Below are 56,765 nucleotides of genomic sequence, written 5' to 3' on the forward strand. Positions count from 1 at the left end.
AGCTACGTCGCAGCCTACACAGAGCTGATTGGTGCACCATTGCTGGCAATTGGTTTTTTAGCCCGTCCTGCGGCTTTTGGGTTGTTTGGCACGATGTGTGTCGCGATGTATCATCACATTCTAGTTGCGGGTCTGAGTATTCCTTACCTTGAGCTGTCTGCGGTCTATGCAGCTTGTTTCCTGTTTTTCACAGTCAATGGACCTGGTTTATTTTCAACGGACGCTTTGATTCTGCACTGGCTGGACTCTAACGCTCTATCGGCAAAAGCTAAGCAAGTCATGCGTCTGGAGCGAGCTTTCAATTCAGTCGGTGCTGAGGCTGAAACTTTGAGAAAGCAGTAATAGGGTTAAGCTAGAAGTCTCTGATGGACGCTTTTAGACCATAGGAAGGCGGTTTTGCGCGACTTTGGAATGACAGAAAAGTTTAGGATGGACACTTAATCATGCGAATTGTGGCCATCCTCCAACCCGCTCTCACCACCCCTTAAGGTCGTCTGCATTAGGCTAAAAAACACTTCCGCCTCCGCCACCAAAATTGCGTCCCCTGACTCCAACCATCGCCGCATCTTATCCACACGAGCCGGAGAAGGATGAGTAACCTGCCCCCCCTTCTGCTCATACTGCTGCCAAAGCTCCAATTGAGCCGCACGTTGATACGCCTGCACCTGTTCCACTTCAGCCAATTTCTGCTTCACAAACTCAACCCCCGTCCCCTTCGCTTGAGTATTACTACTTATTGCCTGAACATTCACGTCTCTCGCACCGCTCAAATGCTTACCAGATGGCGTATTACTGGACTTGAGCGCTAATAAGCTTGGACACTTTGGCGCGTCCTCTTCGCGCTCAATGTTCAAACCTGGGGGGTGCGGGGGGGTATCGTTCGACTGAGTGGACTTCGAGTGAGCCTCAGCCGAACTCCTCACGCCGAAGTCCACAGGCATCAAGTATTCGGGATGCCATAAATCCTTATGTCTATAGAGCGTCGCCCCACCGATGCCACCTTCCGTTAAAGCTCTAAACCTCGCCGTCGCCCCAATCGATAGAGCATTCGACTCCAGCATGAGCGCGATCGCCCGGCTAATCCGCCCCCGTGCATCCTCTAACTGCTGCTCGTGCCAGCTTGGAGTCTCTGCTGGCTTAGAAGACCGATTCGGTTTAGCCCTCCGCCCCTTGTAAGGGAAATAGCGAGTCGTGGTTTCAACCGACTGTGCCCACTCTTCGACACGATGCCGGATCTCATGCTGATGCTGGCAATGGTCCCGATAGCCGGGCAGTGCTGTTGCAATCTCCACCATCTTCTCCACCAGCGCCTTACCCTCCAGGCAATGGCCATAGAGAATCTTGGCAAAGATATACGTTCTTAAAGCAATCCGTCCCAGAATGCGATTGGTTTGCCCCGTCCCACTCCAGCCCGGTTCAATCTCCGCATTCAGGTCATTCAAGAACTTGTCCACCTTGCCCGATAGACTAAAGCGCCGCCGCTTTGCCGCCTTCAGCACCTGTTTCAACGCTCTAGACGTGACCGGGTTGCGCCGTAGACAAAACTGCCACTGGTGAACAAACTCCGCTGGAGTGCTAAAGATTGTTTCCCAATCGTGATTGAGTAGATAAGAACCCAACTGAAGCGGCAGTCGATGCGCCGCATACAGCGTCGGCTTGCCATCGACAAATCCGCGATCATTGGGGAACAGTTCCAGCTGTCCCGGAGAGAACACAAAGCCCGCGTTCTCCAATAGCGCTTGCACCGCCCCCGCGAGTTCATACGACTTCTGCACCCGTTCAAACGGAAAGTAGAGATGCAGACCCCCACTGTAGGAACTGGTCACGGCGATGTAGCTTACCAGTCCCAGCACTTCAAGAGCCGCGACCAAACGCGCAATCGCAAACGGGTCACGCCGAGGATGGTAAAGACTGCCGCTGTCAATATCGAACAGCAAGTAATTGGTTTTCGGTCCAAAGCGCACCCCGTAGAGAGAGCTACCTTGAAGAACGAGACGATCTGAGAGCGGGTGACGGCTCTCGGTCTGCCACTCTGGCTTGGTGGTGGGCTGAGGATGCTCTGCCCAGATGTAGTCGTGGCGATGGGAAAACAGCGCAAGGAAGGCATCTTCCCCTTCCGCTACTGACTGAAATTGAGGACTTGGATGGGAACGTTTGGGTTGGAGTTTAGCTCCAAACCCCTTGAATGAGGGGATGAGAGGCAGAGTCATGGTCTGCCCTCCCAATAGTCACAAAATCTTCGATGCATGATGAACTCCCTATGTTGGAACAACAAGAGATAGGAAGCTATGCAAGAAGTTGAACAATTCGTCAAAGATGTTGCACCTTTTGACAAATTGCTACTAAAATTGGCATAGCAAAGCTGGATGACCTAACATTTGCTTTCGTCGGCGCAGTTAGAGTCTCCGAATCCTATCCAGAACTAAATCAAGTCTTTCACCCCTTCTGTTTGCCGCAGTGGGGGTTCTGACTTTTAAAGGGTTTTCTATGTCACGGGCTGACCTCCTGGGGTTTTCAAACGGGAAAACTGGTTGGCTCCGCTGCGGCTTTGGCTGTAGAGAGCATGTCTGATCTAACCGCAGATCTGGGAAAATGTCGCACTTTTCGAGAAACTTTTTGGCAAAACAGTGTTTTGGATGGCTTTACCCCTGCCTCTTCTACAACTGCTGGTGAATCGCCTCTAAAAACTCAGTCACCGCATCAGGCTGATTGGGGTATCGCATCATCAAGCGTTCCATCCAGGTCAATCAGTTTTAGCCCTGAAACATCTTCCAGAGAAGAATCGATTTCTTCAAGCTGCTCACAACTGACGTTGTGAATCACTATGGCTCGTTTCGGTTGGGGTGTTTGTAGGACTTGGGTGGTCATCAGCGATCGCTATCCTTACTTGCCCTTGCTATCAGGTTTTTTTGGTTGAATCTCCCCCCGCTCTTTAGCTGCCAATATTCCTACTTCAACCAGAAAAGCAGCTAAATTAGCCGCTGGTCTGCCTTGCTGATCTGACCAGTGTTCTAAGTCTTCATAGACCGAATCGGGCACGGTGATTGTAAAGCGCTTGCTCACTGGGGTCATACCAATTCTCCTACAAAACGATCCTACACGCTTCATCTGAGAAGACGCTAAAAACATCTTAATAGAATCTTTTCAGATTGCAATTAGATGCTAACATGCTTTTTAGAACTCGATAAGATTCTTGTGAGAATCGTATAAGAACATGAAAACGACTGAAACCACTTTGTTAAGGGAGTATAGCCGCGACGAACTCATTCTTATGCTTTCAACGGCTATAGCAGTCGAGGGGAAGGTTAGGACAATTGTCTGAAGGCATTATCGACCGCATCCCAAAGGTTCTGAAACTGATTCAACGTCTTGCGAAGGTAATGCTTGAGACGCGCCCAAAACTTTTCGATCTTGTTCAAGTCTGGAGAATAAGGCGGCAAAAATAGGAGTGTACAGCCGGCTTGCTCAATCAACTCGCGAATCAACGTTGATTTGTGAAAGCTGGCATTATCCATCACGACGACTTGCCCTGGCTTTAGTTGCCCCACCAGACACTGCTGCACCCAGGTCTCCACCAACGTGGTATCGCAGTAGCCTGTGAAGGTCAGCGGGGCCACCACTTGACGATTACACCAAGCAGCGATCATGCTAATGCGTTGGGTGCGGTGCCCTAACTTCAACGCTTCAAACTGCTCAGATTGAGCACACCAGCCATAGGCATAGTCTTCGGTGTCATCCACCCCTGCTTCGTCTACGTAAACGAGCTGCTCTGCTGAGTACGCTTGCAATTGAGCGAGGAAGGCTTGCCGCTGCGCTGCATCCCGCTCTTGATACCCATAACTCTTTTTTTGCGGGTGAAACCAATCCGCCTCAGCGCTTTGCTGATGGCATAGTCACTAATCGGTTCATGCCACTGTGCTGCCATCCCCTTCTGTGTCAAATGTCCATGCTCAGTTGCAAAAGCTCGAAACTGCTCTAAGTCAGCGATCTTGCCTTGAGGTCCCCGTTGGTAATCGCAAATGGCACTGAGTGACCCGCTTTCCTCCCGTCGTTTGAGCCATAAGTCGATGGTGTTACGGCTGAGGTTAAACAGGCGACTGATGTGACTTTTACGGTATCCACTGTCAATGGCATCGAGCACTTTTTGACGCAGGTCATCGCTGTAGGGACTAGGCATGGCCGGAGGGGAGAGTGAGTAAAGATGTCTCTATAATTATGTCTCAACTAAACCCTCGACTGCTATAGCCCTCTTGAATCACTTTCAGAAAAGCAAATTTAGTCAAAAATGCTGAAGCTTCTATACGGCTTGAGTCTTAGCATATGTAGCTTATTTCCGATATTTCAAAACATTTGACAATGAAGCGTATATACCAGACAGCAGTCGGTGAAAGACGTTCAGCGTTTTGCCTGGATTTTACTTTAACTAGAGTGACATATGAGGGATAGGAGAAAATTCAGCCGTCCCCCGCTGTCAGTTCCTACTTTTTATCGCTGGGTTGATCAGCTATCGATCAGTCCAAAACACCGATACAGCGAATTGGACGCGAGACGATTAATGCTTCTTTGCTGCCATTATTCGCAAGGTGGAAAAGCATCCAACCTACCTAATATCTAGCCAACCCTATTTAGGAAAATCGACCGATGAAACGCAATCAGATCAGGCAAATGCTTTCTAAGTCCGTAACTGACGCTCAGTTAAGACGGGCGATCTCTGCTCTAGAACTGCCTACTAACGACGATGCCAACTACACCGATGAACAAGCAAAAGTCATCATCAATCAGTTCAAATCTGGTGAAGTTGGCAAAAGCGATCGCCACGCCCAAACAGCCAACGCCGCCCATCAATCCACCGTGCAGGACAAAGCAACCTTAGCCGTTCGCACTCAGCAGCAGTTAGCAGGGATTCAATCATCCATCGATAAGATTGCCAGCGACAGAACCAACGCTATAGAGCAGGTGAGTGATACCCTTGCCTACCTTTACTCGCCTGCCACATTTCAAAGTGAAGTAATGGCTCTCACGGCTGAAAAGTTAGGGCTAAAGGATGCGGAATCAAAACAAGAACCAACAATCCGAACCCTAGATTCCCTCAGTGATTGCTTTTCACGATTTGCTGATTCGGTAGAGTACCCCGCGATCGCCGCCTCGTCTGCTCTCGGTTGCTTGCCGATGTAGTTTCGTACAAACCCCATGAAGCGACCCAAGATCAAACCACCGAAACCAGCGCCGCCGTCATCCCATGACCAGCTCCCTTTATTTGATCGCGTGACCACTTTGATTATCGAAACCGACGCAGACCCTGACTACGAAAGAGCCAAACAAATCTTTGCTGAGTTACTGGAGGAAAACTATGGATCTTGATTTCGCAGTAGCTCTAATGATTGCCGGGTGCATCGCGATCGCCCATCCCATCCAACCAGAACCATCGCCTAAATTCTGTAACTGTGCCGAATACGTCCATCGCAAAAATCCCCAAGTACCCGATCTGAGCGAGTACACCGGGGAATTTACAGACCACCTGATCGCCGCTGGCTACCAGCAAGTTTCCCAGCCGAAAGCTGGGGCGGTCGCTCGAATCCCACCCGGTACGTCAGGGATGACAGGCAATACCGGGCATGTTGCCATCATTCAATCAGTTGATTTTGATGGAGTGCCCCTCATCAACTCTGCCAACTCAGGCGGCAATCAATTCGATGCTGGATGCTCCAACGTCGCTATGGAGCGCGATGAACGCTATCTCAACCAAGCCGTTACCTACTGGGCAAAAAACTAAGAGAGAGCGATCTCGAAACTTTGGACGGCAACGCGATCGCCCCCTACAAAAAAGCAAACCCACACAAGGATTCACCCTATGAAACTACCATTTCGCTACCGTCGTCGCCATCAAGCTCCCCACAACCTTGCAAATGAAACGAAGCAAGTTGGAAGTTAGCAGACAACCATTGATCAGTTTTATTAAAGATGGAAAACCCATACTACAGATGGGTTGGACTTTTTTTGGACTGATCAATTCCAGAATCTTATACTACAAGCGTAATCTTGCGGGCTTTAAGGACTCCAAAGCCCTATCTCATCGTTGACTCATTGCTCGTTTCGCAACTATTCAAGCTCTATAGGGCTAGTAGTAAAACTGATGAGTCGCCTGACTGATTAGCAATTTTGGTGAGAATCGGTTTCATGCTGTTGGAGATCGTTCAATTAACTCTTTTACCCAGAGAGCAGGAGCATGAACACGAGAGCACCTGGCACGAGCATGAACATCAGCACAACGAAGATCACCAGCACGAACATCATCCCGGTATTCTAGTGATGGACTTTCACACGCATCCGCATCAACACAGAGCCATGCGTCACGCCCATCGCTACTCTGACTCCCACCATTTTCATGGACATTGTTAGTAGAGAGGAAATATACCGTGTTAGTGGTTGATCAGACTTATCGTTACCGAGAATTTGGTATAGGTTACGGACCGTGGGAAACGCTCTGCCGAGTTCGTATCTTTCAACCACACCCAGAGTCAACCGTTGTGATCGTTTCAGATAGCAGCCTTTTAACAGGCACCTCGGTTGCAAATTTTTCTCAGTCTCTCGCCACTCTAATCGTCAATCACTTCAGCTTAAATCCTTCTCTGGTTCTTTGGATTGAGCAGCCGTCAGACTAGACTTAAGCCGGAACCTTCACTGGCAAGCCTCAGTCAAAGTTCACCACATCACAGGGGATACTTTCGATACAGTCAGCCTGCGATCGAGTAATCTAATCGAGCGGTCTTCTCAGCGAAACCCCATAAAACATTAGATGACTTTATTGGTCAAGGACTCAAGTCGCCGCTTAACTGATCAATTTCCCAGTAAAGCAGGTTCTATGCTTAAACCATTCATCTGATCCACAGAGTTTACAAATACCGAACTATGTCCTCGATCGCCTTTGAAATTGTTCTGATTCTGCTGCTGACCATTGCCAACGGGATCTTCTCAGGCTCGGAGATTGCCGTGGTTTCTGCCCGCAAAGTCCGGTTGGAGCAGTTAGCCAACCGAGGCAATAAAAAAGCGCGGTTAGCACTCAAGTTAGCGAATTCCCCTAACGATTTTCTGTCTGCCGTTCAAATTGGGATTACACTGATCGGTATTCTCAGCGGCGCTTTGGGTGGTGCAACCCTATCCACGCGGTTAGGAGACTTCTTCAAGTCCATCACTTGGTTGGCTGCTTATAGCGAAACCCTGAGCCTCCTGGTTGTGGTGTCCATCATTACCTATCTGTCTCTGGTAATCGGTGAACTGTTGCCGAAACGGATTGCCTTAAACAATCCAGAACAAATCGCCTGCAATATTGCCGGACCGATGCGTTTGCTAGCAATCATCACGGCTCCGGTGGTCAAACTGCTCAGTGTTTCAACCGATAGTTTGCTAAAGCTGCTGGGGATTCAGGCATCTAACGAACCTGCCATTACAGAGGAAGAAATCAAGGTGCTGATTGAGCAAGGCACTCAGGCAGGTACGTTTGAGGAATCTGAGCAGGAAATGGTGTCGCGGGTCTTTCGGCTTGGAGATCGCTCTATTAAGTCACTCATGACTCCCCGCACTGCGATCGCGTGGTTAGATATTGCGGCTCCCTGGGAAGAGAATCAGCGCGAGATTCAGGAACAGCCTCACTCCCACTACCCAGTGGCGCGAGACAGCCTGGATGACTGTCTGGGCATTGTCCGCATGAAAGATATTTTGTCTACTTACATGGTGGGAGAACCCGCTGACTTACAGCGTCTGCTACAGCCGCCGCTTTATATTCCTGAAGGGTCGCGGGCGCTCAACGTCCTGGAGACCTTTCAAGAGACGGGAACACACGCTGCCCTCGTGATCGATGAATATGGTGGCATTGAAGGCATGGTGACCATCGATGATCTGATTGAGGCGATCGTGGGCGAGTTGCCGTCTGCCGAAGAGATTAATGAACCCCAAATTGTGCAGCGGGAAGACGGTTCCTGGTTCCTAGATGGCTTGTTATCGAGCGATGCGCTGAAGGATCTTTTAGAGCGGGAAACCTTACCCAACGAAGCAGAGGGGCACTACCACACCCTGGGCGGCTTTATCATTGCCATGCTGGGACGCATTCCAACATCAGGCAATCACTTTGATGCGGTGGGCTTCCGGTTTGAAGTCGTAGACATGGACGGGACGCGGGTCGATAAGGTTTTGATCACGCCGCTTGCTTCAGAGGCGGCAGCAGCCGTAAACCAGCTAGACTCAGACACTTGAAGCCGCAGCCGGCTCCTGATGATCGGTCTGGTCTTTTGTTTTTAGTGATCGCACCTTGGTGAGGTAGAGTAATTTCGATCGCGAGTCCCCTGAGGCACCAGCGTCATCACCGACATCAGCGTCAACTCCATCAGTTCAACATACGCTTCAAGATCAACCTGATTTGCCAGCAACATATCCCGGTACTGCTGCTTAATCTGGCTTAACTTTTGCATTGCAGTAGCTGGATCGGTTTGGAGCGTTGCCTGCCATTCGTCTAGCAGCAACAGGGTATCCATCACAAACTGCTTGCGCTGTTTTTCCAACAGGTTGCGGCATTGCTCGGCAAACGTTTGCGTTTTTTGTTGGAGTTGCTCATAAATATCGCTGGTAACGGCACCATCAATAAACCGCAGGCGATGCTCCTGGCGCAATTCTTCAATACCCCGCAAGGCTTGTTCAGGATCATCTGTCAGCAGCATTTGCAGTTCATTGATCCGGCTAGTCGTGGTGGTCACTAGCTTCTTCGATCGCGCCTTGCGCCACCGTTGAAACAGAAACCCAACAAGGCTGCTGGTGCCCACAATGAACACCCCCGCCTGGAGATCACTATTGTTTTCCCAGTAGCGAATGAGTGCTGCACGCGGATCGCCCTGCTCGAAGACCGCTTGTGACGCTGGGTGAATGTAGAACAACCCCTTTCGCAGCAAGGTTGCTTCCTCGCCATTTTGCAGGTCTGGATAGAACGGGGAGTAGGTGCGGGCGGTGTCAACAATCGCCCAGGTGACTAGCCCTACCGTTTGCTGGCTCACATCGGGACGCGTGACCAACACCGTTGCCGTCGAGAGGGTTGTCACATCGCGATCAGGGATCGGCGGACGGGCGGTATAGCTACCAAGGGGCAAGGTTGCAGGCTGGTAAGAACCAGGCGCTTGCGCCATCAGATGATTGATCAACTCAGGCTGGAGCGGCAGAATGGTGACATTGGGAGTCATCGCTAACTGCTGCCGCAGCCGTTGGCTAGCTCCAACACTGCCCACATAAATCAGCGCCTCTACCTGCCGCCGCTGCAATTTCTGGAAGGCTGCGTCAAACCCGGAGTCATCGGCTTGCAGCTTCAGCCCATTTGCCTGGATGAGTTGGTTGGCAGTGAAGCGAATACCGCTACCAGGGGCACCGATCGCCACCCGCTGACCCTGAAGATCGGCAAACGTTCGTAACCTAGAATCTCGGTGGGCGATCACATGCACACTTTCGTTAGACAAGAGGGCGACCGCCTGAATCTTGCCCTGCTCCATTGGTTTCTGAGCAATGTCTAATTGCACTAAAGCAAAGTCTACCTGGCGATCAACCAAACGCTGGAGGTTTTGTGCTGACCCTTTTGATTCAAGGTTTTGCACCGTTAAGTCAACAGTGGTAGTGGCAGATTGACGCACCTGTTCGCCCAACCGAGCGTAAAACCCGCCAGCAACGCCACTGGAAAGCGTGACCCTGTTTGGCTGTGTGCTACAGCTACTCAGCAGGAAAACCCCACAGCCACCGATGAGACTGGTGGCAACGAAGACAAGTGTTTTAGGACGATCGGCCAGCAGAGAAAATTGCCTCCGGACATTAGTTGATGAACGTTTTTCAAAGGACGCAGTAGCTTGCTGGAACATCAAATCCCCTGTCAGCCGCCATAATTAAGTGATTTCAAGACCAACACCCAGACCATCCATTACGCTTTGAGACCTCTCGTAAAGTCGCTCCTTCGTGCAAATAGTGGATGATTCGCTAGCTTTCCCTGGGCTATAATCCTGCTGGCCTAATCATCTCAGGTAAACGCTGGGTCATGATCCGGCTTTTGGCGATTGGGCATGAATGTATGAGTGTGGCAGCGCATAAGGTATAAGTTAACAGTCTTAAACAAGTGTGTGAGGAAACATTGTCGCACCAGCCTTTTAATTCCGGTCAAAAGAAAATATCTTCAGGCTCTGAGCGGTTACAGAAGTCTCACCAGGGCAGGCGATGGCTGTTGCTTGGGTTAGCCGGAGTGGCTTTGCTCTCCGCAACGGCTGGAGGCTGGTTAGCAATGGCGTTTTCCGCCGCCCCTCTGATGCAAGCAACGTTAGATGCAAAAGGAGCAACCCTTTTCGCCAAGGGAGGCGCTATTTCAGACAACCGAAAATTTGCCCTGCCGCAACTCACTCGTTCGGTAAATATTTTGGTTCTAGGAGTCAAAGTCCTCTCAACGGATGTTAAAAACCCTCCAGCTTATACAAAGAAACTAGGCTATCAGGCAACCATCAACTCTTTTGACGGACTGACCGATACGATGTTGTTGCTGCGGTTTGACCCGCAAACCCAAAAGCTGAATGTACTCTCAATCCCTCGTGATACCCGCACGCTCATTGAGGGCTTTGGTGTCACCAAAATTAACGAAGCGAATGTCGAAGGCGGACCTGCTTTAGCGGCTAAAGCGGTAAGTGATTTATTGGATGGGGTCGGCATCGATCGCTATGTTCGCATCAATGTTCAAGGAGTCCAGGCGTTGATAGACGCTCTGGGTGGCGTGACCGTCTATGTCCCCAAAGACATCAAATACCAGGATGACAGCCAGCACCTCTACATCAATTTGAAGGCTGGCAAGCAGCATCTCAACGGCGATCAGGCATTGCAACTCTTGCGCTTTCGCTACGACGAATACGGCGATATCGGACGTATTCAACGCCAACAGATGGTGATGCGGGCACTGAAAGAACAAACGCTCAATCTGAGCACGATCGCCCGCTTACCCCAAATTCTGTCAACCATCCAAGCCTATGTTGATACTAATTTAAGCGTTGAAGAAATTCTGGCTTTAACTGGGTTTGCCCAGCAAACAGATCGTGCCAGTGTGCAGATGCTCATGGTGCCTGGAAGCTTCAGTAGTCCTAGCCAGTACCAAGCAAGCTACTGGTTGCCTGATCCAACTCGCATTCAAACTATGGTTGCTCAGTATTTTGCTACTGGCATTGGTAACGTTCAAGGAAATGCACCTACAACCCTGAGCATTGCCATCCAAGATAGCACCGGGCAACGTCATGCAGTGCAAAAGTTAGTGGCTGCTTTGGAAAAAACTGGCTATGCAAACATCACTGTCGATGTTCCCTGGAGTGAACCACTGGAGACATCACAAATTGTGGCGCAGTCAGGCGATGCTCAAAGCGCAGAGAGGCTGAAAAACAGCCTTGGTGTTGGGGAAGTGCGCGTGGAAAGTACGGGAAGCTTGGCATCAGACATTACCATTAAGCTTGGCAAAGATTGGCTTCAGCAGAGAAGAGGAGACTGAAGCTCACCTCCTGCGCCGATTCACCCACATGGCAACAGCCAAAGCTCCAAAAATTCCTAAAAACCGGATAAGCGCCTGACCATAGTCGGGCTTCAGTGGTTTCTCGTTAGCGTTGCTCTGAGGCGGCTCTGATGCTGTGCTACTAGGTGTTGAAGTCGCTGCAACAGCAGGGGCATCAGTGAATCTGTATGGAACCTTAACCGTCAGAGCAGGCACTAGCCCACTCAAACTCATAATAATTGTCAGATTTGTGCAGGCTCGACGGGTTAAACTCACAAATTCAAAGACGCATTTCCCGTCAATTATTACCGATTTTGACTCGCAGCTACCGCCTGCAAGCGGATGGAGTTTGTCACAAAAAGGTCATCTGATACCAATTTAACCAGTGTTTAAGGCAGATAGGGCATCCAGGATAAATGGATAGCCTGTGACAGAAGCAACTATGTCCGGCGTTAGCTCAGCCAGCAGTTGATCAACTTTGATTGGCAGTTGCTCTAAAGTTTTGAACGCAGCCCACTTGAGATCTGCCTTGAGATATTCCCACAACCTCTCAATAGGATTTAACTCTGGGCAGTAAGGCGGTTGAAACACCAAGATGACGTTCTCTGGCACAATCAACGCTTTACCTTTGTGAAACCGTCCGTTATCCACTTGCAGGATGTTAAGACTCTGTGGGTAAGCCTTGGAGAACTCGTCCAAGAACCACTGATAGCACTCGGTATCGACATGGGACAATTGCCAGAAAAAGGACTCTCCGGTGGCAGGTTCCACCGCGCCATACAGCCAAAATGCTTTGAACATCCATTGCCATGAGCCAATGGGTTTCACCCCAAACGCTGTAATCAATCGTCCAATCAGGGTATGCAGCCCAAAGTGACTCTCATCTTGTGCAAAGTAGGGTTCCTTGACGCAAAGGTACGTAAAGCGACATGCCCCTGCGAGGAAAGGCGCTAAGATCCACCGTTTACATGGGTTTCCCTTCCCCTTTTTAAGCTTGCGCTTTCAGGCTGTTTTTTGGGGGTGGGATGCCGACCGAATCCCGGAGCTTTTCATCGGAGAAGTCGTACTCGCCGAGCAGATTGATATGCTCCCATGAGATGACGGAGTGGTTGGCGACGGCAGCCCGGATCTCCGCTTTGCGCTCGTCGGTGGCGGCTTGGCTGAGGCGATGCTCAAGGACACGGTAAACTACCCGTTTGTCGGGGATGTCATCGACACCTCAGAGTCGGGAGAACTGCTTTCTATCGCTATTTTCCGCCGGAGCGGATTCGGGAACTGCGAAAGCAGGACTGAATGTTGGCCTTACGCCATGTCGCTTTACGTACCTTTGCGTAAAAGAACCCAATAATCACGCTGACAGCTTTTTGCAGGGAGCGCAGTCGTATCCGTAAACACATCAGCAGCGACGGCCAATACAGTTCTTCACAGGATGTAGATTCAGTGAAGCTCTCGTGTAGATTCAGTGAAGTTATCGTGAAATTTCCGTAAAGTTCCCGTGAAGGAGTAAGTGAGAACACGCGTTACCCAGAAGAAATCGGTACCGTAGCTATTAGTATTCCTTGAATAAAGGAACATAACTATTACCTGAGAGGATCTCTTACAATGACTCGATTTCTTCCCTCGCTTGCGACGGTGGCGGCTGGACTAACGCTAGGTGCGAGTGTGCTGTCAGCAGAAGCAGCTCAAGCCCTTAGTTTTTATGACTTCAATATTCAGTGGGCGGACACCACCACCACCATGGGTTGGATTCAGGTGGATGATACGCCGGATAGTCAATTCTCACTGCCTGACGACGGTTTTCAGGAGCAAACATGGACTTTAAGCAGCTTGCTGGATGCCAGCTTCACGCATGAGGGCACACCCTATGGAAAATCTGACATCACTAACATGTCTTTGGTGCGGGCTGCTTTTCAAACCGACGTTTTCCAACAGAGGTTCGGCTCTCTCTACAACAGCATAGGCTTATCTTTTGCCAACCAGTTTTTCGGTGCTATTGACTACGGTGCTGATGGCAGCCCAGCCATTGAAACCGACTACGCTGACAAATTCAGTGTAGTCGCGTCTACAGATAATACAATTTCAGTCAGCCTCACAGAGCGTCCATCGGAAGCGGTGCCTGAACCCACGACCATGGCAGGACTGGCACTCGCCGGGGCTGGAATGGCAGCAGTCCGCCGTAGGCAACAGCGCAAGAGTGCCGCCTGAGCAACGAGACACGATCGTGTTTTATAAGTCCGCCCTGACACGAGCGATGTAAAAACACCCACTCGCTGCCCTTAGTAAACAACTAGGGGTATTTTTATAGCTTTTTGCGACCTTAAAAGGTTTCGGCAACAGTGACGATCTTCTTGCCCGCGATTCAGAGCTTACAAAAGATTGAATGGGGAATCCCTACCCCGCCCCGACAATGGCAGTTGCAAGCACTCAAGCCCTTGAATACAGGAGCCACCTATGACGCTGGAAATACCCTGGAAAATATCTCTGGATGCGAATTGAGCGAAGCCAGAGCCTTCATGGATCGTTTGCCGGAAAACTCAGATGCTCCCGGTTTGATGGAACTCTCCCTCTATGATCACCAGGCGGCTCATCTGCTCCGCAAACTCCGCAAACTCCGCAAACTATTACCTATTCAGTTAATTCCGTTCTAAAACCACGGCATCAACGACCAATTTTTTTCGTTTCGGATCTACATCTGAAACGATCCAGCAAAGACAAGCCTGCCACTGTGCTAGGATACCCCTAATTTCTGCTTGTACCGCTAAGCTGTTATCCAGTAAATCAACTTCAATTGAACTGAACCACTATGCACTGAAAGTGCATAGGTTCCTAAAGGGCTAAAAGCCCAAGTTAATCTACTCAAGTAAGAAGTTATCGCGCTCCTGATTCGATGGACTCCGATGATGCTCTAAATACTCTTCCACTAACTGCTCACTCAGATTCCCGGTACTCCATGCCCCATACCCAATTGCCCAGAAATGCTTACCCCAATACCGCTTCTGCAACTCTGGGTACTCCTGCTGCAACAATCGTGAACTTCGCCCTTTCATCCGCTTCACCAAGTCACTCACCGATTTTGATGGCGGATACTCAAGATGCAGATGCACATGATCTTTACTCACCGCTCCTTTGAGGATTGTCACATCTTCTGCGTCACACACTTGGATAATCAGTTCCCGGCATCGCTTTTGGATCTCGCCTTTGAGCACTGCATAACGGTACTTCGTCACCCAGACGATATGGACTGTCAACCGCGTGACCGTGTGACTTCCCCGTCGCTGTTCTGCCATGATGGTTTCTGTCAAAGCTACCATCTTTGCAATTCCACCTGAACCTCCGGGAACTGTGTAGCAGCTAAAGCCTCCCACTAAAGTGGGTAGTTTTGACTAGCGTGCTGGAACAATAAACCGCCCAACCATAACCATTCTCCTTTAACTTGCCTCCTGAGCTACCTGGGGCACCGGATTCTCAATAGGTTGGCTCTCTCTCGGATTGACTCCCACCAACCACTGGCCTTGGGCTGTAGTACAGGCTACGTAACCAGTCTTTGGATCTACGGCAAAAATGGTTAGCTCCTGCTTACCATAGTCCTGTTGGATCATCTGATTTGAGCCAATGTAATACATCTTATCGCCCAGTTTAAATCTCATGGCTGGCTTAGAACTAGAAGATCCCATCTTCTTAACTCTATCTTAAACAAATTCTATTGGGTCAATTGAAAGTAAAAAATCCAGTTGAGTATCGTAATCTTACCAACAAGGTATTTTCACTCTAAAGGTAGATTGACTTTACTTACTTTGAAAGTGACTGTCAGATTAAAAGCAGCTTTTCTCTAAAAACTTATAAATTCTTTAATTTTTAACTGTTTATTGCGGTACAAAAAGCATGATGTGAATAGATTCATTTGGGTTTGATCTAGGCAATCGCCTAAAAAGTTAACACCCAAAAACGGAGGGACGTAACATTAAGCATTACCCCTCCCGCAAAAGGCCCATTCAACTCCCTATCCTGCGTGCCGATTCACACTTATCGTTTGATCATGGACCAGCGGGCGCATCCTTGCAGAAAGTTACGGTTTCGATGTATCAGGAAACTTAGAGCTGACCATGTAACCTGATTTTGATTTCTTGATGAGTTTTCTTGTGCTGATAAAGACCTCATAGCGTCAAAAAGCTCGGCACAAAGAAAACGGTCGTTTTTCTAGCTGTTGCCTTTATGGGAGATGAAAGTATTGCAGGAGAAGGATTTCAGTCAAAACCGTAACTTTCTGTTCAAACGCGCCCGCTGGTCCTCACCGGACGCAGACACCCTCTGCAACTTAGCCGACCATATTGGTAGGTTCCGGTGCAGCGCGGTTGTGTACGCCCAGCATGGGCGAGAACTTATGGGGTGAAAGTCCCCTGTCGGAGAACCAACGTCCAAATGATCGAAAAGATCCGAGTGACGACAACGACTAGCTTAAGGCCAGGGCGTTTCCGTGAGGAAGGGTCTGAAGGAAGCTGGAGGCAAACCTGCGAGCTGACGGACAGAAACGTCATAGAAGGCTGAGATTCCTGTGGCGAGTGAGCACAACATCACAAAGCCTTTTGGTTCAGGGAACACAGTAAATGACGCGGTTGTGCAGGGACAGTTCACGCTCTTATCTGGGGAGATCTGCTCAAGAGGCGGTCTGTGAACCTATGGGAGCCTGACTGAGGGCGATTTGGAAACGAATCGACAACCCACAGAACCCTACGGGAATACAGGCAGCGTGAATGGTGGCAACACCAGTCATGATTGAGCAGAAGTCAGCAGATGCCATAGTAGCCAAACGCTTATCGTAATGGATGAGACACGGTGAAGGGCTGAACTTCAGAGAGCAGGGAGGAGTCGCAAAGCTCGACGTGGCGATGAACCCGGATGGGGGAGCTAATTTGTCGGCGCTTAATTGTGTAGCCAGCCTTGGACATCAATTCTTTGGAATTGAATCGTCTCAACCTTTCCGAGGAAGCGCCCCGTGCGGAGCCGCATGCGGGGTGCTGTGGGGACGGGGAGGGAAAACCTCCCTGTTACCCGATTATGCTGTCGAACTTGTTGATTTAGCGCCGTTCGGCTTTGCCGTCTCGGAGAGAATCGCCCCTCAAATCATCAGCACCCCGTCCTCAACAGTTCTCTTAAGCAACCTGAGCCATTGCCTGTCGCACTGGAATTTGTACTGCAAACTCTGTTCCCTGCCCTGAAGTAGAATGACACTCGATCGTGCCACCGTGTTTCTCAGTGACGATTTGATGACTGATCGACAGCCCCAAGCCCGTGCCTTTGCCAGCGGGTTTGGTGGTGAAGAACGGATCGAACAGTTTAGAGCGAATGGGTTCTGGGATACCGACTCCATTATCGGCAATGCCAATCGTGATCCAGTTCGCACGACTGATGGAGGTGCGGATGGTAATGGTCGGTTGTTGGTGATCGCTGATGCCTGATTCTTCCAAGGCATCGATCGCATTACTCAAAATATTCATGACTACCTGGTTGAGTTGGCTGGGGCAGCATTCAACTTCTGGTAATTGCCCGTAGTCTTTGATCACTTGAATGGCGGGAAAGTTGGGTCTGGCTTTGAGGCGGTGTTGCAAGATCATCAGGGTGCTATCGATGCCATCGTGAATGTTGGCAGGTTTGAGGTCGGCTTCATCCAGGCGGGAGAAGTTACGGAGTGAGAGGACCAATTGGCGAATGCGATCGCTACCCACTTTCATCGAATCGAGCATCTTGACCAGATCGTCTTGCAAAAATGCTAAATCGAGTGCTTCTGCCCGGGTCTGGATTTCTGCGACCGGATTGGGATAGTGCTGCTGGTACAGTTGCACAAAGTCCAACAGATCCTGCGTGTATTCTTTGACATGCATCAGGTTGCCGTGGATGAAGTTCACCGGATTGTTGATTTCGTGGGCGATTCCGGCAACCAACTGGCCAAGGGCAGACATTTTTTCACCCTGTACTAGATGCAGTTGGGACTGTTTCAGGTGCTCTAATGCCTGGTTCAGTTCATCGGTGCGCTGTTCCAGCACGCTGCTCGCATTTCGCAGTTGTAAATGAACTCGAATGCGTGCCAACACCTCTTCGTGCTGAATCGGTTTGGTAATGTAATCCACTGCGCCCAAATTCAACCCTTTGACCTTATCCACAGAATCCGAAAGGGCGGTCATAAACATGACAGGAATGTTGCAGGTTATGGGGTTAGCTTTGATGTGCTGGCAGGTTTCAAATCCGTCAATTCCTGGCATCATCACGTCGAGCAAAATTAGATCGGGCAGATAGGATTGTAGACGTTGCAAGGCGGTTTCACCATTTTTGGCGATCGCCACCCGATAGCCCTGTTCGCTCAACAAATCGAACAAGACTTGCAGGTTGGTCGGGGTATCGTCTACGACTAAGACCGTGTTCTCTTGAGAAACTAAATCGACTGACATCAGGAAGCTCCTAAATGGATTAAAGGGACGGAATAGTCAATCGTGATGCAAAGGGCTAACGTTAACGGGTTAAACCCTTGGCTTGATCAGATGGAGAATGGCTTCGTCATCAAACTGTTGACTCAGTTCTAGAACTCGGTTGGCAAAGGCAGCATATTCGGGCGCTAATTGCTTCAGGCGGTTGGCTTCCTGCTGGATATCGGTCATAAAACCACCCTGAGCAGCGGCATAGAGGGCTGCCAGTTCAGCGGCAGGGGGCACCAGCAGATCAACTTGCTCGGCATGGCTGGCAGCGGGTTGAGTTACCTCCTCGGTTTCGTAGATCCACTGCAACTCCAGGTGGCGCTGCAATTCAGCGAGCAACCCGGTAAACTCGATCGGTTTTGGGAAAAAGCTGTTGCACCCTGCATCCAGACTTTCCTGCACATCCACCTGAGACAAAGTGGCAGGGGAGGCGATGATCGGCGTGGTGGCAAAGTCGGGGAGTTGCCGCAGGCGACGGGTCATCTCTAAGCCATCCATGACTGCCATTGCCACATCTGTAATAATCAAGTCGGGGCGCATCTGCAGCGCCAGATCCAACCCCGTTTGTCCGTCTCCAGCTTCTGCCAGCTTAAAGCCCAGCGGTTCTAGCATATTCACTGCCACCAGACGGTTTTCTTCGCGATCGTCAATCACGAGAATTTTGCGGCGTTCGCCCTGATAACCAATGACTTTGTGGTTGGCGATCGCGTTCTGTATCGTCCAATCGGATGCTGGCAGCAAGTCTACCTCAAACCAGAAACTGCTACCCTGACCCAACACACTCTGAACCTGAATTTCGCTGCCCATCTTCTGGATGATTTGTTGACTGATTGCCAGTCCCAGTCCCGTCCCTTCGCTATTGCGATCGCGCTTGCTGGCTTGCTCAAACGGCAAGAAAATCGTGCCCAATTTTTCCGTTGCAATCCCAATGCCCGTGTCTTTAATCTGGAAGCGAACCCGGCAGCTTGAGACCTCCGAGGTTTCTAAAACCCCGGAGGTCTGCACAGGTTCTACTCGAAATGTAACAGTGCCAAAGTCGGTAAATTTGACCGCATTGCTGAGCAGGTTGAGCAACACTTGTCGTAGGCGTTTGTCGTCCGCGTGAAAGGCTGTGGGTAGGTTGCTGGCGGGCTGATAGTGAAACTCCACGCCTTTTTGGTCTGCTTTGACGCGGCAAATATCGACCGTGGAGGACAGGAAGTTAGCGAAGTGGAAATCCTGGGGATAAAGATCCATTTTTTGGACTTCCAATTTAGACAGATCCAGAATGTCGTTGATCAGCGTCAGCAGGTGAGAACCGCACTGGTGAATCACGCCCAAGCCCTTCATCTGTTTGGCGGTGGTGGCAGGGTCGCGCTGGAGAATTTGGGCATAGCCTAGGATGCCGTTGAGCGGGGTGCGGAGTTCGTGGTTCATGTTGGCGAGAAACTCGCTCTTGGTGCGGTTGGCGGCTTCGGCGGCTTCTTTTGCCTGTTGCAGTTCCGCCGTGCGTTGTTCTACCCGGTCTTCAAGTTCTGCCTTACTGTTTTCCACGGTGGCGAAGGAGTCGCGCAATTGCCCTGCCATCTGGTTAAAGGCCTGGGACACCTGCTCAATTTCGTCCTGGGTGCGGATAGTCAGGCGGTAGGAAAGGTTGCCTGTGCCAATCGCAGTGGCTCCCTCCTGAAGCTGTTTGAGGGATTGAATCACCGGGCGCAGAATTAGCCAAAATTCACCAACCACGATCAACACCAGAAAGATTACGGTGGTGTAAGAGAGGGCGTTGGCGATCGCGCTCACCCGTGCCAACTCCTGCTCTGCTTGCGCTGCCTGTTGGCGAGACTGTTGTATCAGCCTGTTGAGAAAAAAGTCCATATCCCGCCCAAAGCTGTTGATGGCGCGGAAGTCTTGCTGGTTGTCTGCTAGGGCGGTGGGCGATGCCTGGTTCGCTGATGCTTGCAACTGGTCTACCATCGCCTCAAAAATCTCATGCCGCTGACCGATATAGTCAAGTTCTGGAGAGGGCATCAAGGTTTTTAACTCGGCGAGTAGCTGCACCAATGCTGTACGCTCCGCCCGCTCTTCTGTTTGGCGATTTTGGAGCAACACCTGATCCTTCGTGTGATCAATTTCCCTTCGGATCTGGTTTTCTGCCTGGATTGCCAGCTCAATCCGGTGCTTTGCCTGAGTGTATTGATCGAGGGCGGTTTGCCCAGTCTGATTGCGCCACAGGGTACTGCCACCAGAGATGAGCGCGATCGCCCCCACTAAAATTGCCGAAACGCCGATAAATTTCGTTGAGATCTTCATTTCGAGGTGTCCGCCGTCAGGCGCAGTTGAATTCGCAATTGTTGGATCGGCTCATAGTCTGAAGCTTCCACCAGGGTATAGCCCTGAGCCTGGGTGCCAACAATATCTTGTAAACCAGGAGGCACTGTCAGAAAAGCTTCTTTGAGTTTCTCAATCAGTGCCGGTGGCAGGTTGCTAGCGACCAGGAAGGGGGAATGGGGCACCGGGGCAGACTCCCACAACACCCTGGAGTTTCCAGGGGTAAGCTGACCCAGGCTTTGCCGCTTGTTATACGAGGGAATGTTAGTGGCAATGGCATCGACTTTGCCGTCCTCCAGCAGGGCTTCGGTTTGGGCATGGGTGCCACCAAAAATCACCGCTGCAAAATCACGATCTGGGTCAATGCCCAGTTGCTTTAGCGCCGCCAAGGGCATGAGATAGCCCGATGTGGAGGAAGGGCTAACAAAGGCAACGCGCTTGCCCCTCAGGTCTGCTAAGGTCTGGATGGGGCTGCTTGCCGCCACAATGATGCAGGCACGATACCAGGGACGGTTGGTGAATTGGTCGATCGGTGCAGCCAGGGGTTCGACCTTTGCCCCTCGCTCTAAGGCTTCAAAATAGGAGACGGCTCCGGTATAAGCGGCATTTGCTCGCCCATCCACCAGCATATCGACGTTGTCTTTGTAGCTAGCGGCAATCAGGAACTCGACTCGCTGCCCCAACACTTTTTCCAGGTGGGCATCCAGTGGCGCAATCATCTGCTCTTGCTCGGCTTTGTTTTGGGTGGGCAGCACACTAATGCGCAGGACAGGCTGCTCGGATGGCGGGGTGGAAACCTGGGCAGTTGGGTTCGGTGGCGGGGTGCATCCGGGAATGAGGACAAGTGCCATCCCGATCAGGGCTAATCCCAGTTCGTGGAGGTTGGAGGAGGGCGGTGGCGTTAGCCTGTGCGTCAGAACGTGTCGTCCCAATAATGCCGCCAATGAGTTGCGTACGACTTTCTCAGGGGCAGAGCGTATTGTTGACTTTGTTGCGCTCATAAATCTCTTTGCCAGAGTCTCAAGGGGCCATGAACAGAGAGTGTTCCCAGATTGACGACTCGAAGCACAATATCTACTGCAATTCAGCGATCGCTTTCAAACAACGCCCCCACCGATAACTCAAGGCGGCATAACTATTATAGCGGTTTTCTGTCGGATGAGGTACGGGCAGAATAATAGAGAGCAAGGGTTTGAGCCTTTAGTTTGTACCTCACAGGAGCCGGAAACGCTATAATAGGCTGAAACCTTCCGCCTAAGATCCCACAGTGGGTGGATAGGCAGAATGATTCGGCATAAAGCCCCAAATTTAGCGCCTAGGTAGAACCTTTCCGCATAGTACGCGGCTGAAGGTGGATAGGCAGAATCTTTCCGCATCTTTTCAGCTTTGGCACGGTTACGGGTAGATGTACGATCGCTTTCACAAATCGCCATCTGGCAACATCAGCACTAATCAGGTAGGGTTCACCTTAAAGCGAAATATCGCGATCGCTGAATCCCAGTTTTCTTCTATAATTATGAGAATGATTTTCATTCTTATACTGGAGGCATAGTGTATGGTTGTTGCCGACATTCCAAGTTCCGTCCCTGTAACCCTACTCACAGGCTACTTAGGCGCAGGCAAAACTACTCTGCTGAATCGCATTCTGACTCACGAACACGGCAAAAAGGTTGCGGTGATCGTCAATGAGTTTGGAGACGTGGGCATTGATCACCAGTTGGTGATCGACGCGGATGAAGAAATCTTTGAGATGAATAATGGCTGCATCTGCTGCACCGTGAGAGGCGACCTGATTCGGATCATTGGCAACTTAATGAAGCGACGAGACAAGTTTGACCATCTGGTGATTGAAACCACCGGGCTGGCTGATCCGGCTCCCGTGATCCAGACCTTCTTTATGGATGAGGATGTGCAGGCGCAAACCAAGCTTGATTCAGTGGTGACGGTGGTGGATGCCAAACACATCTGGCAGCATTGGGAGGCGGAAGAAGCACAGGAACAGATTGCCTTCGCTGACGTAGTGCTGCTCAACAAAACTGATTTGGTAACACCAGAAGTCTTAGACGAACTGGAGCGGCGGATTCGGGGCATGAACGCCCTTGCCAAAATCTACCGCACCCGCAACGCTGAACTGGAAATGGATGCTCTACTGGGCATCGGTGCCTTTGACCTGGAGCGGGCATTAGAAATCGACCCGGAGTTTTTGAGTGAAACGGCACACGAGCATGATGAAACGGTCGGTTCGGTGGCGATCGTCGAAGCGGGTGAGTTAGACGGCAACAAGCTCAACGCATGGCTTGGTGAACTGTTGCGAAATCAAGGACAGGACATCTTTCGGATGAAAGGCATCCTGACGATCTCAGGCGAAGAGCAGCGCTTTGTGTTCCAGGGCGTGCATATGCTCTTTGATGGCAGAGCAGACCGTCCCTGGAAAGCGGGAGAGCGTAAAAATGAACTGGTGTTTATCGGTCGCAACCTGGACGAAGTCCAATTGAGAGAGGATTTTCGGGCATGTCTGGTTTAAGAGCAAGCGGTCTGAAGACAAAAAAGCAGGGTGAATTCGAGCCGCACTGGCAAGGAACCCTAGCTGACTATGTGACAGCTATCGCCTGGTCACTCGATGGCAAAATGGCAGCGAGTTCGGCTGCGGGTGAAGTAGTGCTTTATCAAGCGGGAGCCTTTCAAGAAACGTCTCTACAGCAAGGTGACGGACGATCGGTGGACTGTCTTGCCTGGTCTCAAGACGGACGATGGCTTGCGGCTGGAGGGCAAAGCGGGCAGGTGAAGCTTTGGCGAATGCAATCAGAACGACCGGAACTGATCGCTATCGTGGGCAATCCGTCTGCCTGGGTTGATCACATGGCATGGAGTCCGACCCAGGATTTATTGGCATTTAGCCTGGGAAAGTATGTGCAGGTCTGGGATGCTGCCTTAGGCGACGTTGCCACGACCCTGGCTTTTGATACCTCTTCTGCCCTGGATCTGACCTGGCATCCAGATGGGAAACGACTGTCTGTTGGCGGTTATCAAGGTGTGAAGATCTGGACGGCGGACGACTGGGATGATGATCCGTATCTGTTGATGATTCCTTCTGCAAGTGTAGCGATCGCCTGGTCGCCCGATGGTAGATACATAGCCTCTGGCAACCTTGATCGGACGATCACCGTGCTGGAGTGGGAGAACCCTCATCCCTGGGTCATGCGCGGCTTTCCTGGTAAGGTACGTCAACTCGCCTGGTCAGATGTGCCGACTAAAGTGGGTGCCTCGTTGCTGGCTTCTGCCAGTGCTGAAGGGCTGGTCGTTTGGGAAAAGCAGGCAGATGAGGCATTAGGTTGGGAAGGTCGTGTGTTAGCAGGACACGAAGGTATTGTCCAGTCCATGCACTTTCAGCCAGACACGCTCTTACTTGCCTCAGCAGCGGCAGATGGTTGGGTCTGCCTGTGGCACAAAGCCCAGCGCCTAGCCCAAGTGCTGAATGGTGCATCCAACGGGTTTGCTTGTCTTGCATGGCACCCCAAAGGAAAGCAACTTGCCGCCGGTGGACAGAACGGGGAACTATTAGTTTGGTCAAAGCTAGGACGTGGACAGGGATTTGGACAACGTTAGCGCCAGCCTTGGCTGATACGCTACGCGGTTGTCTTATCCAAATGCTCAATGAGTGCCTGGTAAAAGTCGAGCACATGACGATCGTGCAGACGATAGAACACATGCCGTCCTTGTTTGCGAAAGCTAACCAAACGAATGGTGCGGAGTGTTCTCAACTGATGCGACACGGCTGACTCGTTCATGCTCAAAGCGATCGCTAAATCACCCACGCACATCTCCTGCTCCGCCAGCATGGAGAGCAAGCGCAACCGATTCGTATCAGCTAGAAAGCCAAGAAACCCTGACATGCGTTGTGCCTGCTCCACCGTTAGTGTTGCGGTTTGAGCAAGGCTGGCAGTGTCAGAGTGATGGGAGTGGGAAACCTCACAACAGAGATCTTCCCCCTCCTCAAACGGTTCAGTCGGGGCTTTTTCAGATGGGTTGTTTGGCATTGCTAAACCGCGTTGGACGGGATCTAAGCGTCGCAGGTACAGCCTGTGTGATCACAGCCCTGACCCACAGGATGACCATTAGCGCAGGCTTCACCGCAATAGGGCTTACCGTCTTTCGTCACAGCATCCGAGAGCGAAACGATACATAGACAAGATTCACAGGCACATTTCATTTGGGTCACGGTAGACATAGCTTAACTCCTTTCAGTTCTATGAATAGCCTGACATGTGAACAAGCATTCAGGTATGTACGGTTTAGAATCTTTACAGTTTTCAGCGGTCGTTCACTATACGGTTAGGGCTTTAGTCGTCGTTAGAGTGACGAAACCGTCTAGACAGGTTAGAGTGGCTGACTATAACCAACAACCAGTAGCTAGCGTATGAATCTTGCAAAGCTTATTCTCCTTGCCTGTCCCGTTGTTCTAACGTCAATGTTGATGGAAGCAGTTCCTGCCCATGCGTTTGAGGCTGCCACTCCTTTGCAGGTACCGCAAGTGAATGTGGCGCAAACGGCTGTTGATCACCTAAATTTAACTGCTTCAAATCTAAGGTCTGATCAACCCCTCATTCCAACAGGTTGCGGCTGTACACAGTGCTTCAAGGCGGAGCAACTGCTACAAGGTCGTTTACCTGGATTCTAGGGAAACTGGTTTGCTTAGGCGATCTCCCCTTTTTCTGCAAGCGGTCAGCAGCCAAAGCAGTGGTGCTTAGTCATCGCGTCTGAGGAACTTGAAGCCGTTAATTGGACTGGCTGGTGGTTTTAGCTGGGTGGAAGTCAAAATTCCCTGAGACGGGCTGAATAGTAATGCCAACAAAAACAAACTGGATGACACCAGTACGATCGCTGGACCCGAAGGCAAGTTCTGGTAGTAACTGAGGTAGACACCAGCGATACTGGCGATCGCGCCCAGAACAGCCCCCACAAGCATCATCTGATGCAATTCTTTGACTAACAAATAAGCGGTCAACGCCGGGCCAACCAGTAGAGAAATCACCAGAATGACTCCTACTGCTTGCATACTGACAATGATCGTCAGCGTGATAGCGACCATGAAGCCAAAGTAAATGGTGTTAATCGGTAAACCGATCGCCTGGGCACCCGTTTTGTCAAAGGTGTAGAACAACAATTCCTTGTAGAACAGTTTGACGACCAACAGAATTAAACCCGCAATTACGAACGTTCGCTGAATGTCGAGGGGTGTCACTCCCAGAATATCGCCGAACAGAAAGCTGTCTAGATCAAGCTTGTTTTTCAATACGGTAATCAGCGTGATTCCTAGCGCGAAAAAAGTCGAAAAGGTCAGCGCCATTGCGGCATCGACCTTAACTCGTGTTTGAGCACGAATCCAGGTAATGAGCAAAGCACCGAGAATGCCAGAACCGAACGCACCGATCAGAATATCAATACCCAGAAAGAAAGAGATGGATAAGCCTGGTAGAACGCAGTGCGCGACCACATCTCCTAGCAAGGCCATGCGCTGCACAATCAGGTAACTGCCGACCACTGGACAAAGAATGCCAACCAGCACACCGATCGCGATCGCGTTTCGCATGAATTCGTAGCCAAGCGGTTCTAGCAGCAGGTTGAGCATGGGGAATGGGGAGTGAGGAATTTAACAGAAGAATGATGTCTCTATATCTTGATGCAATGGCTTGCCCAAAGGGGTGCCGTAGGCTTGACACAAGTTTTCGGGAGTCATCACGTGTTGCGGTGAACCATCTGCAATCAGGCATTGATTGAGTAACAGCAAGCGATCGAGTTGATTGAGCGACTGTCCCCATTCGTGAGTGCTCAGGAGTAAAATTTTGCCCTGCGATCGCAACTCCTCAAACACTTGCAGCATGATGGCTTGGGTTTTCTGATCGACACCCGTAAAGGGTTCATCAAACAAGAATAGATCCGCTTGTTGAGCTAACGCACGGGCTAGGAACACCCGTTGCTGCTGTCCGCCGGAGAGTTCATTAATGCGGCGATCACGAAGATCGAGCATCTCGACTTGTGCCAGTGCCGCTTTAGCCATTGCTTTTGCCGCTCGACCAGGACTGCGAAACCACCCTAGCTGACGAGTTCGCGCCATCATGACAACGTTCCAGACCGTGATGGGGTAATCCCAATCAATGTGCGATCGCTGCGGGATGTATGACACTCGCTCTAACTGCTGGTGGAGTGGACAGGTGCAGTAGTGAACCACACCGCCCGATGTAGGCACCAAGCCTAACAACGCTTTAAGCAGCGTACTTTTACCTGCCCCGTTGGGTCCAATGAGGCCTACCAGTTGCCCTGGACTCACCTGGAAGCTCACCGGATCAAGTCCGCGCACGCTTCGATAATTGACAGCAAGCTGCTGAACCTCTAACATGAAAACCTGCAATGAGAACGATTATCATTATAGGCTTGCAAAGGGATTCAAAGATTAAAACATCATGCTTATTCAGCGCCATCGAACTCTAGGAAGCACACTACTCGCCCTCACGGTCAGCATCCTTAGCGCCTGTGCCTCATCCACGCCAACCAGCCAAACTAACCCCGCAACTTCTACGAATACCGCCGCGACCAGTACGAATTTGAAAGTGCTTGCTACCAGCAGTGTCCTATGTGATTTAACCAAGACCGTTGCCGCCAATACGATCGATTTGACGTGCCTGGTCAAAGCAGGAACCGACTCCCACGCTTATGAGCCAACTCCGGAAGACCGTAGGGCGATTGAAGATGCCCAACTTGTGCTCTACTCCGGCTACGACTTTGAACCCAGCTTGATCAAGCTCATCAAAGCCTCCTCTAATCCTGCCACCAAAGTTGCAGTGGGTGAAGTGGCAGTTCCTAAGCCTCTCATGGGTGAACATGAGCATGAACACGGTGAGGAACATGCTGAGGGTAAGAAACCTGCTGAAGGGGAAAAGCAGGCGGAAGCAGCAGAACCCGACCCGCATATCTGGCACAACGCCAAAAATGGGATTCAGATGGTGAAAGTGATTCAAGCCAACCTGACGAAAGCGGCTCCGGCAAACGCTGACCTGTATGCCAAAAATGCTCAAGCCCTGACCGCAGAACTGACTCAGGTTGATGGTTGGATTAAGGCTCAAATTGCAACCATTCCATCCGCCTCTCGCAAGCTAGTGACCACTCACGATGCATTAGGCTACTACTCTGCGGCATACGGAATTCCAGGTGAAGGGGCATTGCAGGGGATTAGCACTGAAGAAAAACCCACTGCCGCACGGGTAAAAGAATTGACTGAGGCGATTAAAGCTGACAAGGTGCCGACCATTTTTGCAGAAGTGTCAGTCAATCCCAAGTTGATTAAGACCGTGGCAAAAGAGGCAAACGTGAAGCTCTCAGACCAGGAACTGTTTACCGATGGGTTGGGAGAAACAGGCTCTGGGGGCGATACCTACCTCAAAATGCTGGTTGCCAATACAAGAGCGATCGTTGAAGAGTTAGGCGGTCAATATGCCGCATTTCAGCCGAAGTAATTTACTTACCCAGGTAACAGTGGCAATCCGGCTTCTCAATTAACGATTCTACCAGGGCATTGAGTACGGTGGCGGCGAGTAAACCACCCCCTAACGTTCCTTCAACAGTAATAAAGGGAATGCCGGACTGCATCAGTTTACGCTTCGCCGCCGGGGCATGACTGAAGCCAATCGGCAGCCCAATCACCAAAGCAGGCCGAAGAATGCGTTGATGAATTGCCTCACAGACTGCCAGTAGGACTGAGGGTGCATAGCCAATCACGATCACACATCCGACTGGAAGTTGGTGCAAGCGATTTTTCCAGGCATGATTCTGCCAGAATGCTTGTTCGGCTTCGGCAGCACTGGTGATATGCGGATTGTCAATCAGCGTTTGCATCGGACAACCCAAGTGAGCTAGTCGGGTTTGGTCGATCGCCGTGCTCACCGTGAGTACATCCACCACCACCAGACAACCCGATTTGAAAGCGGTGCGGCTAGCAGCGAGGGCTTGATTTCCCAACCGCACAAATGGCACTAAACTGACATCGCCACTCGCTAGCACTAGCTTAGAGAGCAAATTCACCTCAATTTCTGATCGATCTGACAGGTCAGGCAGCAATCGCTTCAGCGACTCCTGAAAGGCTTCGGGATGGGCATGAACTTGGGCATCCAAGCCGCACCATAGTTTTTCCAAGCCGCCCAACCCAGTTTGTGTTTCCACTTCCAGCAGCTTGAGTTGAGCCAGAACCTCAGCTTGGGTGGTTTGACAATGGCGATCGCGTCCCAATAGCCCTTCTAGCGCGGATGCGGTCTGCCGCAGTTGTGCGATTTGCCCAATGATCGTGCGGTACTGCTGCTGCAACTGCGCCATCAATGTTGCTTGTTCTACTTCCGGCTCTGCTTCCAAAAGTTTGTGAATGTGGGACAACTGAAAGCCCTGCTGTTTCAGCGCCACAATGCGTTGCAGTCGTTGCACGTCCTGATCCGTATAAAGGCGATAGTTACCGGGCGATCGCTCTGGTTGAGGCATTAATCCCAACTGGTGATAATGCCGCACCATCCGGGGGGTAATATCGCTACCAACCGCATCTGTCAGTTCTTTGATGGTTAAACATGAGTCAGCCATGTATGGTTTCTAAAAGTAGAATATTGAATTAGTTGTTTTGTGCTGCATCTACAATTGAAACTATTAATTTCTCAATACAACTTTCCCAGAAAATATTCTTTTTGATTTCATCAAAACTTGTAGTTCCAGGCCATGCTCCTTTCAAAAGACAAAAGTACTCTTTCCCTAGTAAAGCTTGATGTCTTTCATCTTTGAAGCCACCCCAATTCAAATCGGTCATCACTAGGAGATAGGCTTTTGCTTTAGAAAATTCCGCTATAAGTTGAGTTTTTCTTGCTTCAAAATGTTCTTCCCAGTTACCTCGATTCCAACCCAATTGAGTTTTACATTCAACGATGGCAATCAGTTCGTCGTTCTTCCAAATCGATATATCTGGTCGGATAGAACCTCTCTTTCTTCTAACTTGACGCTCTGAATGAATTTCTAGTCCAATTTCTGGGCGTTCAAGAACAAGTTTTAAGAAAAAAGCAACTGACTCAACAAAATAATCTGCGCCTGCTGTTATGTATCGCTTTCTCAATAAATTCTTGATTGCATACTGCATTTCATAGTATGTATTTAGCCTCTCAAGCAAGCATAAAGTTATCTCATTTGAGGTCAGGTTTATCTCAAATGAATGCTGAACTTCCAAAATTGATTTAAGAGAAAGATATTGGCTCTTCAAACTCTCAAGATAGGCTTGTTCTAAATCGGAGAGTTCCATTTGAATTTGGCTATAGCGCAGTCTACACTGATCTAACCTTGACATTAACACCAATGTCAAGGTTTAGAGTGGAAAAGTTCTCTCATGCACGGCTCATGTTTCACCAATCACGGCTCCCCCAACTGGTAAACACCCACTCAGAAGTGTTTGCGGCGATTCTCTGTGGCTGCTTTCTCTTGTTGGGTTGGATGGCGCTACACCTCGGATGGGATGGACTGGCACTGCTGATTTTGCCTATGGCTTATGTCGTTGGCGGATATGAGAGCGCCCGTGAAGGATTGACAACGCTCATCAAAGAAAAAGAACTCGACGTAGATTTGCTGATGATTGTGGCAGCCTTGGGAGCCGCCGGACTGGGCTTGTGGCGACAGGAATACTACCTGATCGTTGATGGGGCAGCGTTGATTTTGATCTTTGCAATCAGTGGCGCATTGGAAGACTACGCAATGCAGCGCACCGCTCGCAGCATTCGCAGCTTGATGAGCCTGACTTCTGACACGGCACAAGTGTTGCGATCAGGCAGAGAAGTATCCGTTTCCATTGATCAATTAGAGTTGAGCGATCAAATTGTGGTCAAGCCAGGAGAACTCATTCCAACCGACGCGCTGATTCTAGAAGGATTTAGTACGTTGAATCAAGCAGCGATTACAGGTGAATCGATTCCGGTTGAAAAGACAGTTGGGGATGAGGTCTTCGCCGGGACACTCAATGGCAATGGAGCCTTAAAACTCAAAGTCCATCAACCGCCAGAGAGTAGTCTGCTGCGGCGTGTGATTCGCTTAGTGGAGCAGGCACAAACAGAGACACCCCCTTCCCAACAATTTATTGAACGCTTTGAACATGGGTATGCTCGTGTCATTTTCGTGGCTGGACTGTTGCTGGCGGTGCTGCCGCCCTTCCTGCTGCACTGGAGTTGGGAAACGACGATTTATCGGGCATTAATTTTTCTCGTCGTCGCATCGCCCTGTGCGTTAGTAGCAGCAATTATGCCGACACTGCTATCGGGCATCGCCAATGGTGCAAGACAGGGAATTTTGTTCAAGAACGGTGCCCAGTTAGAGCAGATTGGCAACGTACGGGCGATCGCCTTTGATAAAACGGGAACGCTTACAACCGGACAGCTACAAGTTTGCCAGGTGATTCCGGCAACAGGCTTTTCCGAAGCAGAAGTTTTGCAAGTTGCCGGCGCTTTAGAATCTGGTTCAGAGCATCCGATTGGGGCGGCAATCGTTCAAGCTGCCCAAGAGTTAGACTGGTCACGCGCCACAGAAGTGCAGGCTCACCCTGGTCGAGGCATTGCAGGGATTTGGCGCAAGCAATCAGTGTTTGTGGGCACTGCTAACTTTATCAATCAATCCATTGCCGATTTACCCATTGAACTGGTGCAGTGTGTGAATTCGCTAGAGCAAGACGGCAAAACCGTGGTCTGGGTAGCTCAGGCTCAGCAAGTAATTGGCGTAATTGCGATCGCCGATCAAGTGCGACCCGAAGCAGCACGGGCGATCGCTCAACTCAAAAAGCTGGGCATTGAGCAAATCATTATGCTGACAGGCGACAACCAGCGCACGGCTCACAGCATTGCTCAGGCGATCGGCATCGATCAAGTTTATGCTGAACTGTTACCAGAAGATAAGCTGCACCTCATTCGTCAACTGCAAAACCAATACAAGACGGTGGCAATGGTTGGGGATGGGATTAATGATGCGCCCGCCTTAGCTCAAGCCTCTGTTGGTATTGCGATGGGCGTTGCTGGCAGCGATGTGGCTCTCGAAACCGCTGACATCGTGTTAGTGACAGATCGGTTAGAGAAAATTGCAGTAGCCGTCAAATTGGGACGGCGATCTCACCGAGTCGTCAAACAAAATATTGTATTTGCGATCGGTTTTATTGTGCTGCTCGTAGCGGTCAACTTTGCAGGTAATATCACTCTACCCCTCGGTGTTATTGGACATGAAGGATCGACAGTACTGGTCATTCTAAGTGGGTTACGATTGCTCAAAAATTAGCCGGGGAACGGCTGAAATTTATGCTTGGAGGCTGCGCCTAGCTTTGGTATTAGCTCAACTCTTAATGATGTAAAATCACAGCGCGACCTTTTCGCTTTCTCTATGAAAAAACAAGAATCTGCTGTCGTGTTCGACCAAGAGCGCGCTTCTGCCTACGACAAGCGGTTCGCTAAATTGGCTCCCCTGCGCGATGCAATTCATTTGCTAATGCACATGATATTTTCTGAGCTTCCCACGGATGCACACATTGTCTCTTATGGCAAAGATGTCGCCTTGTTGCCACCGCAAAAAATTGAAGCAATCATTGCATCGAGCGGCTTTGACTCGCCTATATTGTTTTTTCAAACTCTTCTTATTCGCGCCTAGTATTCCAGACGAACTCCCTGAATTATACGGAATTGCGGAAGGCAGTACTTTTTGACCAGATTAAATTGCTTGAATCCAATCAAAGCCCACTTTGCCTTGAACTATCACAGGATGCTGCATCAACCATTGGCACCGCTTGACTAAGACATCCTCTAAAGCATCAAGATTGTCAAACACTTGATTAGCGATTGCTTCGCGCAGCAAAGACCAGACACATTCAGTGGGTTGCAGTTGGGGGGTATAGGGCAATAGCGGGTAGAAGAAAATGCCGGGGGGCACCTGAAGTTTTTGGCTCATATGCCACGCGGCCTGATCAACCAATAGAATGATCAACTGCTGACGATGGGGATTGACCTGAGCCGCAAATAGCTCTAACGCCATCTGCATCATGGAGACATTGGCACGGGGCAATAAAAGGAAGTAGCTCGCTCCAGTGGCAGGATGGACAAAACCATAGGTGTAGACCCATTGATAGCGGCGAGAATGATGCGCTGATGGGCGTTCTCCTATGGGTGCCCAAACCCGCCTGACAATGGGTTGCAAGCCTAATCGAGCTTCGTCTTCCGCCCAAATTACAATCTCCCGATTGGGAAACAACGAGCGCAACCACGCCACATGACCTGCTAATCCTGCTTTGAACTCTGCTTGCTGCTCAAGGGTTGCGCTTTGATGATGCACCGGACGCGGCACCTGCAAGCTCAACCCCAAACGTCGTAGATACTTCCAGGCTGTTGAGGGGTGTAAGCAAATGCCAAAGTAGGTTTCGATATACTCCCCAACTTTCGGTCCACTCCAGAGTCCGCCATCATCCGGGGCACTCTGTAAGCGTTGCCGCAATAGCCGTTGCTGTTCATCACTTAAAGCCAACCGATTGCCCCCAGGGTTCAAGCGTTGCCGATTGACTAGTCCGACCGCACCCTCGGCGTTGTAGCGACGGGCAATTTTCCGCACTCCACTACAACTGAGTCCACAAATCTCAGCGGTTTGTTCGATGCTCATCGGAGTCTTTGGATGACTGAGCAATCGAATCACCAACCAACGGTTTTTCTCGCCAGCATCTTGGCACTGAACATACCGCTGAGTTAGATCTGCGTAGTCTAGATGAGGGCTAATTTGAGTGCGGGGTCGAGGCATGGACAGAGTACCTTTTTCATCTTGCTAAATGATACTCCCCTACTCAATTCCGTATTAGACGTTGCCAACAGTTTCCGAATGGCATTGCTCCTTGCTACAGCTTCGGCTGTCGCTTGTTCCTCTCCAACGGTGTGTGAGCTTGGTCGGTCAGTGTCAATCAAAGGACCGTTTGTTTTACAAGTGGGGTTAAAGAAGCAATTGGGCGTTTCAGCTCTCAAACTCTGTAAAACAAGTCGTCAATGAATTTGTGTATTAAAAAGCAGACGGTTGTGACAAGTTTTGAATGCAGTGACTCCGTTGCAACTTTGTCACTGCATTCAAATATCAACAACAACGCAGCAACAAGCCTGAATTAAGAAGACTTAGGAATGGACGTGTTTCTGACACCGGAGCTAGAGCCAAACGCTTATTAAGCGTCTACTGCGGAAATACAGCTATCCACCTGATAAAGCAGAAGAACCTACTCAAACCGTCATCCAACAAGCTGAAACTTTTGTAAAACTGGGCATCATAATAATCGATGGCCTTGCTAGGTTGAAAATAGAGAAGTTCACGTCAAGCCTACGCAGCTTGGTTTGATTTCAGCGGTAAACCAATCTGAGGTTTGCAATCTGTAAAAGTCAGTGAATCGGTATCTAGAAAGTCTGCCAACGCCATTTCTAGCACCAGTTCAATGCTGTAGCCAATCTGTTTTGCATGATTGAGGTAAGCTTCCCGAATATGATCTGGCAGCACGGCTAGTAGCATCAATGCTGCATCGTAGCTTAAATGCTTCTTGTCAGTCTCTGGGAGAGTGTGCATCATCATGTCCTCTAATCTCTATTAGGGTACTGAGCGTTGTACGGTGGCTGTGTGGCATGGATGAGAATGCCTTCTAGCTCGTCTCCTAATTTTAGAACATCTGCCATCGTAAGCGGTACGAATGAGATGGCTACATCCCGATGATCATAATCATCTAGCCAAGACCAACTACACGCTTTGTGTCCTCCTCTAAAACGCTCCCGTAACTTTTTTGCTTTACCTAGATATAGTAATCCACGCTCTCGGTGCCTTACTGCATACAAGCCGGGCATCAGTGGGAGAGAGCGAAACTCGCGGGTAATCGATGCACACGACTCAAACGGCACAGATGTGAGTGCTTGCAACAGTTCTCTAGCCTGCTCCTCAAGTTCTTTCAAAATCAACCCTCAAGTTCTTTCAATTTATTGTGTGCTAGAAGCTAGACCACTTCGGAGACTAATGAGCGTAGATCTACCAGGAGTTGCTCCAACTTCTTTTGCTTTTTGGGATCATCCCAAATCTTCGACCTCTTGACAATGCGAAAAACATCGTCAATCTGGCTTTTCAAGGGAACCTCCTCGGCAACCGCAGTTTTAACCTTGAGACTAGCAATGCGTTCTTTGATTTGAATTAAAGAGAGGTCTTGAGTAATCGCATCTTTCAACAACTCTTGACGTTGACCTTCATCCTTTACGCGAGCGATCGATTGGGCTTTGGTGTAAGCTATTTGTCCTCGACGCAAAGCCTCCAAAATCTCGAGAGGTAAGTTTAATAGTGAAAGTCGATTAGTGACAAAGGATGTCCAGTTGACTCCAACTTGAGTAAAAACTTTTTTGATAATTTCGCTGAACATAACGTTATGTTCAGGAGCAGGAGCAGGTCTTCCTTGTGCTTCATTTCGCATTCGATGCAGCAAAGAGACAACCTCCTCCCTAGGCTTTCCTAGCTCTACTTCCAGAAGTTGCAGAATTCCTTCCGCCTCCTCTACAGGATTCAGGTCTTCCCGCTGAAGATTTTCGATCAGTGCGATTTGCAGGGCTTCTTTGTCCGCCAACTCACGAATCACAACAGGAACTTCTGCAAGTTGTGCGCTCTGAGATGCTCTAAATCGGCGCTCTCCAGCAACTAACTCATATAGTCCATTCGGCAACGAGCGAACTAATAAGGGTTCTAAAATTCCGTGTTCTATAACCGATAGAGTGAGCTGCTCCATTTTTTGAGGATCGAAATACCGTCTGGGTTGCTTGTTTGGAAGAGAAATCTTGTCTATGGGAACAGTGACAGGCGACACAGATGAACCTGTTTCAGTCGATTGATCATGCTTTCCAAACAGCAAGTCTATCCCCTTAATTTGCCTGCCATAGGGTTCGCTTCGCTTAGTTGTCATTTCAGTGCTCTCAACCCTTTTGAGATTGTTCTGAGTATTGGGACAATAGGATGTCGGGGACTGTAGACCTCCAAAGGCATCAGCTTCTCTGAGGCATCAGCAAATGCTGTCGAGCGCGGAATCGGAGGGTAAATTTTAGCGAGACCAGATAATTGTTCTTGAATTGCTCCAAGTGTACGCTCATCTTGGGCATTCCGTTTATCAAACATGGTTGGAATAAAGCCAGCGATTTCTAAATTTGGGTTATGCCCAGATGAGCGAATCCGTGAGATTGTTCCTAGCAGCTTCTCGGTTCCCACAAATGCTTTAAATTGAGTTTGAATGGGGACAAGTACATAGGTTGCTGCCACTAAGCTAACAAGACTCAGCAGTCCTAAACTTGGTGGGCAATCAATTAAAACAAAATCATATTGATCCATTAGTGGTTCCAAAGCCTGCTTGAGTCGCATCTCTCGATTTAGCATTCCTGGCAGCTCAAGTTCTGCCGCACTCAGATTCAAATTTGCTGGAATCAGACTCATTCTGTGAATATTTTCAATAACAGGGGCTGGAGAATCGCCGACAACGGCATCGTAGACGGATTGCTCCAGATCTTCCGACTCCAACCCCATAAAAGTAGTAAGAGATGCTTGTGGGTCCATGTCTATGAGAAGAACATGACCATCCTTTTTGAAAGCAGACAAAGAATAACCTAAGTTTAAGACCAGAGATGTTTTTCCAACTCCCCCAGCTTGATTAAATAGTGCAATAACTTTTGCCATTTACTCCAATGCTAACTGCCTCGCATGAAGCATACCGCACTCGTGGGTGTTTGGTTACCTTCATTATTTAGGTGCATGGGGACTTCCAAGAACCCATCACCTTTAACTCCTTAATATAAAATTTGTCAGAAACCGCTTAGTCCTGCTTTTGAGTCTCGCCCTGATAGGTTCTCTAAAATTCAATCTAATTCAGGCTTTTCAGCTCATCTTGCATCTTTTTGCCCGTGTGTTGGCTCAACGCCTATTTGTTTTTCCAGCCCTAAAAAGTTTCTATAATTTCTGAATTCGCTTCAAGTAACTTTTGACTGTATTGTAAGCCAATCCAGTTTCCCGCTGCATTTGTCCTTGCGAATAGCCCGTTGTTTGCATCGTGGCTAATTTATCTTTCCATTCCTCAAAACCATCTGGTCTTCCTAAAACCTTCCCTTGAGATTGCACCCGCTGCAATCCGGCTTTTGTCCGCTCCGAAATTCGCACCGCTTCCTGTTGTGCAAAGTAGGAGAGCACACCAATCACAATATGGGACACGAGTTCGTTGTCGGTATCGAGCAGCGGTTCGGTATAGCTCTTGAATCGAACACCAAAACTGTCAAGCTGCTGAAGGTAAACAATCGTCTTGCGGATACCTTCACGGGTGAAGCGATCTAGCGACCAAAACAGCACGACATCAAATTTTCGCCGGGCCGCATCCTCAAACAAACGAGAAAAATTGCCTCGCTCCCGTTTGCCCTTTCGTCCAGACTCCTGATCTTTGTAAATGTCGTGAATTTGCCATCCTTGACGATCGCAAAACTCTTGTAGTTGCAGAAGCTGATTATCAGTGTCCTGTCCTTTATCGGTGGTCGAGACACGAAGATAGAGCGCAACAAGCGTGGGACGATTATTCTTGGTCATGCCACCAATAGTATCAAAAAAGGGTCGTTTTTTGATACCCCTTCTAGGCGAGCAGTAACTGTCGATTTAAGCCAGTTTCAGACGGCTTAAATTTATACCCCTTTTTTGACACCCTGTAATCGATCTCCACTGCACCGCCGTTACCAATCTGGATGAGATGGTGATCGCTACACTCAGCTTTTGAGCGTACCCGGAGCTTGGCTTTGATTTTCAGGTGTTACAGAACTCATGTGCAACCGCAAGTTTTGAGGCATTGATTTTGAGACGGGTTTTGAAACACCCAAAGTCTGATTTTGCCGTTCGTAGGAGATCGCTCTTATGAGTGTTTCTTTTGGGGTCGTTTGTTTGACAGATAACGACTGCGTTCAGAGGATGCAAGTCATACCAATTTAAATGGTTTCAATGACAGATAGTGCATTGAGGATAAAGGGGTAGCCCGTGAGAGAAGCAATCACTTGAGGGGTTAACTGGGATAAGAGTTGATCTACTCTGGATTGCAGTTGGTCAAGCGTTTTGAACGAAACCCACTTGAGATCCGCCTTGAGATATTCCCATAGCCTCTCAATTGGATTTATAGCGTTTCCGGCTCCTGTGAGGTACAAACTAAAGGCTCAAACCCTTGCTCTCTATTATTCTGCCCGTACCTCATCCGACAGAAAACCGCTATAACTCCGGACAGTAAGGCGGTTGGAACACCAGGATAATGTTCTGTGGCACAATCAACGCTTTGCCTTTGTGGAACCGTCCGTTATCCACTTGCAGGATATTGAGACTATCGGGGTAAGCCTTGGAGAACTCATCCAAGAAGCATTGGTAGCACTCGGTATCGACATGGGAGAACTGCCAGAAAAAGGATTCTCCGGTGGCAGGTTCCACAGCGCCATAGAGCCAGAATGCTTTGAACACCCGTTGCCATGAGCCAATGGGTTTCACTCCAAAGGCTGTAATCAAACGCCCGATAATGGTATGCAGCCCAAAGCGGCTCTCATCCCCAGCAAAATAGCGAATAGGTCGTTTATCCTGGCGCACTTGCCGAGCGTATTGGCTCAACAAATCGAGGTCGTCTGCAAGGTTTGCTTAAATGCCTCTCGTTGTGCTCGGTTCTGCTTGAGGTTGTTGGGGACGAGCCACTTTTAGCTTGGCTTTGAGCCGATAACGGGTCATCTGGTAGACCGCATGATACTGGGCTTCTATTCCTAAACTCTCCAAGAGCCACTGCTGCACCTCCCCATAGCTGTCAAACCCATTGTCCGGTTCCTGCAATCGCTTTGCTAAGGCAACTTCTGCCCACATTGGAATCATCCGGTTGCCTCCTCCTGGCGTTGGCTTGACCACCAGCAATGCCTCTAATCCTTGTGCTCGATACAGCGCTAACCACTTTTGCACCGTGCCTCGATGCCTGCCAATTGCAACCGCGATCTGGCTGATGCTCGGTGCTTGCGCTCGTTTGAGCCAGTACAACACTTGCAATCGTTCTTTAACTATCGGCTGTTCAACCGTTCGCAAGCGGGTGCCTAACTCCTCGAGACTTTCTTTAATTACGATTGCGCTGACACCAGCCATGATTAGACTCTCACCTCTACATTCCTCAGTTTATCTGATCTGTAACTACTCCAATTTAATTTGGTATGACTCTTTGATTCCGGGGTCAATTGTGGCAGCGACTGGCAGCTTTGATGCAGGCATTCTCAGCCTTGTTGTCGGTGCATGGCTGGCATCAGTGGTCATGTTTGTGTTAGGGCGAGTGATCCGGTATTGATAAAGACAAGATGATTGAACCAAACGTAGTGCCAAACAAATGTATCGTCTTCATGGCCACCACTTGAAAGCCTAATGATTTATAGAGTTTCTGCGCCCTCACATTACTCACGTCAACACTAATAAAAATAGGGCTTAATGCGATTTCTGCTTCGGCAATACACTGCGAAAGTAATTGGCGACCAATGCCCTGGTTTCGGTACCTGGCGCTTACAGCGAGATTGCTAACGTAAAAGCTTCCCACAGGATAGTCCTGTTGCAAAACATGCTGAAGTAGGAGATGTTGCACCAATTTTAACCAAAGCTTTTGACTGAAGTTGAGAATCTCGCCATAGTCATCAGCAGCAGTAACGCAGGCAGCAGGAACAAAAATGACAATTCCCACAGCGCGACGGTCGATTTCTGCAATTCGGATGTATTGATGGCTAAACCGATTGTGCGATCGCCGGACTAAATCGGTGAGACATGCGATCGCGTATGAGCCAAACATTAAGGCAAACAGTTCTGGCACTGACTCATAAATCAAACAGGCGACCTCCTTTGAATTATGGCGAGCCAATGACATAGGCAGATAATAGATTTCTTCGCTTTGGTGAGCCATGGTCAAAACTGAGACCTTATCGCACTACGATTTCGCCCCCAACATCTTTTCTCGTAGCGATGCTTCGCAGATACTGCAGGATCGTCTCCTGAAATTCTTGCAACAAAACCAATCAATTTCAATGGACTATCGGCACCCATTGCCTTAGCTGTTTGGGTAAAGCAATCACTTTCAACAACAATTTCACCATTTTTGTGATGGGCAAGATAACGGTTAAGCTAACCGGACGGAAACAATCTTTGCCACTCAAAAAACAGCCTACTGCCCCTGTCTACCTCAGGGACTATGTTATACAGCAGGTGATAAAGAGGATTTGATTGTTAAGATCCTCTTTAAGCAGATATAAATTCCTGATGCCATTGTAGAGCAACTTTATCCCAGCCAAACGAATCTTTAAAAGCTATTGCATCTTGTCTTAAATATTCTTGTTTTTCGGGATTTTTCAGTAAGTCTATCACTGCTTCAATAAAAGCATTATTTGTTTGCTCATTGCCAGCAGGCCCTTGGATTCTGACACCTGATTTCACAGTTTCGTCTAAACCTGCACATGTTGTTACTACTGGAACACAACCAGCAGCTTGTGCTTTCCAAGCACTAATACAGAAAATCTCGACATCTGTATGACAAGGGTAAACCCAGATTCCAGATTTGAATAATTCTTCAACTAGCTGTTTATGCCCAATTCTGCCATGTTCATAGACATTTTTTTGATCAAAAAGTTGTAAGAGTCTTTTCTTTTTATCTGGCAATTGAGGAAATTTATTGATATAGGGGGAATTAATTAAAGCATCAATTCCTTGCCAACCATAAAAAATGTGTAATTCAACATTTGGCACTTCGTTGAGAACCTGATCCCATTGAGCAAGTAAATTTTCAATACCTCTTGTATAATCACTAATCGAAATTAGTCTCCTAGGATTTCTAATAATTCCTGCTAAATTGAAGTCTTCTAGATTAATACCATTCGTCGTTAAAAATATCTTGTTTTCAGGAATCCAATCTGGGAGAAGTGATTTATGAAATTTAGACAACATAAAAAGTTTATCAAAACTTGATAGAAAATATAAACGCTGAGCCTCTTCTATCGGAGGAAATAATTGAGGGTTATCATGCATCCAAACAGCAGTTTTTTTGGCTTTAACTTTCATTTGCATAGGCTGTAGCCAAGCGCGATGAAAGATCAACACATTAAAGTTGTCTTGGGGATTAAATTTGTCAACAGACTGATAAACTACGCCGCCATACACCCCTGCCATATCACCGCATCTATTAAAAATAGTAACTTGATATCCCAAATTAACTAATTCTTGACTCAAGTAAATTATCGCTTCTTCACTGCCCCCAATACCTTTATTTACAGATAGAGGAGACCAATTTTCTACATGAAAGGGAAAATTGGAATAAATTACGATTGAGTTATTTTCCCAGTTCATTGTCATCTAATTTCTCCAAAAAAACTGTACATTCAAATTTGAGATCTTGTTTAAATAAAGAGATTTCAAGTAGGTTATAAATCGCTCTTTCCCCAATCTAATTCGCCATCATTTCTTTTACCTGTATCTAGCCTCAATCAGTTTTTCCAAGCTGTATAAAGAATCTATGTAAGCCGTGAGAGAGTAAAGACAACCCAACCCTCACCCCTGACTGCCTGACACATCTTTTTATGCCTTCATAGAATTATGGCTGACAGGTTAACGAACGGACGCGAGTAAACCAAATTTGGTCGTAGAAGTCGTGTTCTGCTCGTTTGGAAGCAAAAACAGGTTGCGGATCTTGAAGCAAGAGGGCAACCGGAGAGAGCAGTTCTCTTCCTTTGTGCATGACTCCTTGCAGCCAACGCAGCCCGATTTTGAGATAGCTAATTCATCGCCTCCAACGGGGGGCTACCTGTTGACACAACCTAGCTAATTGCACGGCCATGCCCTGAGTCGTGGCATAAAGCAGGGCAATGGCGCAGACCAAATAGAGCCGTTCTAGGGACCTAGGGGAGCGCAAACGCGAACCTTCTAACTCGAAGGCCCCTGACTTGCTGTCCAAAAACAATTCCTCTACACGAAACCTCAGGCATACTGCCAAAGCGTTTATAGGGTTGGAGCTTGGTCGGTAACTACCGACCAAGAATCTTTGGCTCCCTGGTATTGTCAATTAACCCAAAGGTAGAATAATCGTACTGGTTCCACTCGGTTCACGATTGCTGCCCCACTTACTCCCGTCATCGATTCCCCAGCGAAATTATTAGCCACTGTGTCTGGCTCTATTACACCTTTCCCTTAGTCTATCGGGACATCGAGAAGAAGATGCTGTTGAAACGATTCGGGAGTGGTGCCAGAAATTCGGGCAGCCGTACGCCAATCAACTGCGTCGTAAACGCGCGTTCATCGCGGATAAATGGCATCTCGACGAAATGGTGGTGACGATCAAGAAGCAGCAATATTATTTGTGGCGGGCCGTAGACTTAGAAGAGAACGTCCTGGAAGTATTGCTGCAACGGCATCGGGACATGAAGGCGGCAAAGCGATTCTTCCGTAAACTCCTCAAAAAAAAAGACTTCGTGCCACGGGTGATTGTCACCGATAAACTCAAGAGCTACGAAGCAGCAAAGAAGCAAGTGATGAAGAACGTGGAGCATCGACAGCACATGGGATGGAACAATTGAGCCGAGAACTCCCATCAACCGAATCGCCAAGAACTGCGCCAACGATTTCAAGATTGACGAGAAGTGGCTGGGCTAAAATCTGCTACGTAAATTGAGTGAACCTGACAATTGCGGGATTATTGTGCTTAATTTTGAACATCTCCGGTTAAGTTGACAATACCGACCCTAGACATAAACTACTTGACGGAACCCATCTGTTAGCTCAACTTCTCCTAGCGAATTAGTCTGAAGCCTGCGAAAATCTGACCTTAGCAGCCCAGCCCACCTTCGGCACTTTCCAGCACCTATGACTTCTCTAACTCCACCTCCTGGCAAGCTGGGTCTACCCATCCTGGGCGAAACCCTTTCCTTCCTCCGCGATCCCGACTTTGCTAAGAAGCGCCATCAGCAGTACGGTCCGATCTTTAAAACCCATCTGTTGGGTAACCCGACTGTCTTCCTCAAAGGTCCAGAGGCGAATGGCTTCGTCCTCACTCACGAAAACCAGTATTTTGTGGTCAGCTGGCCGCCTAGCGTGAAGAAGCTATTGGGACCGCTTTCGTTGGCACTGCAAACAGGGGCAGTGCACATCCAGCGTCGCAAGCTGATGGCTCAGGCCTTTCAGCCCCGTGCCCTAGCGGACTATCTTCCAGCAATGGTGGCGATCAGCGACCAGTACCTAGAAAGTTGGGCGGCTCTGGAAACCTTCGCTTGGTACCCAGAGCTACGGAACTATACGTTCGACATTGCTGGCAAGCTGCTGGTCGGTCTGGACCAAGCGTCTAAAACTGATCTGGGACACTGGTTTGAGACCTGGTGCGAGGGACTTTTCAGCTTACCTGTACACTTGCCCTGGACTCGCTTTGGCAAGGCTTACCGCTGCCGTGAGCAACTGCTCAACGGGCTGGAGGCGCTAATTCAGAAGCGGCGACAGCAGGGCGATCAGGGCAACGATGCTTTGGGGGTATTGCTCCGGGCTCGCGATGAGGACGGTCAGCAGTTAGAACTGGAAGAACTCAAGGATCAGGTGTTGCTGCTGCTGTTTGCAGGACACGAAACACTGACCTCTGCGCTTGCCTCTTTCTGCCTGCTTCTGGCTCAACATCCGGTGGTCAAAGCTAGAGCTAGAGCTGAACAGTCTCAGTTTGTGGGCGCACCTCTAACCCTGGAAACGCTAAAGCAGATGACTTATTTGGAGCAGGTCTTAAAGGAGGTGCTGCGGTGCGTTGCCCCTGTAGGGGGAGGGTTTCGGCAGGTTCTGGAGCCGTGTGAATTTGGCGGGTTTCTCATTCCTAGGGGGTGGAGCGTGCTCTATGAGATCAACTTGACCCACCAGGACAGGGCGCTTTTTCCGGCTCCTGAGCAATTCGACCCGGAGCGCTTTAACCCAGAACGGGCGGAGGACAAGGGAAAGCCTTTTAGCCATGTGCCTTTCGGCGGCGGAGTGCGGGAGTGCTTGGGCAAGGAGTTTGCCCGTCTAGAGATGAAGCTGTTCGCCGCTAAACTTTTGCAGGGGTATGACTGGAGCTTGTTGCCACAGGATTTGACACTGGTGATGGTGCCAACCCCCCATTCTAAAGAAGGACTGAAGGTTCAGTTTCACCGCGAGCCGCTCCAAAGCGTTCAAGAATAGACCGAGAGCGCGCTTGGTTAACTGCGCCCCGTACAAGTGAGCGGGCAATTTTTAGGCGTTTCAGCTATTGAGAAATTGACTGCTTGAGGGCAGTTGAAGCTGATCAGGGGAGAGTACCCCTGAAATTTGAGTGAGGACTGATCGTCCCGCAGAAGAGAGGGCATCACAAATTGTAATGGTGTCTTCAGTAGTAATAATACGGAATTGAGTAGGGGAGTATCATTTAGCAAGATGAAAAAGGTACTCTGTCCATGCCTCGACCCCGCACTCAAATTAGCCCTCATCTAGACTACGCAGATCTAACTCAGCGGTATGTTCAGTGCCAAGATGCTGGCGAGAAAAACCGTTGGTTGGTGATTCGATTGCTCAGTCATCCAAAGACTCCGATGAGCATCGAACAAACCGCTGAGATTTGTGGACTCAGTTGTAGTGGAGTGCGGAAAATTGCCCGTCGCTACAACGCCGAGGGTGCGGTCGGACTAGTCAATCGGCAACGCTTGAACCCTGGGGGCAATCGGTTGGCTTTAAGTGATGAACAGCAACGGCTATTGCGGCAACGCTTACAGAGTGCCCCGGATGATGGCGGACTCTGGAGTGGACCGAAAGTTGGGGAGTATATCGAAACCTACTTTGGCATTTGCTTACACCCCTCAACAGCCTGGAAGTATCTACGACGTTTGGGGTTGAGCTTGCAGGTGCCGCGTCCGGTGCATCATCAAAGCGCAACCCTTGAGCAGCAAGCAGAGTTCAAAGCAGGATTAGCAGGTCATGTGGCGTGGTTGCGCTCGTTGTTTCCCAATCGGGAGATTGTAATTTGGGCGGAAGACGAAGCTCGATTAGGCTTGCAACCCATTGTCAGGCGGGTTTGGGCACCCATAGGAGAACGCCCATCAGCGCATCATTCTCGCCGCTATCAATGGGTCTACACCTATGGTTTTGTCCATCCTGCCACTGGAGCGAGCTACTTCCTTTTATTGCCCCGTGCCAATGTCTCCATGATGCAGATGGCGTTAGAGCTATTTGCGGCTCAGGTCAATCCCCATCGTCAGCAGTTGATCATTCTATTGGTTGATCAGGCCGCGTGGCATATGAGCCAAAAACTTCAGGTGCCCCCCGGCATTTTCTTCTACCCGCTATTGCCCTATACCCTCCAACTGCAACCCACTGAATGTGTCTGGTCTTTGCTGCGCGAAGCAATCGCTAATCAAGTGTTTGACAATCTTGATGCTTTAGAGGATGTCTTAGTCAAGCGGTGCCAATGGTTGATGCAGCATCCTGTGATAGTTCAAGGCAAAGTGGGCTTTGATTGGATTCAAGCAATTTAATCTGGTCAAAAAGTACTGCCTTCCGCAATTCCGTATAAACCTTCGTTAGATTGGAAATACTAGGATTCCCCAGGGGGCTTTTTTCTAAATTCTGTCCGTAGGGGTCGAGTTGCTTCCTAGCCGACTGAATCTTCAACGCTCCTCGAGGGAGACCAGACCCTTAAAAGCGTGACAGCGAAGCGATTAGAACGAGTTAGTTGGCTGCACAAAGCGAGTGTTAGCGCGAACCAAGCAGTTATCGGCAGTTCGCAGCCAGGGAGAACCGTTAAAGGTGGTCATGGCCAGCCCGGAGCGATCACGAAATGCAGTGATCGGATCGCCCGCGTTGTAAGTGCGGCGAATGGCCCCATTGGGTGTGGCGCGACAGTTGAGAAAGCCATCAGCCGACACGACTCTCCACCCGCGCCAAGTGCTAGATTGAGTGCCACCATTCCACTGATCGACGCTTGCAGGTGTAAAGTCTCCACGCCCATCGGGACGGGGCAAGGCAGCCACTAAATTGAGCGTGACAGTCTGACCGATGACGGGACAAGCTTTGCCGCCTGTAACGTTCCAAGTGACTGAGAATCTTTGCCCAGGGCGATTGTCAATCATATCGATCATGCCTGTACAAACCTGTTCAGCTCCGGGACCAGTACGAAAATCTCGAAACGTGCCTCGATAGCGTGAGACACCACTCTCAGGCACTGGAACACCAGACACATTCGCTGACCCAATCCAATCTTTACCTTGAATTCGGCTCACGTATTCCACGCTCGGTTTCGAGCGACTTGAATCAAGCACGAAGCGAGTTTGTCCCGTTGTCGTAGTGTAAACAGCGGCTGAGGCGGCAGCCGGAAAGGCAAATGATAGTGCGCTGAGCGCCAGAAGATAACGGTATTGCATGGTTCAGTCCTGTAGCTTTGTCTTTTCAAAGTTCATTAGTCCTAGAGAGACTACGCTTGTGTTGCGTGTTGCTACGGAAACAGTCGATAACTTTCTTCGCTGCTCGACCGAAGGGGAGCAGCGAAGAATTCGGAAAAATTTGTACGCTAAAGCGTTCCTGTAGCGTTGAGACCCAGCGTTACCGTGCCAGCGGGCTTAAGTTGGGGTCGAGTTAAACTCAGCGGAGCAGTCACCCACTCCGCTGGTCTACAAAACCGTGCTTGAGACGTTATCCCTCTTAAATCACTCTGACTAGAGACTATCTATTATAGAGGTACGTTTGTCCAGATTCAATTGCCATGCCAGCATCTAGAGCCGCCCGCCCGACGATACATTTTGTGGATGAATACTGCCAATTGTATGAGGACTTATTCCCAGAAGTGCGCAGCTATGAAGCCTTTAAGCTTCTGCATCTGGGGATGATTAGCGAGATTAAACGCAAATCCTTACCTGCCATTGCCAAAGCAGTAGGCTTAAACAATCAGCAAAACTTACATCACTTCCTTACCGAGTCTCCTTGGCAGGTGCAACAGTTACGCCAGAAGCGATTGGAGTTGACCCTCAAGGTACTCAACGGTCGGTCATTGATATTACTGATTGATGAAACTGGAGATTGTAAGAAGGGAAAAAGCACTGATTACGTCAAACGGCAATACATCGGCAACGTCGGTAAGAAGGAAAATGGCATTGTCGCTGTCACTGCCTACGGCTTAGTCGATGGCATGATTGTGCCATTGAGTTTTGAGGTGTATAAACCCAGAGAACGACTCAAAGAGGGAGAAGAGTATCAAAGTAAACCGCAAATTGCGGCAACCATGATTCGACAATTACAAGCACTAGGATTTGAGTTTGAACTGGTGCTCGCCGATAGCTTGTATGGCGAAAGTAAAGTCAACTTTGTCGATGTGCTAGATGAATTAAACCTACCTTACATCCTGGCGATTCGCAGCAACCATGCTTTGTGGCTACCGCAAGACCAGGAGGTGTACCAGGAGCCTTGGCAGACCTTCAAGCGCACCTTTAGTAATGGCACGACAGAAACCCGTCACATGGCTGAGGTGATTTACGGCAAAAGCCACCGCAAGCAGTACTGGCTGTTGACCACTGACCCTGACACGTTACCGGACAACTCAACGTCCTATGTCATGGTCTGTGCCCCGGCAATCAAACTCAAAGATATTGGTGACAGTTATGGCTTTAGAACCTGGATTGAGTATGGTCTCAAACAAGCCAAAGATGCACTCGGGTGGGCAGACTTTCGTATGACCCGCTATGAGCAGATTGAGAAGTGGTGGGAGTTGGTCATGAGTACGTTTTTGATGGTCAGTTTGTTTGCCGACCCATTCAACGACTCCTGTCCACTGGCCCATCAGCGGTTTTCGCAGCACCCGTGGTGGAATAACCAGAGCGGTTGGAAGAACTTACTCAACAACTTGCGTTTAGTTATTCAACCTTTAGTTTGCTTCAATTGGCTTAAACACTGGTTGACGGTTTTTCCCATTGCTTCCCTTCAGTTAGGGTTTGAGCAACTGACGCAGAAGATGAATCAGTTTATCTGTCCACGGGTGCATCAGCTAAACCTCCAACTTATCTTTTCATCTGCTTAGAGTGATTAATGAGGGATATAGCAATACCAAAGCGCGTCAGGACAGTTCTTAAACGCGGCATCGACACAATCCCGAAAGTTGTCAAATTCATCCCACCGTTGCCGCATCCAGTTTTTGAGCACAAACCACCAACGCTCAATCTTGTTCAAGTCAGGAGAATAGGTCGGCAGATACCAGATCTCACATCCTGCTTCAGCCACCAGTTCAGTGATGTATTGAGAGCGATGAAAACTGGCATTGTCAATCACAATGACATCACCGGGTTGCAATTGAGGTAGCAGACATTGCTCTAACCAGATTTCGAATAAGTCTCGGTTGCACGAACCTTCAAAGGTTAGTGGAGCAATCAGCTTTCCTTGACAGAGTGCGGCAATCCAACTGACGCGCTCAGTTCGTTTACCCGATTTGAGCGCGTGGAAGCGTTGCCCAACCTTGCAGTAGCCGTAGGCATAGTCCTCTCGGTTATCAATGCCTGCTTCATCAACGTACACCACCTGAGCCGTTGGTTTTGTCTTCAAGCGTTCCTCAAACTCTTGACGCTTGAGGTCATCGCGTTCTTGATAGCCGTAGGTCTTTTTTTTCGACTTAATCCAAGTTTACCTAACGCATCACTGATGTTTTGCTGACTCACCCCGTCTCCCCACAACTTCGCCATTTCCCCTTGGCTCTTGCCGCCATGCTCTCGGACAAACTCACGAAACCGTTGCCAATCTGTGATTTTATGTCTACATCCCTGCTGATAGTGAGTAATCGCTCGGCACTCTCCTGTTTGCTCTTTTCGCTTCAGCCACAGGTCGAGGGTGTTACGACTGATGTTGAACATCTGACTCACATGACTTTTGCCTTCTCCGCGCTCAACTGCCGCGATCGCTTTTTGGCGAAGGTCATCGCTGTAGGGTCCTGGCATGGGCAATTTCTCTATGCACTCTCATCCCTATGATATGTCCTAGCACTGATTTGTAGCGCTATAACCTCACACGGCTCCTCAACAACTGGGTGCTGGTCACGCATACCTGAATGAACTTGGTCGTGGCAGTGCTGATGTAGTAAAGCCAGATTATCCCACTTGTGATTTTGGTGGTTTCCGTCCACATGGTGGACTTCCAATAGATCCTCTGACCTAAAGTACAGTTCGCAGTTCGAGCATTTTCCGCGTTGGCGTTGCAACAATTTGGCAATCTGCGTCGGTAGCTCTGGATGTTTACCCATCCGAGTTGCCCAATAACTCCAATCCCCATCCAAAGGACTGCGATTGCCTTGGACTTTGATGTGCCGCACAACGGGAGTTTCAACGTGAGTGCAGAGGCACACTCGCTGATTTCCATGTCCGGCAGCAAAGACCCATCCTTCTCCTTGATTGACCAACCAGTAGCGACTGGTTCGCCAATAGCCCGTCTTGTTGGGATGGCGACGATGTGCCCAAGCTCGCAGCTTTTGATAGAGCAAGTAGTCGAGCCTTGAGTAGGCTTTCTTACTGCACTGTGCAGAGTAGTAAGCCGACCAACCCCGAATGATTGGGTTCAGGTGATGGATCAAAGCAGCTTGTGGAGCTGCTTTGTGGCTTCTAACCACGTCCTGCAATCGCTGAACGTGTCTCTGCATCGCTGCTTTGCTGGGTTGGATGATCGTCTTATAACCTTTCATTGACCGCCCGGATCTATATTTGCTCATTCGGTATTGCCGAACTGAGAACCCTAGGAAGTCAAACCCGACCTGCCCATCCACCGGATTGAGAGTGTGGCAGATGCGAGTTTTACTCGGTTTGAGTGCCAGTCCCATTTTCTGCAACCACTTGGAGAGTAACCGTTGGGCTTGTTCGATGCCTTTGCGTTCTGGGTGAATAACCACTAGATCGTCTGCATAGCGAACGAGCTTTGCCCCTTTGCAGTAACGGGCAAGGTAGGTTTCCATACCGTGCAAAGCGACATTTGCCAGCAGGGGGGAGAGCACGCCCTGTACAATGTTGCAAACACCTCCCTAAAGTTTTTAATTTCGATTTCCAGAGAGAAACTGCGCCCTGATTATGGAGATGGCTTTCAGGGTGCCCCCTTGCATTTCATTTAAGCTCAAACTTCCCAGAACTACTGAAATGATAGGTTTCGAGATATCTTGGTATCCCGTTGGTGGAGGAGCCAAACTTTTGAATGTGCATTTTTCCTAAAGTGGCTTTAACCCCTTCTTCTCACTTTGAGGGAAGCCACCATGAATCAGCCCAACCCGAAGCGAAAACGGATATTGGAGGTTCGCGCTAGCTTTGAAGTTTCCCGACTCTCCCCTGAGTACCTTGCCAGTGCTTATGAACAGATTTTGCCCCCTGTACGGCGCGTCGCTTCAATGCCAAAACAAGCATCCGTTATCGATATCAATGCTATAGAAAAACGAATTGGAGAAGAGAATTATGAACAGTCATGATATTCAAGTGGCGATCTATGCGCGTGTCTCTTCAGAACAACAAGTGTCCTCTCATACGATTGAGAGTCAACTATCAATATTGCGGGAAAAGATCACGGCTGATGGATGTGTCTTACAACCCGATTTGCAATTTATTGATGAAGGTTATAGTGGTGCGACACTCTTGCGTCCAGCTCTGGAACAACTGCGTGATCTGGCAGCGACAGGCAGCATCGACCGACTTTACATTCATTCCCCAGATCGCTTGGCTCGCAAATATGCCTATCAAGTCTTGCTCCTGGATGAACTGCAACGAGCTGGGGTGGAAATTGTGTTTCTCAATCGGGCTTTAGGCGACTCTCCCGAGGATGACCTGTTACTGCAAGTTCAAGGCATGGTGGCGGAATATGAACGAGCCAAAATCCTAGAACGAAGCCGCCGTGGGAAGCGCCATGCTGCTCGTTCAGGTTCTGTCAATCCGCTATCCGGTGCGCCTTATGGCTATCACTACATTGATACCCAACAAGGCAATGGGCAAGCGCGTTATGAAGTCCATCCTGAACAGGCACCAGTCGTGCGCCAAATTTTCGATTGGATAGGGCGAGAACAGGCAACGATTGGCGAAGCCTGTCGCCGCCTCCAGCAAGCGGACATTCCCTCACCCAAGGGTAAGCCTGTCTGGGATCGTTCCACCATCTGGGGAATGCTGAACAATCCAGCCTATAAAGGCACGCGATCGGGACAAAGCGACCGCGCTTACGCCCAGGTCGTAGACAGTCGCCCTTTCCTCGTCAAGATTATTCGATCTACGACAAAGACCCGCAGCAGTGGATTTTGATTCCGGTGCCCGCGTTGATTGACTTGAAGCCGTGCAACAACAGTTGCAGGAGAATCGCCAACGCGCCCGCCAAAGTCAAAGAGGCGCAAAATATCTCCTGCAAGGACTCTTAGTTTGTCAGCAGTGTGGCTACGCTTATTACGGTAAACCTGTCAGTCACAAAGCGGCGAAAGGCAAGGTTCGAGAGTATGCTTACTACCGCTGTATTGGCACCGATGCTTATCGCTTTGGCGGAGATCGCATTTGCAGCAATTTGCAAGTCCGCACTGATTTGCTGGAAATGGCAGTATGGCAGCAGGTGCAGGCGTTACTAGAGAATCCGCAGCGACTGACTCAGGAGTATACCCGTCGAGCACAAGCGCCCAAACAGGGACAACACCTTACCGCATTGGAAACGCAATTGACCAAACTGCGACGCGGACTGGAGCGCCTGATTGATAGTTATGCTGAGGGGGTGATTCACAAAGCTGAGTTTGAGCCGCGCATCACTCAGATGCGAGTCCGGATCGCCGCCTTAGAAACTCAGATCGCGCAAGCAACCTCAGAAATGACCCGCCAACAAGAGCTTCGGCTGATCATTGGCCGATTAAAAGACTTTGCCACTCAAGTAAAAACTGGATTAGAACAGTTGGATTGGCAACAGCGCCGGGACATTATTCGCACCTTGGTCAAGCGGGTAGAAATTGACAAAGATCAGGTCAATGTCGTCTTCAGAGTCGAACCCCTTTCACCTGTGCCTGACTCTGATAAAGATTGTTTGCAACATTGTACAGGGCGTGAGGGGACCGCCTTGTGGCACACCTTCCGGCGTTTCACTGTATTGGAAGTGGTCTATCACCCCTGCCCGCAGCCAAGCTCGGATTTGCCGAGTGACCCACGGACTGGCGTTCAGTTTCTCTAACAAGGGTTGCTGCGCGATGGTGTCGAAACACTTGGCAAGGTCTGCATCTAAAACCCATTTGGGTTGATGACAGATTTTGCTATAGATCGCCACCATCGCATCTTGACAGGAACGTCCAGGGCGAAAGCCAAACGAATTTGGCTCAAACTTAGCTTCCCATTGGGGTTCCAACGCCAGCTTAAATAGGGTTTGTCTTGCCCTATCTTCGAGCGTTGGGATATTCAGGGGTCTTTGTTCCTCTAAGTTACCCGGTTTAGCAATCCAGACTCGACGAGTGGGAGAGGCTTTCTCCCAGTGATGCTGGAGACGTTGGGCAAGGTGCAGCCGTTGTTTTGGCGGAAGCGACTTTAAGCCGTCGATACCTGCTGTCTTCCTGCCCGCATTGTCTTGCGTCACGCGTCGGACTGCCAGAACTCTCGCTGCCCAAGAGCGGATCAGAAGACGTTGAAGCCTGCGAACTTTTGCTCGTTGACCACGACAAGCGGCTTGGTAGATTTGCTTTTGCAACTTAAACACCGTTCGCTCCAGCTTGCGCCAGGGAATCGTGCTCCATTCATACGTAGTCGTTAACTCGCTCATGACGTGTTTATTGCGACTGACAACCCTACCTTCCCAGTTGTTGTGTCTCTGTCTGCATATCCTCTGGCTTTCCCAAAGGCATTGGCTTCTGAGACAATCCCTCCTCCTCAACCCATGCGGCTGACGACCTACTCTGGTATCGACCGACCCAGAGAGCAGTTGAGGCGGTTACTTCGTTCCCAACTTCCGTTTTGCGCTGCACGTAGGCTCCCACTTTCCACCGGGATTGTATGAGAGTGCTTGTAGGTAAGATCGGCAACTGCCTGTCTCGAGTCCGTTCCCTTTTGGGCAAGCCCGTCAACCCGCGTAGGCTTGTTGTCGTTGACGATGGTTCAGGTGTGGATTCACTGGCGTTAGCCCTATGCAGCTTTGCTCGGCGGGATTCCCGGTCGGGTTCCGAGTGACCGCCTTTTAGCCCTGCTTCAGACGATTGAGAGTCAGTCGCACACCTGAGGGCTAGGCTGTTACCCCAGCACTAGGGGAGATGGAATTGTCCAGGTTGGACGCACCACACAGAAGTTGAGTTATCAAGGTTCAACACCCTGACTCTGCCCAAGTCAAGCCTGGTGGAGGGGCTTGACTTGGGCAGAAACGAATCGCACGCCGACATACGACCAAAAAAGTGCAAGATGAGCTGGGAAGCCTTATTTGGATTGAGTTTTAGAGAATCTATTGAAGGCGAGGCTCAGCAGCAGCACTTCTGTGGGAGTGGCAGAAGTGCTACGAGAGAATGGGGCTTTCAGCCGTTGAAGCCACATCAAAAGAGGCTATGTATAGCAATGGACGGAAGACTTAGGACAAGGGTCAATTCACAAAGCTCACGGGTGTTGATGTTCATCACCAATCTGTCTTACAGCGGTTCTTGCTTGAGTCAGCCACAATTTGCCAGTCTAAGAGGCAACCAATGCAATATCAAAATTGTCGCCTATGCCAGCCGCCTTATCTGTCGATTTACGTCAACGAATTATGGCAGCGTATGAAGCCAAAGAAGGGTCACAGCGGCAACTGGCAGAGCGCTTTAAGGTGAGTTTATCCTTCATCAGAGATCTGAGACGACACCATCGTGAAACGGGCACCGTGCAACCCAAGCCCCACGGGGGAGGAGCAGTTGCCAAGTTAGGGAAAGAACAGTTGCCCATCGTTGAAGCGTTGGTTACGGCCCAACCGGATGCCCTGCTCGAAGAGTTGTGTGAGCGCTTTGCAAGGGCAACCGGGGTGGAGGTGAGTGTATCGACCATGCAACGAACTGTCTGTAAGCTCAAGTTAAGCGTCAAAAAAAACACTGATTGCCTCTGAACAAGACACGCAACGAGTCAAAGATTTACGATTTGCTCATCGGATGTGGAGTTTCACGATAGACCCGCGTAACTTGGTCTTCATTGATGAGACTGGCATCCATCTGGGCATGACTCGGCTCTATGGTCGCGCCCCAATCGGTGAACGCTTGTACGACAGTGAAGCTCCTGGCGATCAAGGAAAGAATATCTCGTTAATCGGAGGGATGAGTATCGATGGTTTGATTGCCACGATGAGCCTTGTCGGCAGCGTCAATACTGAGGTGTTCTTGTTCTACATCCAGGAGATTTTGATTCCTCAACTGTGGATAGGAGCGATTATTGTCATGGATAACTTACCTGTTCATCATGCCGTAGTGGTGCGAGAGGCAATTGAAGCGGTGGGGGCAAAAGTTGTATTTTTGCCCCCTTATAGCGGTTTTCTGTCGGATGAGGTACGGGCAGAATAATAGAGAGCAAGGGTTTGAGCCTTTAGTTTGTACCTCACAGGAGCCGGAAACGCTATATTCACCAGATCTTTCACCCATTGAATTGTGTTGGTCAAAACTGAAGCAACTTTTGCGCTCGGCTAAGGCTCGAACCCGTGAAGCACTCGACCAAGCCTTGAGCAAAATTATCAATGACTGTATTTCCGCTGATGACGCGCTCGGTTGGTTCGCTCACTGTGGCTTATTTATCTGAAAATCGCTGTAACACACCCGGCGACAGCTATACGACTGATTTTTGATTAGTACAATGTCCAAAATTAGTCCAAACCTCTACTACTCAAGAGTTTCAGCAGTACAGCTTAAATCATCTATTTCCTGAAACTCCTACAGGGAAAGAGTTTCAGCCTCATGGTACACTTTTTGGGTCGTATGTCGGCTCGACCCCAACTAAAGCAGTCTGACTACTTGAAAGCGTTCCCACCTGAGGGCATGGACGTTGTTTCGTGGTATGTCGTCATGGGCATTGGGCAGGTTGTGACTTTGGCAGTGCCGCCGAACCGATTACGGGCAGTAAATGTGGCATTAGAGCGAACAGCCTGGAGCGCGTTTCGGACTGAATTTTATGCCACCTACGATTTTGCCCAGATCGCCAAAAAGTCACGATAGGCGGTATTAGATGGCGATCAGTAGAGTGTTAAATTTAATTGCTTTCTTTGGCAATCTCAATTTTCGTCTTGCAAAATTGAATCCAATACTCTACCATAACGCCCTTCCATAGGTTGAGAAATGATTGAGGATGAAGATGAGGTACTGGCTCAAAGCGCCCATCGGTTAGCTAAGTGGGGAAATTTTGAAGAAGCAGAGGTCATATTCCGTCGAGCAATTCAGCTCAATCCCGATAATGCGGAGACTCGCTATAGTCTCGCATTAGTTCTAAAAAATTTGAATCATTTAGACGAGGCAATCGCAGAATACCGACAAGCCATTCGCATCAATCCCAACTTTCTAGAAGCTCACAACGATTTAGGTAGTTTATTAAAACAGCAGGGCAATGTAGAAGAAGCAATTGCTGAGTTCAGACAGGTCATCTTGATTCAGCCAAACGATTCCAAGGCTTACCACAACTTGGGTGATGCGTTTGCTACTCAAGGCAAAGTAGAGGAGGCGATCACAGCTTATCAACAAGCGATTCAGATTGATCCAGAAAATGGCGCTACTCACGGTGATCTGGGTAGTCTTCTGAGAGAGCAGGGCAGACTGGAAGAAGCGATAACTTCTTATAAAACCGCCCTTCACATTCGTCCTCACGCGATCGATCACTACAATTTGGGCATTGCATTGCAGCAACAGGGTAATCGTGATGGGGCGATCTCAGAGTTCCAGCAAGCAATTCACTTACAGCCAAAGTTTGCAAATGCTCACTCTGAATTGGGTGCAGCATTGGTAGACCAGCAGAATTGGAGCGATGCAATTACCGCCTGCAAGCGAGCAATTCGGTTGGATTCCACGGATGTTAAAGCTGAATTCAACCTGGGATTTGCTCTCAATCAGCAAGGAAGCCGCGAAGAAGCCATCGTTCATCTTCAGCAAGCAAAAGCCCTGGCTCAGACTCAAGGTCTTTCATCGGTTAAGACGATTGAGCAGTATTTACAACAGCTACAGGGTCGCGTAACGGTGGATCCTGAACAACTTGCTGCGATTGAATCTGCTATGAAAAAGGGAGAATGGCAACAAGCAAAGGCTCTTCTACAAAAAAGGATTCAGCAGCACCCAGATGATGCGAATAGCTATTACAACCTGGGAGTAGTGTTTAAGTCGCAAAAGAATCTGAAGAAAGCCGTTACAGCTTACCAGGAAGCAATTCAGATTCGGTCTGATTTTGCTGAAGCACATACTAATTTAGGAAATGCCTTAAGAGGTCTGGGAAAACTAGAGGAGGCTGTTGCAGCCCACCGACAAGCCATTCAACTCAACCCCAATTTGGTTGAAGCATATGTGAATTTGGGCAACGCTCTTGGGGATCAGAATAACCCTGCTGAAGCGATCGCGATGTATCAACAAGCCATTCGCCTCAATCCTGATAGCTTCACTGCCCATAACGCTTTAGGAGCGTCCTATTTAAATATGGGTGATCGAATGGAGGCAATGAAAGCGTTTAAGGAATCCCTTCGGATCAACCCAAACTGCACGGATGCTCAACACAATTTAGCCCTTACGATGTCTCAGCCTGAGATGATTTCTCAACTTAGAGAAGTCGTTCACCTCAATCCAGATGACGAGTCAGTCCATTACGACTTGGGTGTGGCACTATGCAGGCAAAATCAGCTTGATGAAGGAATTACTGAGCTGAGGGAAGCGATTCGCCTCCAGCCACAAGCTACCGCTTCTCGCGCCACTCTATCAGAGGTTTTACAGCATCAAGGAAAGGTGGAAGAGGCAATTGATGTATATCGGGAATTGACGCTCATTGTTCCTGATAATGCTGAGGCACACTACAACTTAGGAGTAATGCTGTCGATGTACGGACAGACAAAAAGTGCAACTGAAGCATTTCAGCAGGTGGTTCGCCTTACCCCAGATGATGCTGAGGCTTATTACCATTTGGGGTGTCTATTCAGCAAACAGGGCAAGATGGCAGATGCGTTCCAATACTTTAAGCAAGCAAGAGATTTAGCAGAAGCTCAAAATAACTTTCTGATGCTTGAAGAACTAAAAGAGCTATTCCCAAATCAAAACCTAAAAGAGTTCTTCTCACCACAAACATTTTTTTTGGGTGCCAAGTCTGCGCCAGCAATCAATGATGGAGAGGAGGCACCTAAGTCTCCTCCAGCAATCAATGATGGAGAGGAGGCATCTGAAAATAGCTATAGTTTCACTCCAATTCTAG

Annotated in this window: 59 protein-coding genes and 2 pseudogenes (1 of these 61 cut by a window edge); 28 read left to right on the forward strand and 33 right to left on the reverse strand. The window is 49.3% G+C overall.

The window, feature by feature from the left end; genetic code table 11:
• Positions 1-342 (forward strand): DoxX family protein (locus JOY44_RS30260; protein WP_171577066.1); only part of this gene is annotated, 342 nt, incomplete at its 5' end.
• Between the two features lie 95 nt (positions 343-437).
• Here the strand turns inward: JOY44_RS30260 and JOY44_RS30265 are convergent.
• The 4 genes from JOY44_RS30265 to JOY44_RS30280 form a co-directional block, all read right to left on the reverse strand.
• The gene (locus tag JOY44_RS30265) at positions 438-2,210 is read right to left on the reverse strand and encodes a hypothetical protein (protein ID WP_171577067.1); all 1,773 of its coding nucleotides are present in this window, start codon (positions 2,208-2,210) and stop codon (positions 438-440) included.
• A 490-nt stretch (positions 2,211-2,700) separates the two neighbouring features.
• Positions 2,701-2,868 carry a hypothetical protein gene (locus tag JOY44_RS30270; protein ID WP_171577068.1) on the reverse strand — a complete coding sequence of 56 codons (168 nt, stop codon included), beginning with the start codon at positions 2,866-2,868 and terminating at the stop codon, positions 2,701-2,703.
• A gap of 15 nt (positions 2,869-2,883) precedes the next feature.
• Positions 2,884-3,072: a ribbon-helix-helix domain-containing protein gene (locus JOY44_RS30275; RefSeq protein ID WP_171577069.1), complete on the reverse strand. Its 189-nt coding sequence runs from the start codon at positions 3,070-3,072 to the stop codon at positions 2,884-2,886.
• A gap of 233 nt (positions 3,073-3,305) precedes the next feature.
• Positions 3,306-4,177 (reverse strand): IS630 family transposase gene (locus tag JOY44_RS30280; RefSeq protein WP_242541959.1). Its coding sequence is split into 2 segments (ribosomal slippage): positions 3,306-3,854 and positions 3,857-4,177, totalling 870 coding nucleotides; the frame shifts between segments, so codons are not numbered across the junction.
• Positions 4,178-4,641: 464 nt separating this feature from the next.
• Between JOY44_RS30280 and JOY44_RS30285 the strand changes: the two genes are divergently transcribed.
• The 5 genes from JOY44_RS30285 to JOY44_RS30305 all read left to right on the forward strand — a co-directional run bounded on the left by JOY44_RS30285 (position 4,642) and on the right by JOY44_RS30305 (position 8,250).
• The gene (locus JOY44_RS30285; protein WP_171577070.1) at positions 4,642-5,175 is read left to right on the forward strand and encodes a hypothetical protein; all 534 of its coding nucleotides are present in this window, start codon (positions 4,642-4,644) and stop codon (positions 5,173-5,175) included.
• A 15-nt stretch (positions 5,176-5,190) separates the two neighbouring features.
• Positions 5,191-5,361, forward strand: coding sequence for a hypothetical protein (locus tag JOY44_RS30290; RefSeq protein ID WP_171577071.1), 171 nt, complete (start codon positions 5,191-5,193; stop codon positions 5,359-5,361).
• Complete coding sequence (locus tag JOY44_RS30295) at positions 5,351-5,773, forward strand: CHAP domain-containing protein (RefSeq protein ID WP_171577072.1); 423 nt, start codon at positions 5,351-5,353, stop codon at positions 5,771-5,773. Before JOY44_RS30290 ends, JOY44_RS30295 begins: the two co-directional genes overlap by 11 nt.
• A gap of 643 nt (positions 5,774-6,416) precedes the next feature.
• A complete protein-coding gene (locus tag JOY44_RS30300) occupies positions 6,417-6,662 on the forward strand; it encodes a hypothetical protein (RefSeq protein ID WP_171577073.1) in 246 nt (81 codons plus the stop codon).
• A gap of 247 nt (positions 6,663-6,909) precedes the next feature.
• Positions 6,910-8,250 (forward strand): hemolysin family protein, encoded by a 1,341-nt coding sequence (locus JOY44_RS30305; protein ID WP_171577074.1) that lies wholly within the window; start codon positions 6,910-6,912, stop codon positions 8,248-8,250.
• 41 nt (positions 8,251-8,291) lie between these two features.
• On the opposite strand, the gene JOY44_RS30310 is transcribed toward JOY44_RS30305, so the two are convergent.
• The gene (locus JOY44_RS30310) at positions 8,292-9,887 is read right to left on the reverse strand and encodes a TAXI family TRAP transporter solute-binding subunit (RefSeq protein ID WP_171577075.1); all 1,596 of its coding nucleotides are present in this window, start codon (positions 9,885-9,887) and stop codon (positions 8,292-8,294) included.
• A 266-nt stretch (positions 9,888-10,153) separates the two neighbouring features.
• Here JOY44_RS30310 and JOY44_RS30315 point away from each other — a divergent pair, with 266 nt between their 5' ends.
• Positions 10,154-11,539, forward strand: a complete 1,386-nt coding sequence (locus tag JOY44_RS30315; RefSeq protein ID WP_242541960.1) for an LCP family protein — start codon at positions 10,154-10,156, stop codon at positions 11,537-11,539.
• A 378-nt stretch (positions 11,540-11,917) separates the two neighbouring features.
• On the opposite strand, the gene JOY44_RS30325 is transcribed toward JOY44_RS30315, so the two are convergent.
• On the reverse strand, positions 11,918-12,496 hold the full coding sequence (locus JOY44_RS30325) for an IS630 family transposase (protein WP_171577120.1): 579 nt from the start codon (positions 12,494-12,496) through the stop codon (positions 11,918-11,920).
• A gap of 645 nt (positions 12,497-13,141) precedes the next feature.
• Here JOY44_RS30325 and JOY44_RS30330 point away from each other — a divergent pair.
• Positions 13,142-13,744 (forward strand): PEP-CTERM sorting domain-containing protein, encoded by a 603-nt coding sequence (locus JOY44_RS30330; RefSeq protein WP_171577077.1) that lies wholly within the window; start codon positions 13,142-13,144, stop codon positions 13,742-13,744.
• A gap of 131 nt (positions 13,745-13,875) precedes the next feature.
• Positions 13,876-14,187: a hypothetical protein gene (locus JOY44_RS30335; RefSeq protein WP_171577078.1), complete on the forward strand. Its 312-nt coding sequence runs from the start codon at positions 13,876-13,878 to the stop codon at positions 14,185-14,187.
• Between the two features lie 204 nt (positions 14,188-14,391).
• Here the strand turns inward: JOY44_RS30335 and tnpA are convergent, their stop codons facing one another.
• The 5 genes from tnpA to phnD form a co-directional block, all read right to left on the reverse strand.
• Entirely contained in the window at positions 14,392-14,826 is a 435-nt protein-coding gene (gene tnpA, locus JOY44_RS30340; protein ID WP_171577121.1) for an IS200/IS605 family transposase, read from the reverse strand.
• 141 nt (positions 14,827-14,967) lie between these two features.
• Entirely contained in the window at positions 14,968-15,186 is a 219-nt protein-coding gene (locus JOY44_RS30345; RefSeq protein WP_203032238.1) for a hypothetical protein, read from the reverse strand.
• Between the two features lie 1,503 nt (positions 15,187-16,689).
• The gene (locus JOY44_RS30350) at positions 16,690-17,982 is read right to left on the reverse strand and encodes a sensor histidine kinase (RefSeq protein WP_171577080.1); all 1,293 of its coding nucleotides are present in this window, start codon (positions 17,980-17,982) and stop codon (positions 16,690-16,692) included.
• Between the two features lie 69 nt (positions 17,983-18,051).
• Positions 18,052-20,295 (reverse strand): ATP-binding protein, encoded by a 2,244-nt coding sequence (locus JOY44_RS30355; RefSeq protein WP_171577081.1) that lies wholly within the window; start codon positions 20,293-20,295, stop codon positions 18,052-18,054.
• Positions 20,292-21,314, reverse strand: coding sequence for a phosphate/phosphite/phosphonate ABC transporter substrate-binding protein (phnD, locus tag JOY44_RS30360; protein WP_242541962.1), 1,023 nt, complete (start codon positions 21,312-21,314; stop codon positions 20,292-20,294). The genes JOY44_RS30355 and phnD overlap by 4 nt, the downstream gene beginning before the upstream one ends.
• Before the next feature lie 554 nt (positions 21,315-21,868).
• Here phnD and JOY44_RS30365 point away from each other — a divergent pair.
• Positions 21,869-22,837 carry a CobW family GTP-binding protein gene (locus tag JOY44_RS30365; RefSeq protein ID WP_171577083.1) on the forward strand — a complete coding sequence of 323 codons (969 nt, stop codon included), beginning with the start codon at positions 21,869-21,871 and terminating at the stop codon, positions 22,835-22,837.
• A complete protein-coding gene (locus JOY44_RS30370; RefSeq protein ID WP_171577084.1) occupies positions 22,825-23,919 on the forward strand; it encodes a WD40 repeat domain-containing protein in 1,095 nt (364 codons plus the stop codon). The genes JOY44_RS30365 and JOY44_RS30370 overlap by 13 nt, the downstream gene beginning before the upstream one ends.
• Before the next feature lie 20 nt (positions 23,920-23,939).
• On the opposite strand, the gene JOY44_RS30375 is transcribed toward JOY44_RS30370, so the two are convergent.
• Together JOY44_RS30375 and JOY44_RS30380 are read right to left on the reverse strand one after the other, a co-directional pair.
• Positions 23,940-24,350 (reverse strand): ArsR/SmtB family transcription factor, encoded by a 411-nt coding sequence (locus JOY44_RS30375; protein WP_171577085.1) that lies wholly within the window; start codon positions 24,348-24,350, stop codon positions 23,940-23,942.
• Between the two features lie 23 nt (positions 24,351-24,373).
• Positions 24,374-24,541, reverse strand: a complete 168-nt coding sequence (locus tag JOY44_RS30380; protein ID WP_171577086.1) for a metallothionein — start codon at positions 24,539-24,541, stop codon at positions 24,374-24,376.
• Positions 24,542-24,730: 189 nt separating this feature from the next.
• Between JOY44_RS30380 and JOY44_RS30385 the strand changes: the two genes are divergently transcribed.
• On the forward strand, positions 24,731-24,991 hold the full coding sequence (locus tag JOY44_RS30385) for a hypothetical protein (protein ID WP_171577087.1): 261 nt from the start codon (positions 24,731-24,733) through the stop codon (positions 24,989-24,991).
• A gap of 66 nt (positions 24,992-25,057) precedes the next feature.
• Here the strand turns inward: JOY44_RS30385 and JOY44_RS30390 are convergent, their stop codons facing one another.
• Both JOY44_RS30390 and JOY44_RS30395 read right to left on the reverse strand, forming a co-directional pair.
• Entirely contained in the window at positions 25,058-25,942 is an 885-nt protein-coding gene (locus JOY44_RS30390) for a metal ABC transporter permease (protein WP_171577088.1), read from the reverse strand.
• Positions 25,943-25,963: 21 nt separating this feature from the next.
• Positions 25,964-26,710, reverse strand: a complete 747-nt coding sequence (locus tag JOY44_RS30395) for a metal ABC transporter ATP-binding protein (protein WP_171577089.1) — start codon at positions 26,708-26,710, stop codon at positions 25,964-25,966.
• A 64-nt stretch (positions 26,711-26,774) separates the two neighbouring features.
• Here JOY44_RS30395 and JOY44_RS30400 point away from each other — a divergent pair, with 64 nt between their 5' ends.
• Positions 26,775-27,824, forward strand: a complete 1,050-nt coding sequence (locus tag JOY44_RS30400) for a metal ABC transporter solute-binding protein, Zn/Mn family (RefSeq protein ID WP_171577090.1) — start codon at positions 26,775-26,777, stop codon at positions 27,822-27,824.
• A gap of 1 nt (position 27,825) precedes the next feature.
• On the opposite strand, the gene JOY44_RS30405 is transcribed toward JOY44_RS30400, so the two are convergent.
• Positions 27,826-28,932, reverse strand: coding sequence for a precorrin-8X methylmutase (locus tag JOY44_RS30405; RefSeq protein ID WP_171577091.1), 1,107 nt, complete (start codon positions 28,930-28,932; stop codon positions 27,826-27,828).
• A gap of 28 nt (positions 28,933-28,960) precedes the next feature.
• Positions 28,961-29,635 (reverse strand): hypothetical protein, encoded by a 675-nt coding sequence (locus tag JOY44_RS30410; protein ID WP_171577092.1) that lies wholly within the window; start codon positions 29,633-29,635, stop codon positions 28,961-28,963.
• Between the two features lie 95 nt (positions 29,636-29,730).
• On the opposite strand from JOY44_RS30410, the gene JOY44_RS30415 reads away from it, so the two are divergent.
• Complete coding sequence (locus JOY44_RS30415; protein WP_171577122.1) at positions 29,731-31,641, forward strand: heavy metal translocating P-type ATPase; 1,911 nt, start codon at positions 29,731-29,733, stop codon at positions 31,639-31,641.
• A gap of 24 nt (positions 31,642-31,665) precedes the next feature.
• Positions 31,666-32,007: a hypothetical protein gene (locus JOY44_RS30420; RefSeq protein ID WP_242541963.1), complete on the forward strand. Its 342-nt coding sequence runs from the start codon at positions 31,666-31,668 to the stop codon at positions 32,005-32,007.
• Positions 32,008-32,067: 60 nt separating this feature from the next.
• Here the strand turns inward: JOY44_RS30420 and JOY44_RS30425 are convergent, their stop codons facing one another.
• Entirely contained in the window at positions 32,068-33,141 is a 1,074-nt protein-coding gene (locus JOY44_RS30425; protein ID WP_171574415.1) for an IS630 family transposase, read from the reverse strand.
• A gap of 408 nt (positions 33,142-33,549) precedes the next feature.
• Here JOY44_RS30425 and JOY44_RS30430 point away from each other — a divergent pair, with 408 nt between their 5' ends.
• Entirely contained in the window at positions 33,550-33,720 is a 171-nt protein-coding gene (locus tag JOY44_RS30430; RefSeq protein WP_171577124.1) for a type I restriction enzyme endonuclease domain-containing protein, read from the forward strand.
• On the opposite strand, the gene JOY44_RS30435 is transcribed toward JOY44_RS30430, so the two are convergent.
• The 8 genes from JOY44_RS30435 to JOY44_RS30470 form a co-directional block, all read right to left on the reverse strand.
• Positions 33,703-33,948, reverse strand: coding sequence for a hypothetical protein (locus JOY44_RS30435; RefSeq protein ID WP_242541964.1), 246 nt, complete (start codon positions 33,946-33,948; stop codon positions 33,703-33,705). The two genes, JOY44_RS30430 and JOY44_RS30435, sit on opposite strands and share 18 nt — an antisense overlap.
• A 5-nt stretch (positions 33,949-33,953) precedes the next feature.
• Positions 33,954-34,319: a GIY-YIG nuclease family protein gene (locus tag JOY44_RS30440; protein ID WP_242541965.1), complete on the reverse strand. Its 366-nt coding sequence runs from the start codon at positions 34,317-34,319 to the stop codon at positions 33,954-33,956.
• A 41-nt stretch (positions 34,320-34,360) separates the two neighbouring features.
• A complete protein-coding gene (locus JOY44_RS30445; protein WP_171577094.1) occupies positions 34,361-35,308 on the reverse strand; it encodes a ParB/RepB/Spo0J family partition protein in 948 nt (315 codons plus the stop codon).
• Positions 35,305-36,069, reverse strand: coding sequence for a ParA family protein (locus JOY44_RS30450; protein WP_171577095.1), 765 nt, complete (start codon positions 36,067-36,069; stop codon positions 35,305-35,307). Before JOY44_RS30450 ends, JOY44_RS30445 begins: the two co-directional genes overlap by 4 nt.
• Before the next feature lie 270 nt (positions 36,070-36,339).
• On the reverse strand, positions 36,340-36,963 hold the full coding sequence (locus JOY44_RS30455; protein ID WP_171577096.1) for a recombinase family protein: 624 nt from the start codon (positions 36,961-36,963) through the stop codon (positions 36,340-36,342).
• Positions 36,964-37,352: 389 nt separating this feature from the next.
• Positions 37,353-37,565: a hypothetical protein gene (locus JOY44_RS30460; RefSeq protein ID WP_171577097.1), complete on the reverse strand. Its 213-nt coding sequence runs from the start codon at positions 37,563-37,565 to the stop codon at positions 37,353-37,355.
• Positions 37,566-37,626: 61 nt separating this feature from the next.
• Positions 37,627-38,013: a transposase gene (locus JOY44_RS30465; protein WP_171577098.1), complete on the reverse strand. Its 387-nt coding sequence runs from the start codon at positions 38,011-38,013 to the stop codon at positions 37,627-37,629.
• A 27-nt stretch (positions 38,014-38,040) separates the two neighbouring features.
• Positions 38,041-38,526, reverse strand: a complete 486-nt coding sequence (locus JOY44_RS30470) for a helix-turn-helix domain-containing protein (RefSeq protein ID WP_171571905.1) — start codon at positions 38,524-38,526, stop codon at positions 38,041-38,043.
• On the opposite strand from JOY44_RS30470, the gene JOY44_RS30475 reads away from it, so the two are divergent.
• Positions 38,525-38,722, forward strand: coding sequence for a hypothetical protein (locus JOY44_RS30475; protein WP_171577099.1), 198 nt, complete (start codon positions 38,525-38,527; stop codon positions 38,720-38,722). The genes JOY44_RS30470 and JOY44_RS30475 overlap by 2 nt on opposite strands.
• On the opposite strand, the gene JOY44_RS30480 is transcribed toward JOY44_RS30475, so the two are convergent.
• The 3 genes from JOY44_RS30480 to JOY44_RS32005 form a co-directional block, all read right to left on the reverse strand.
• On the reverse strand, positions 38,699-39,322 hold the full coding sequence (locus tag JOY44_RS30480) for a GNAT family N-acetyltransferase (RefSeq protein WP_171577100.1): 624 nt from the start codon (positions 39,320-39,322) through the stop codon (positions 38,699-38,701). The two genes, JOY44_RS30475 and JOY44_RS30480, sit on opposite strands and share 24 nt — an antisense overlap.
• A gap of 332 nt (positions 39,323-39,654) precedes the next feature.
• Positions 39,655-40,761, reverse strand: a complete 1,107-nt coding sequence (locus JOY44_RS30485; RefSeq protein ID WP_203032239.1) for a glycosyltransferase family 4 protein — start codon at positions 40,759-40,761, stop codon at positions 39,655-39,657.
• 238 nt (positions 40,762-40,999) lie between these two features.
• Positions 41,000-41,143: a hypothetical protein gene (locus JOY44_RS32005; RefSeq protein WP_242541966.1), complete on the reverse strand. Its 144-nt coding sequence runs from the start codon at positions 41,141-41,143 to the stop codon at positions 41,000-41,002.
• A gap of 410 nt (positions 41,144-41,553) precedes the next feature.
• Here JOY44_RS32005 and JOY44_RS30495 point away from each other — a divergent pair.
• From JOY44_RS30495 to JOY44_RS30505, 3 genes and pseudogenes are all read left to right on the forward strand, one after another.
• A pseudogene (locus tag JOY44_RS30495) lies at positions 41,554-41,975 on the forward strand (IS6 family transposase); the annotation flags it as partial.
• Between the two features lie 289 nt (positions 41,976-42,264).
• Positions 42,265-43,590, forward strand: a complete 1,326-nt coding sequence (locus JOY44_RS30500) for a cytochrome P450 (protein ID WP_171577102.1) — start codon at positions 42,265-42,267, stop codon at positions 43,588-43,590.
• Positions 43,591-43,841: 251 nt separating this feature from the next.
• Positions 43,842-44,915, forward strand: a complete 1,074-nt coding sequence (locus JOY44_RS30505; protein ID WP_171571797.1) for an IS630 family transposase — start codon at positions 43,842-43,844, stop codon at positions 44,913-44,915.
• A gap of 183 nt (positions 44,916-45,098) precedes the next feature.
• Here JOY44_RS30505 and JOY44_RS30510 read toward each other — a convergent pair whose 3' ends face one another.
• Positions 45,099-45,800, reverse strand: coding sequence for a hypothetical protein (locus JOY44_RS30510; protein ID WP_171577103.1), 702 nt, complete (start codon positions 45,798-45,800; stop codon positions 45,099-45,101).
• 338 nt (positions 45,801-46,138) lie between these two features.
• Between JOY44_RS30510 and JOY44_RS30515 the strand changes: the two genes are divergently transcribed.
• Positions 46,139-47,446, forward strand: a complete 1,308-nt coding sequence (locus tag JOY44_RS30515) for an IS701 family transposase (protein WP_171573592.1) — start codon at positions 46,139-46,141, stop codon at positions 47,444-47,446.
• A 5-nt stretch (positions 47,447-47,451) separates the two neighbouring features.
• Here the strand turns inward: JOY44_RS30515 and JOY44_RS30520 are convergent.
• Together JOY44_RS30520 and JOY44_RS30525 are read right to left on the reverse strand one after the other, a co-directional pair.
• Positions 47,452-48,353, reverse strand: a protein-coding gene (locus JOY44_RS30520) for an IS630 family transposase (protein WP_242541967.1) whose coding sequence is annotated in 2 segments (ribosomal slippage) — positions 47,452-48,024 and positions 48,027-48,353 — 900 coding nt in all. Because the reading frame shifts where the segments join, the coding sequence is not laid out codon by codon here.
• 11 nt (positions 48,354-48,364) lie between these two features.
• Positions 48,365-49,396 carry a group II intron reverse transcriptase gene (locus tag JOY44_RS30525; protein WP_171577104.1) on the reverse strand — a complete coding sequence of 344 codons (1,032 nt, stop codon included), beginning with the start codon at positions 49,394-49,396 and terminating at the stop codon, positions 48,365-48,367.
• A 252-nt stretch (positions 49,397-49,648) separates the two neighbouring features.
• Between JOY44_RS30525 and JOY44_RS30530 the strand changes: the two genes are divergently transcribed.
• The 3 genes and pseudogenes from JOY44_RS30530 to JOY44_RS32010 form a co-directional block, all read left to right on the forward strand.
• Positions 49,649-49,858, forward strand: coding sequence for a hypothetical protein (locus tag JOY44_RS30530; RefSeq protein WP_171573166.1), 210 nt, complete (start codon positions 49,649-49,651; stop codon positions 49,856-49,858).
• Entirely contained in the window at positions 49,845-50,675 is an 831-nt protein-coding gene (locus JOY44_RS30535) for a recombinase family protein (protein WP_197985722.1), read from the forward strand. The genes JOY44_RS30530 and JOY44_RS30535 overlap by 14 nt, the downstream gene beginning before the upstream one ends.
• Before the next feature lie 31 nt (positions 50,676-50,706).
• Positions 50,707-50,919: pseudogene (locus JOY44_RS32010) on the forward strand (zinc ribbon domain-containing protein); the annotation flags it as partial.
• 483 nt (positions 50,920-51,402) lie between these two features.
• On the opposite strand, the gene JOY44_RS30540 reads toward JOY44_RS32010, so the two are convergent.
• The gene (locus JOY44_RS30540) at positions 51,403-52,155 is read right to left on the reverse strand and encodes a reverse transcriptase N-terminal domain-containing protein (RefSeq protein ID WP_171577105.1); all 753 of its coding nucleotides are present in this window, start codon (positions 52,153-52,155) and stop codon (positions 51,403-51,405) included.
• 927 nt (positions 52,156-53,082) lie between these two features.
• Between JOY44_RS30540 and JOY44_RS30545 the strand changes: the two genes are divergently transcribed.
• The 4 genes from JOY44_RS30545 to JOY44_RS30560 all read left to right on the forward strand — a co-directional run.
• Positions 53,083-53,451, forward strand: coding sequence for a helix-turn-helix domain-containing protein (locus JOY44_RS30545; RefSeq protein WP_171572621.1), 369 nt, complete (start codon positions 53,083-53,085; stop codon positions 53,449-53,451).
• 73 nt (positions 53,452-53,524) lie between these two features.
• A complete protein-coding gene (locus tag JOY44_RS30550) occupies positions 53,525-53,899 on the forward strand; it encodes a transposase (protein WP_171577106.1) in 375 nt (124 codons plus the stop codon).
• Between the two features lie 387 nt (positions 53,900-54,286).
• A complete protein-coding gene (locus JOY44_RS30555; RefSeq protein WP_171577107.1) occupies positions 54,287-54,544 on the forward strand; it encodes a hypothetical protein in 258 nt (85 codons plus the stop codon).
• Between the two features lie 120 nt (positions 54,545-54,664).
• A protein-coding gene (locus JOY44_RS30560; protein ID WP_171577108.1) for a tetratricopeptide repeat protein crosses the window boundary here: on the forward strand, positions 54,665-56,765 show its 5' portion. Its footprint extends 107 nt past the window's final position; only the first 2,101 of its 2,208 coding nucleotides appear in the window; its start codon is at positions 54,665-54,667; its stop codon lies off the right edge, out of view.

Origin of the sequence: Leptolyngbya sp. Cla-17, assembly GCF_016807185.1 — a bacterium.
Lineage (GTDB): Bacteria > Cyanobacteriota > Cyanobacteriia > Leptolyngbyales > Leptolyngbyaceae > ULC077BIN1.

Excerpts from the sequence above, each read along its gene's own strand:
- JOY44_RS30385 (WP_171577087.1), top strand. The coding sequence starts at position 24,731 with ATGAATCTTGCAAAGCTTATTCTCCTTGCCTGTCCCGTTGTTCTAACG.
- JOY44_RS30455 (WP_171577096.1), bottom strand. The coding sequence starts at position 36,963 with ATGACCAAGAATAATCGTCCCACGCTTGTTGCGCTCTATCTTCGTGTC.
- JOY44_RS30305 (WP_171577074.1), top strand. The coding sequence starts at position 6,910 with ATGTCCTCGATCGCCTTTGAAATTGTTCTGATTCTGCTGCTGACCATT.
- JOY44_RS30400 (WP_171577090.1), top strand. The coding sequence starts at position 26,775 with ATGCTTATTCAGCGCCATCGAACTCTAGGAAGCACACTACTCGCCCTC.
- JOY44_RS30370 (WP_171577084.1), top strand. The coding sequence starts at position 22,825 with ATGTCTGGTTTAAGAGCAAGCGGTCTGAAGACAAAAAAGCAGGGTGAA.
- JOY44_RS30475 (WP_171577099.1), top strand. The coding sequence starts at position 38,525 with ATGATTAGACTCTCACCTCTACATTCCTCAGTTTATCTGATCTGTAAC.
- JOY44_RS30330 (WP_171577077.1), top strand. The coding sequence starts at position 13,142 with ATGACTCGATTTCTTCCCTCGCTTGCGACGGTGGCGGCTGGACTAACG.
- JOY44_RS30345 (WP_203032238.1), bottom strand. The coding sequence starts at position 15,186 with ATGAGATTTAAACTGGGCGATAAGATGTATTACATTGGCTCAAATCAG.
- JOY44_RS30410 (WP_171577092.1), bottom strand. The coding sequence starts at position 29,635 with ATGGAACTCTCCGATTTAGAACAAGCCTATCTTGAGAGTTTGAAGAGC.
- JOY44_RS30425 (WP_171574415.1), bottom strand. The coding sequence starts at position 33,141 with ATGCCTCGACCCCGCACTCAAATTAGCCCTCATCTAGACTACGCAGAT.
- JOY44_RS30530 (WP_171573166.1), top strand. The coding sequence starts at position 49,649 with ATGAATCAGCCCAACCCGAAGCGAAAACGGATATTGGAGGTTCGCGCT.
- JOY44_RS30270 (WP_171577068.1), bottom strand. The coding sequence starts at position 2,868 with ATGACCACCCAAGTCCTACAAACACCCCAACCGAAACGAGCCATAGTG.
- JOY44_RS30480 (WP_171577100.1), bottom strand. The coding sequence starts at position 39,322 with ATGGCTCACCAAAGCGAAGAAATCTATTATCTGCCTATGTCATTGGCT.
- JOY44_RS30405 (WP_171577091.1), bottom strand. The coding sequence starts at position 28,932 with ATGGCTGACTCATGTTTAACCATCAAAGAACTGACAGATGCGGTTGGT.
- JOY44_RS30355 (WP_171577081.1), bottom strand. The coding sequence starts at position 20,295 with ATGAAGATCTCAACGAAATTTATCGGCGTTTCGGCAATTTTAGTGGGG.
- JOY44_RS30310 (WP_171577075.1), bottom strand. The coding sequence starts at position 9,887 with ATGTTCCAGCAAGCTACTGCGTCCTTTGAAAAACGTTCATCAACTAAT.
- JOY44_RS30445 (WP_171577094.1), bottom strand. The coding sequence starts at position 35,308 with ATGACAACTAAGCGAAGCGAACCCTATGGCAGGCAAATTAAGGGGATA.
- JOY44_RS30555 (WP_171577107.1), top strand. The coding sequence starts at position 54,287 with ATGGTACACTTTTTGGGTCGTATGTCGGCTCGACCCCAACTAAAGCAG.
- JOY44_RS30500 (WP_171577102.1), top strand. The coding sequence starts at position 42,265 with ATGACTTCTCTAACTCCACCTCCTGGCAAGCTGGGTCTACCCATCCTG.
- JOY44_RS30545 (WP_171572621.1), top strand. The coding sequence starts at position 53,083 with ATGCCAGCCGCCTTATCTGTCGATTTACGTCAACGAATTATGGCAGCG.
- JOY44_RS30380 (WP_171577086.1), bottom strand. The coding sequence starts at position 24,541 with ATGTCTACCGTGACCCAAATGAAATGTGCCTGTGAATCTTGTCTATGT.
- JOY44_RS32005 (WP_242541966.1), bottom strand. The coding sequence starts at position 41,143 with ATGCACAAAGGAAGAGAACTGCTCTCTCCGGTTGCCCTCTTGCTTCAA.
- JOY44_RS30510 (WP_171577103.1), bottom strand. The coding sequence starts at position 45,800 with ATGCAATACCGTTATCTTCTGGCGCTCAGCGCACTATCATTTGCCTTT.
- JOY44_RS30295 (WP_171577072.1), top strand. The coding sequence starts at position 5,351 with ATGGATCTTGATTTCGCAGTAGCTCTAATGATTGCCGGGTGCATCGCG.
- tnpA (WP_171577121.1), bottom strand. The coding sequence starts at position 14,826 with ATGGCAGAACAGCGACGGGGAAGTCACACGGTCACGCGGTTGACAGTC.
- JOY44_RS30265 (WP_171577067.1), bottom strand. The coding sequence starts at position 2,210 with ATGACTCTGCCTCTCATCCCCTCATTCAAGGGGTTTGGAGCTAAACTC.
- JOY44_RS30470 (WP_171571905.1), bottom strand. The coding sequence starts at position 38,526 with ATGGCTGGTGTCAGCGCAATCGTAATTAAAGAAAGTCTCGAGGAGTTA.
- JOY44_RS30390 (WP_171577088.1), bottom strand. The coding sequence starts at position 25,942 with ATGCTCAACCTGCTGCTAGAACCGCTTGGCTACGAATTCATGCGAAAC.
- JOY44_RS30435 (WP_242541964.1), bottom strand. The coding sequence starts at position 33,948 with ATGATGATGCACACTCTCCCAGAGACTGACAAGAAGCATTTAAGCTAC.
- JOY44_RS30535 (WP_197985722.1), top strand. The coding sequence starts at position 49,845 with ATGAACAGTCATGATATTCAAGTGGCGATCTATGCGCGTGTCTCTTCA.
- JOY44_RS30350 (WP_171577080.1), bottom strand. The coding sequence starts at position 17,982 with ATGTCAGTCGATTTAGTTTCTCAAGAGAACACGGTCTTAGTCGTAGAC.
- phnD (WP_242541962.1), bottom strand. The coding sequence starts at position 21,314 with ATGAGCGCAACAAAGTCAACAATACGCTCTGCCCCTGAGAAAGTCGTA.
- JOY44_RS30485 (WP_203032239.1), bottom strand. The coding sequence starts at position 40,761 with ATGACAATGAACTGGGAAAATAACTCAATCGTAATTTATTCCAATTTT.
- JOY44_RS30415 (WP_171577122.1), top strand. The coding sequence starts at position 29,731 with ATGTTTCACCAATCACGGCTCCCCCAACTGGTAAACACCCACTCAGAA.
- JOY44_RS30450 (WP_171577095.1), bottom strand. The coding sequence starts at position 36,069 with ATGGCAAAAGTTATTGCACTATTTAATCAAGCTGGGGGAGTTGGAAAA.
- JOY44_RS30275 (WP_171577069.1), bottom strand. The coding sequence starts at position 3,072 with ATGACCCCAGTGAGCAAGCGCTTTACAATCACCGTGCCCGATTCGGTC.
- JOY44_RS30505 (WP_171571797.1), top strand. The coding sequence starts at position 43,842 with ATGCCTCGACCCCGCACTCAAATTAGCCCTCATCTAGACTACGCAGAT.
- JOY44_RS30375 (WP_171577085.1), bottom strand. The coding sequence starts at position 24,350 with ATGCCAAACAACCCATCTGAAAAAGCCCCGACTGAACCGTTTGAGGAG.
- JOY44_RS30290 (WP_171577071.1), top strand. The coding sequence starts at position 5,191 with ATGAAGCGACCCAAGATCAAACCACCGAAACCAGCGCCGCCGTCATCC.
- JOY44_RS30395 (WP_171577089.1), bottom strand. The coding sequence starts at position 26,710 with ATGTTAGAGGTTCAGCAGCTTGCTGTCAATTATCGAAGCGTGCGCGGA.
- JOY44_RS30540 (WP_171577105.1), bottom strand. The coding sequence starts at position 52,155 with ATGAGCGAGTTAACGACTACGTATGAATGGAGCACGATTCCCTGGCGC.
- JOY44_RS30365 (WP_171577083.1), top strand. The coding sequence starts at position 21,869 with ATGGTTGTTGCCGACATTCCAAGTTCCGTCCCTGTAACCCTACTCACA.
- JOY44_RS30515 (WP_171573592.1), top strand. The coding sequence starts at position 46,139 with ATGCCAGCATCTAGAGCCGCCCGCCCGACGATACATTTTGTGGATGAA.
- JOY44_RS30285 (WP_171577070.1), top strand. The coding sequence starts at position 4,642 with ATGAAACGCAATCAGATCAGGCAAATGCTTTCTAAGTCCGTAACTGAC.